A 57,671-nucleotide genomic window follows, 5' to 3' on the forward strand; every position below is an offset into this window, starting at 1 on the left:
CCGGGCTCTGAAGGTTTGTTAAAAGATGCTGCTGATGCCAAAAAAGTTGCCAAGAAGATGGGCTACCCTGTTATGATTAAAGCCACCGCAGGTGGTGGAGGAAAGGGGATGCGCGCCATTTGGGGCGAGGATGAACTGGAAAGCAATTTTGAGAGTGCAGTAAAGGAAGCCACTGCTGCTTTTGGAAATGGCGGGATGTATATGGAGAAATTGATTGAGGAACCCCGACATATCGAGATTCAAGTAGTGGGAGATCAATATGGCAAAGCGTGCCACCTTTCGGAAAGGGACTGCTCTGTTCAACGTCGGCACCAGAAACTTACCGAGGAGACCCCTTCGCCCTTTATGACAGACAAGTTACGGGAAGAAATGGGGGCTGCAGCAGTGAAAGCTGCTGAATACATTAAATATGAAGGTGCTGGTACGGTGGAGTTTTTGGTGGATAAACACAGAAATTTCTACTTCATGGAAATGAACACCAGGATTCAAGTGGAACACCCAATCACCGAACAGGTGGTTGATTATGATTTGATACGAGAGCAAATCTTGGTTGCTGGAGGCGTGCCTATTTCCGGAAAAAACTACTTTCCAAAATTGCATTCCATCGAATGTAGAATCAACGCTGAGGACCCGTACAATGATTTTCGACCATCTCCGGGTGTAATTACCACTTTGCACACGCCAGGCGGACACGGTGTACGACTAGATACCCATGTGTATAGTGGTTACAGAATTCCACCGAATTACGACTCTATGATTGCAAAGTTGATAACCACGGCACAAACCCGTGAGGAAGCCATCAATAAAATGCGAAGGGCATTGGATGAATTCGTGATTGAAGGAATAAAGACAACCATTCCTTTCCATAGGCAATTGATGGACCATCCTGATTATTTGGCTGGCAACTACACCACCAAGTTCATGGAGGATTTCGAAATGGATGAAAAATATCAATATTAAAAATACAACCCCGAGAACATCGGGGTTTTTTAATGCATGAATCTAAGCTATTGGGAATATAACAGTTGGTTGACCGATATTGACTTCACTATTGTTGGCAGTGGTATTGTTGGCCTCTCTTCCGCTCTTTTTTTAAAAGAGAAATACCCCACGGCAAAGGTTTTAGTGTTGGAAAAAGGTATTCTCCCACAGGGGGCCAGTACTAAAAATGCAGGTTTTGCTTGCTTTGGGAGTGTTTCGGAAATCTTGTCGGACCTTAAGAATCATACTGAACAGGAGGTTGTGGATTTGGTAAACCAGCGAAGACAAGGAATTAAGCTTCTGAGGGAAATTTTGGGAGACAAGGAACTAGGCTATCAACAGCTGGGAGGACATGAAGTTTTTCTTGAAAAAGACACGGAACTTTATGATGAATGTCTGGAAAAAGTCCCGTACATCAACTCTTTGTTGGAACCCGTTTTTGGAAGTCATCCTTTTAAGGTGCATGATAACAAATATGGCTTTGACAAAGTAGAGAATTCTTATATCTCACATCAATTTGAAGGGCAGTTGGATACCGGCCAAATGATGTTGGGCCTTTTAAAAAATTGTGTTTCCAAGGGTGTTTTGTTGTTAAATGATGTTGAGGTTCAAAACATTGAAGATACGGGGCCTTATGTTAGCATTATAACCCAACACTTTGATGTACGGAGCAAGAAAGTATTGTTGGCGACCAATGGATTTGCAAGGCAATTTCTAAAGGAAGAAATGATACAACCGGCCAGAGCACAAGTTCTAATAACGGAACCTGTACCCGATTTGGATATTAAAGGCACCTTTCATCTGGATGAAGGCTATTATTATTTCAGAAATGTCGACAACCGTATTCTCTTGGGCGGAGGACGCAACCTCGATTTTAAAGGAGAGCAGACCACGGAATTAAAGGAGACCAAACTAATTCAAGATGCTCTGGAAGGCCTGCTAAAAGAGGTGATTCTTCCAAGGAGAGAAGTTAATATTGCTCACCGGTGGAGTGGAATCATGGGTGTAGGTCCCCAGAAAAAACCAATCATCAAGCCGATATCTGACCATATTTTTTGTGGAGTAAGGCTAGGCGGCATGGGAATTGCCCTAGGAACTTTGGTCGGTAAAAAACTGGCGGAAATCGCCTCTTAGATCATCCGTCCGTCCAGTAGGTTGATAATTCTTGATCCGTAATCCGCATTTTTTTCGGAATGGGTGACCTGGATTATTGTGACTCCCTCTTCGTTCAATTGTTTGAACAGACCCATAATCTCTTCACCCTGCTTTGAGTTTAGATTACCGGTGGGCTCATCGGCCAAAATCAACTTCGGATTGGAAATTAATGCCCTGGCAATACCGACCAACTGCTGTTGCCCACCGCTTAATTGTGCGGGGAACAAGTCTTTTTTTCCAACAATATTGAATCGATCTAGCATATCTGCCACCATTGCCTTTCTTTCAGAACCCTTGAACTTTTTATAGAGTAGAGGCATTTCAAGATTTTCCTTGACTGTTAGTTCATCAAGCAAATGGTAGGATTGAAAAACAAACCCAATATATTCCTTATAAAGATTGGCCCGATGTTTTTCCTTGAGGTTATGGACGGATTCATCCAAAAATTGATATTCTCCCTCATCAAAACCATCCAACATTCCAATAACGTTCAGTAGGGTGGACTTACCCGAACCTGAAGGTCCCATTATGGATATGAATTCACCTTGTTGTACCTGAAGGTTAATATCTTTTAGCAAGAATATACGTTGGCCTCCCGAGTTGACCCATTTAAATACATTATGAAGTTGAAGAAGCATCGTTTTTTGATTTAGTATTATTCATTTTTCAAAGCGTAAACCGGACTCCTTCTTGAAACCCTTAAGCTTTGCCAGCTTATGGTCAAAAAGGCAATACCCAAAGCAAAAAAACCTGCGAGTACAAAGACCCACCATTGAATTTGAATGCGATAGGCAAAATCCTGGAGCCAGAGCCCCATAAAGTAATACCCTAATGGGAAAGCAATCGCAAAGGAAATCACGACAAGCTTAACAAAGTTTTTCGATAGCATGGTCATCATTTGGGCGGCTGTAGCTCCAAGAACTTTGCGAATTCCAATTTCTTTGGTCCTTTGTTCCGCTGAGAATGTCGCCAAGGCAAAAAGTCCCATACAACCAATAAATATGGTTAGTATGGTAAAAAGTTGAAGCACCCAGCCCATTTTTCGCTCACGAACATAAATCTCTGAATATAACTCATCCAATAGACCATAGGTAAATGGCTCCGAGATTTTGAACTTGACCCATAGGGTTTCCGCCGAAGTAATAAGCCCACCAATATCCTTGGCGTCGGCTCTGACCAAAAGTCCTGGATTTGGCTCGTAAACCATAATTAGTGGTTCAACCGGCTGGTATAATGAACTGTAATGAAAGTCTTTCACAACACCCACAATTCGATATTTTCGAGTTGTCCCGTTATTGTCCAAGGACATGGTTACCGTTTTGTCTATTGCATCTGAACCAAACCCAAGAACCTTTGCGGAAGACTCATTGATGATAAGGTTAGTACCTTCGGCATTATAATCTTTCGAAAAATTGCGGCCCAAGACGAGTTCCATGCCCATTGTGGGAATATAGGCCTCATCCACCTGATATACCACCGTTCTTCGAAGCTCATCTGACCTATCCTCGGGATAGATGGAGGTGATATTGTCGCTGGTAGGTCCCGCGGGGACAAAGCCGGAACTGGAAATACTAGCCACTCTGGGGTCTTTTAAAAGCTCCTCTTTGAATGCCTGTTCACTGGCTCCGAGTTTCCAAGTATCCTTCAGCACCAATATGTTGTCTTTTTGATAGCCAACATCTTTATTTAACACAAATGATATCTGCTGTTTAACCACAATGGTTGCAATAATCAAAGAAACGGCCACTGAAAACTGAAAAACAACCAAGGCACTGCGAACGTTTTTGGTCTTGCCCATATTACCTGATCTATTTCTTAATGCCGATATCGGTTTGAATGAGGAAAGAACAAAAGCGGGGTACACTCCTGCTATAAGACTTAAAGCAAAAACAAAAAGGACAAGAAATACTGTATTTTGAATATTGATAAGCTGTGAAACATGCAATTGTTTCCCGGTTAGTTCATTAAAAAGCGGAAGGGCCAAAAGAGAAAGTAAAATAGCAAAGAGCGTTCCCGTTAGAACCATGATAAAGGATTCAACAAGAAACTGTTTAATCAATTGATTCCTTTGCGAACCCAATACTTTTTTTACCCCAATTTCCTTTGATCTTCGAGAGGCAGCAGCAGTAGAAAGCGTCATGAAATTAATACAGGCCACCAAAAGAATGAAAATAGCTATGGCTCCAAGGGAGTATACCGTTTTTATGTTCCCTCCGGGTGCTAGGTTGGTTAGTTCTGCAAAGTCGGAATGAAGATGGATATCGGTTAAAGGCTGCAAGAACATTCCCAACGCGTTGCCTTTCTCCTGAAATTCCTCAAAGGACATACCCATGGCATCTTTCATTTGAGGCCCCATATATTTGTTGAGTAAGGGCTCAAGCTTCTGCTCCAAAGCTGTTCGATTGGCCGCTTGATTCAAAACCAAATAGGAGTGGTAATGTGATTCCAGCCAACTATTCGCAGAGGCGTGTTCCCACCCTAACATGGAAGCGAACATATCAAACCTCAAGTGCGAATTCTGAGGAATGTTTTGAACAACTCCTGTGACGGTAAACGATTTTTCCCATTCCTTTAATTCAAGTTCTTTTCCAATGGGATTGGCATTGCCAAAAAACTTATGAGCTTGTTCTTCGGTAATAACCACGGTATTGGGCCGGGTCAATGCGGTCTTTGGATCACCCTTTATAAAGGGAAAACTAAAGATCTGAAAAAAATTGGGATCAACATATGAAAATCGATTTTCGCGATGGCCGTCGTTGTTGTGGACCACTAAGGGATACCCCATTCTACGGAGTCGAGTGCCTTCTTCCACTTCAGGAAACTCATCCACAAGTACCGGGGCAACAGGAGCCTGTGAAACAGCTTCTTTGATAATTTCCCCTCCCATTTGTCCCTTAATGACAACCCGTACGATTCTATCTGCCTTCTCATTAAACTGATCATAGCCCAATTCATCCGACACAAAAAGCGCTATCAAGAGTGTTGAAGCTATACCAAGGGTAAGACCGAGTGTATTTATTAAAAAGAGGGATTTGCTTTTTAATAGATTTCTCCAAGCGATTTTAAAAAAGTTAATGACCATAACCTAAATGTTTGATTTGACTATTCGGTCCGCAGACTTTTAATGGGATTGGCCCTTGCTGCCTTAATAGCCTGAAAACTTATCGTGATCATGGTAATCAATGTGGCACCAATCATGGCCAAAGCAAACACCCACCACTTCAGGGTGACCCGATACGGATATTCCTGCAACCATCCGTTCATAATATAGAAGGAAATAGGAATGGCGATAAAACAGGAAAGAATCACCAATTTCAAGAAGTCTTTGGAGAGCATATTCCAGACGTTCAATACCGAAGCCCCCAAAACTTTGCGAACCCCGATTTCCTTGGTGCGCTGCTCAGCCACAAAAGAGGTCAGTCCGAAAAGTCCGAGGCAGCTGATTAAAATGGCCAATGCTGTAAAGATGCCAGAAAGACTGCCAATACGCTCTTCAGCAGCGAATTTGGCCCCGTATTGCTCATCTACGAAATCGTATTCAAATGGAATCTTTGGAAAATGTGTTTTGAAAACCCGTTCAATAATGGCCAAATTTTGTTGTGCACTCTGTCTGGGGTTCAATCTAAGATTGTAATAGTTGGGGTCACCATCCTTGATGTATTCGTAAACAGCTTGTTTTACGGGTTCATAAGGTGACTGGGCAATCATGTCCTCCACGACCCCAATGATCTTTAGAGGCTCGTCAGGATCTTCCTCATCATCATCTACCAAGAAGAGACCCACAGGATTTTCAATGCCCATATATTTTACAGCAGTTTGATTAATAAGAACCGCATTGGAATCTGTTGCAAATTCGCGAGAGAAATCGCGCCCGTCCACTATTTTTAAATTGAGGGATTTTGCATATTCAGGAGTGACGTCCGTCCAGGCAAAATCTTCTTGGAAACCTTCTGGTTTGCCGTCCCATCTGAATCCACTTCGATTTGACCAGATTCGGGTAGTGGGACTGCTCGATGCTGACATTTCTACTATGGCGTTGGATTTTAGGAATTCAGTGCGCATCAATTCGTATTTTCCTTCAAAATCTTGACTCATAACAGGAATCTGAACCAACCCCTCCCTGTCGTATCCGATAGGGCGGTTTTTGGCATGGTTGATTTGCTGCATTACGATGACCGTCCCAATAATGAATGCCACCGAAACTGTAAACTGAAGTACTACCAATATTTTTCGTGGGGTACCGGCATGTTTACCTGCCTTGAAAGTGCCCTTAAGAACGTCCACAGGATTAAATGAGGAAAGATATAGAGCGGGATAGCTTCCGGCCAAAAGCGCTGTGAACACAATAAAGGCCAAGCCGCTCAACCAGAACAAGGGGTTGGTCCACGGGAACTCAATTTCCTTTCGCGCAAGTTCATTGAATCCGTTCAAGAATAACAAAATAATGAGCATTGCCAGAACGAAAGAGATAACGGCTACAAGAAAGGACTCTCCCAAAAATTGGTTGATCAGTTGATTTCTCTGAGACCCAATGGATTTTTTAATACCTACCTCCTTGGCTCTTTTTTCGGATCGGGCCGTACTAAGATTCATAAAATTGATACAGGCCAACAACAGCACAAAAGCACCAATTATGGCAAAAAGCCATACATATTTAATGCGCCCACCAACCTGTTTTCCATTTTCAAAATTCGAACGCAGATACCAATCCTTCATTGGGAGAAGAAAAAGCTGTGGATTGAATTCGGCCGTATCCTCATTAAGATCTTTCTTCACATTCTTAATTATCGAGGTAACCCTGTCCATAGAAGTGTTGTCGGCAATTTGCACAAAGAGCTGAAAGGAGTTGTTTCCCCAATTGTCCTCCGAACCAATAAGCCACTCTTGAGTTGTGATATATTTTTCCCAAGGCATTAGGAAGAAGGCATCGTTGAAAGAGTTGTTAAAAGGGATGTCTTCATAAACAGCGGTCACCATCATATCGTATTCCCCATTAACATCAACCACTTTGCCAATGGCATCTTCATTGCCAAAAAGGGCGTGCGCCGTTTTCTCTGAAAGCATTATGGAGTTGATTTCACGAAGGCCATCTTTTTCACCACTTTGAATGTTGAAGTCAAGCATTTCTGTGGCCTCTGGTTGCATGAAATTACCTGTGCTGGAGATACTTATATCGTTGTACTTGAGGTACATGTTGGTCGTCCAAGATGACATTGCCAAATGCTTAAAATTATCCAGATAACCCTCACGTAAGGCAAATTCCAAAGGTCTTGGAATGGCAGGACCTGTTGAAGTACGACTGTTAAAGGTCTGGGATTGAAAAACCTGCGCAATTTTATTCTTGTTGGAGAAATAATCATTGTGCGAGATTTCATCTTCCACCCAAAGAGCGATAATCAGGGTAACCGCCATACCCAACGCCAGCCCTCCAACATTAATGGCCGTATAGGCCTTGTTCTTTGCAAGATTTCTCCAGGCGATTTTTAAAAAGTTGATGATCATGACGTGGTTTTTTGATGTGTTATTCGTTTCTTAAACTCTTCAAGGGCTGTATTAAGGCCGCGCTTACCGATTGATAGCTAATGGTTACCAAGGCCACGGCTAAGGCGATAGCACCAGCAAGTAAAAATATGGTCCAATCCAAGGAAATTCGGTAGGCAAAATCTTCCAACCAGCGTTGCATGGCAAACCATCCTACAGGAATGGCGATAACCACAGCAATGAGAATCAATCTTAGAAAATCGACAGTCAATAGCTTATAGATACTTTTAAAAGGAGCACCCAAGACCAAACGGATGCTGATTTCTTTCTGGCGTTGTTCGACCATAAAAGCTGATAAGGCGAACAAACCTAAGCAAGCCACCAAAATGGCAAATAGTGCAAACCCGTTGAAAATATTTCCCATCCTACGGACATCGTCATGCATTTTAGCAAAATCATCGTCCAAAAAGGTGTAGTTGAAGGCCTGATTTCCCACATTACGGCCCCATATTTCTGAAATGGCCGCAATACTCTCATTGAGGTCAGAGGTGCCTATCCTAACCGATATCATATCGGGACTATTGCTTATGACAAGAGCGAGAGGGGCAATATTATCCCGCAATGATGCGAAATGGAAATCCTTCACCACTCCAACCACGACCCAGTCGTCACCATTGGTAATTCGTTTTCCTATGGGATTTTCCAATTCGAGCTCTAACGCCATTTTTTGGTTGATTAGCACTGCGTCTGTCGCATCGGACGGACGGTCAATGGAAAAATCCCTTCCCAAGGTTATCTCTAAACCCAAAGTTTTTACGTAGTCATGGTCTATTGCCCAAACTTGTCCTGGCACACCCACGGCCTCAGTTGGGTCATCTATTTTCTTAAAGGTGTTTCCGTTTCTTTTTGTGCCTTCCACAGGGAGGTAGTCACTTACGGAAACATTGGATACCATGGGAAGCTCCAAGAGTTGTTTTTTAAAGGAATCCACTTTATCTCCAAGAACGCCTGCACCCTGAACTACAAGAACCTGTTCTTTGTTGTAGCCCAGTTCCTTGTTAAGAATGTAATCCATTTGCTTATAAATGATTAGCGTACCAATAATGAGTATAATGGATATAGCAAATTGAAAAACAACCAGCCCGCCTCTAAGATTCTTGTTTTTGCTCCCCGTGGTCAAACTGCCTTTTAAGACTTTAGCTGGCTTGAAAGACGACAGATAAAATGCAGGATAGAGGCCAGCGACAATTCCAATTAAAAGGGCTGTCACCAGTGCAATTAGATAGAAAAGGGGAGAGGACCAGGGAATGCCTATACTTTTTAAAGCTATGGTATTGAACCAGGGTAAAATTGCCCAGGCCAATAAAATACCTAGGACGAATGAAATAAAGCTAAGTAGGATGGATTCGGTCAAAAATTGAAAAACTAGGTTTTTCCTGAATGCTCCGATGGTCTTACGCAGCCCTACCTCTTTGGCCCGGTTGGCTGATTTTGCTGTGGATAGGTTGATAAAGTTGATTGAGGCGAGAAGCAATACAAAACAGGCGATGGCGGCAAATAACCAAACAAATCGAATGTCACCATGTTTAAGATTGTCAAAGATTTTTGATTCGGTTTTGAGATGTATATCACTTATGGGCTGAAGGTCGAACTTGGCTTGTTTATAGAGATCAACAAACTTTTTGGTCATTTCATTTTGATTCAGCTCCGGGATAATATATTTATCCACAACAGATAGCATTTTGGTTTTTAGGGCATCTATATCCGTATTCTTCTGTACTTTGATATAAGTGATGTAGTTGGTGTTTACCCAATTAAAGTTGGTGTCCCTTAAATGCATAAGGTAATCATAGTCGAAATGTGATTTTATCGAACTACGATCGACCACCCCGGTAATTTTATAGGGGTTTGCTGTATCATAGTCTAGAATGACAGTTTTTCCCAAGGCATCTCCCTTGGGAAAAAGCTTATCAGCTTTCTTTTTGGAAATCACCAAACTCAATGGGTCGGTCAGGGCGTTTTCAGGTTGTCCTTCAACAAAGGGCAACTCAAGAATTTCAAGCATGGGTTGGCTTACAAACACAAAACCATCCTCTATAACACTTTTGGTCTCACCATAGGGTTGAATGGTTTTCTTTCCTGCTCCAAACAATTCGCTGGAGTTGTATTTTCCGGCTTTCTCGACTTCAGGAAAGTCGCTCTCAAGTACATCTGCCAACGGTAATTGGAAATAAACGTTTTTCAAGACCTCACCATTGATGGGAATCTCAGAAATCACGCGATAGGTTCTTTCTGAATCAGCATAGTGCTTGTCATAGCTTAGCTCATCATTGATAAATAAGGTAATCAACAAACAGGCTGCAATTCCGATGGCAAACCCACCTATTTTTATAAAGGCGAACAAGCTGTCTTTTTTAAGACTTCGCCAGGCGATATGTAAATAGTTCCGTATCATGATTGTTCGTTTTTTTGATTATTCGGTCCTAAGGCTTTTTACCGGACTGGTTACGGCCACCTTTAAGGTTTGATAACTAATGGTGATCAGAGTAATTACCATAATGGATACAATGGCCAGGGCAAAAATCCACCAATGAATTTCTGTGCGGTAAGCATAACCTTGGAGCCACTGCTCCATTAAATACCATGCAATGGGGGTAGCTAGTATACCGGCAATTAAGATGAGCTTGAAGAAGTCCATAGTAAACAGGGCCAAAATATTGGCCACATTGCTTCCCAATACTTTTCGAATTCCAATTTCCTTGGTTCGAAGACCTACAAAAAAGAGTATAAGACCATATAGTCCGAGACATCCGATTAAGATGGCCAAGGCAGAGAATACTTTTGAAAGGGATAAGTACCGCTGTTCGGCCTCGTATTCATCGGCGACCCGTTCGTCCAAAAATCGGTAATCGAAGATATAACCCGAAAAAGCCTCTGACCAATGCTGCTCAATTTTTTCAAGGGTTTCCTTGGTATTGACCCTATTGATTTTCAGCCCAATTTCTCCATACCAATTGGGATTGCCGGCGATAAATGCCGGCTGGATTTCTTCGGCAAAGCTTACATCATGAAAATCGCCTACCACACCTACAATGGTCGCCTTAATAGACGCCCCGTTAACTTCAATGGTTTTTCCTAAAAGTTCGTCGGGTGAAGTCACACCAACCTTTTCTCCAAACTTTTCGTTGACCACGACCTCAGTAATGGAGTCGCTCTTAAAAAAGTTTCTGCCTGCTACCAAGGTCAAGTCAAAAGTCTCTATAAAGTGCTCGTCGCCAATTTTGGCTTGAATGCTGAACTCTTCATTTTCAGGTCGATTGTTGTACTTTATGCTCGTGCCCCAGTTGTTTTCTGAGCCTCCGGGACTGCTTAAACAAAAGGTTATGTTTTCGACATTGGGAATCCGCTGTAAACGATCTTTTAGTGCCTCATATTGAATGGGTTCCAAATCGACAGGGACCTCTACCATTACTATGGACTCCTTGTCAAAGCCCAAATCCGAATTTGTGGCGTATTCAATTTGTCGTGAAATAATTAAGGTGGCAGCAATCAATGCTATGGAAATGGCAAACTGAGCGACCACCAAAACCTTTCTTGTTGTGTTTCCCCCAGTATCACTATGACTTAGTTTTCCCTTTAAGGCCAAGACAGGAACGATACGGGACATCAAGATGCCAGGATAACTGCCTGATAGAAATGCGACGGACGCCAAAACCAAAAGTAGAAAGCCGAAAAACTCTATGGTCAAGAGACTTTGTATGGACAATTCCAATTCAAACAAATTATTCAAAGAAGGTAAAAACAGGGCAGCGAACAAGATACCCAGCATTACAGCAAACAAGCTGATTACAAAAGTCTCAGAAAGGAATTGCCAAAATAGATGGGCTTTGAAGCTTCCTAACACTTTTCGAACACCTATTTCCTTGGAACGATAAAATGCCTGTGCTGTGGAGATATTTATAAAGTTGATACAGGCAATCGCCAACAAAAATGCCCCGATAATGCCGAAAACCCATAGAAGGACCGGGTCAATACCTCCGTATAAGGGATTAAAGTGCATATCGGACAGGGGTTGCAACTTATAAACATGTTTGTTTTTGCTATCCGGTCTATGCTCTTTGGGAAGCGCCAAAAGGGCATCTTCAATGCTTTCGACATTTTGGTTGGGTTTTAAAAGGGAGTAGCATTGAAGGTTACTTGTTATTCCGCCCCAGCTCTCTGAAGCTGCAAACTCAAAAAAGTCCTCGAGATTCACAAAAGAAACAAAGATCTGCTCCTTTAAGAAAGTAGTACTGGGGAGATTCTGTAAAACCCCGGTTATTTTGATAGCCTTGTCGTTTTCTAGAACAAATGTTTTTCCGACCACTAGGGTACTTCCAAACATCTTTTCGGCAAATTCTTCGGTGATTACCGCTGTATTAGGTTCAGATAAGGAGATATTGTTGCTTCCATCGAGCAAGGGAAAGTTGAAAATCTTAAAAAAGTCTTCTTCAATAAATGCTACATCCTCTTTAAATTTCCTGATATCACCATTGGTTTCCGTATCTATAATGGACCCATACTGCACAACTACTTTGGCTACTTTTTCTGCGTACTCATAATTTTCCCGAAAGGCTTTTGAAAAGGCAGGAGGCACACTGGCTTCATAATCGATTAAATCCCGGTGCTCCTCTGTGACCATTCGGTAAATTCTGTCAGGATTATTGTGGAACTGATCAAAAGACAAGTGATAACTCAAAAAGAGGTAGATAAGGATACTGCTTCCAAAACCTATGGCAAGGCCTAGAATGTTGATTGCGGTGAAAACCTTCCGCTTTAAGAGGTTTCTCCAAGCTATTCTGATGTAGTTCCTAAACATGATTTCTTACTTTTTTTGATGATGTTGATTGATGAATAAACTCCTAATTAGAATTAAACAATAGCATCCATGGGTTTGTTCTTGCTTTCGGTCACAATTTGCCCATCAAACAAGTTAATGACCCTGTGTGCATAATGGGAATCGCGGTCTGAGTGCGTAACCATGACTATGGTGGTGCCCTCTTGGTTGAGCTCGGTAAGTAATTTCATGACCTCTATCCCGTTTTTGGAATCGAGATTTCCAGTGGGCTCATCCGCAAGTATCAGCTTTGGATTGGTGACTACGGCCCGAGCTATGGCCACCCGCTGTTGCTGCCCCCCCGATAGTTGCTGTGGAAAGTGCCTTTCACGATGGGCAATCTTCATTCGTTCCAATACAAGTTTCACCTTCTCACGGCGCTCACTTTTGCTCATTTTCAAGTAAATCAAAGGCAGTTCGACGTTTTCAAATACAGTCAGCTCGTCGATGAGGTTGAAGCTTTGGAAAACGAATCCGAGATTTCCTTTTCTAAGCTGGGTGCGCTGACTTTCGCGAAGCCCACTTACCTCATGACCGGCAAACTGATAGCTCCCTTCGGTTGGATTGTCCAGCATACCAATGATGTTAAGAAGGGTAGACTTACCACATCCTGATGGCCCCATTACGGCAACGAACTCCCCTTCAGCTACTTTTAAATTCACACCGTTAAGGGCTAGGGTCTCCACCTCTTCGGTTCTAAAGCTCTTTTTAAGATTTTGTATCTGTATCATATTCTGGTTGTTATGGTCTTATTATTTTGATGGTTCGAAATTAAGGTGTACTGTATCCAATTGTTTGAGAAAGGTATCAAGATCAATTTCCTCTTCTTCCTCGATGTATTCAATGGAGCTTAAGTCAAAATAGACTTCATAAGGAGAGAATCCTTCCGGCAAATATGGCGTTGGGTCGAACCCGAGGTTTAGGTCCTCTTCTTCAATGTAATTCAAGGATAACGCAGCTACTTGGGCGCTATATGCATCGAATCCTTCTGGTAAATAAGCTGTGGTATCGAATCCTAGCACCAGCCCTTCCTCCTCCTCGATATACGGTACCGCGTTTAAATCAACATAAACTTCGTAAGGACTAAAGTCTTGGGGCAGATAATCATAAGGATCAAAACCCAAATCGATTTCTATTTCTTCTTCAATGAACTCGATTTCATTTAGGTTTAGGACATAGGTATCGCAATCATTATTTTTTGAAAGCGTTGATGCCATTTCATTGATTTCGGACGGGATTTCAAAAACCGATAGATGGTTTTCAAAAGTTCCGATAGTTTTGGATTGGGATTCCATAATGGCCGAAGGCCTAGTATTTTGTTCTGCTGCTATGGTGGTGCTTCCTATGAGCGTGCATCCATATAGTAATAATAACTTGTTCATTTTTTGATGTATTAATTGATTTTTATTTTAAAACTATTCTTTCAGCGGTTCCAAAGCTGTCATAATTACTAGTGATAACTTTTTCCCCGGGCTGAAGCCCCTCAAGGACTTCGTAGTATCTTGAGTTTTGCTTTCCAATTCTAATGTTTCGTTTTAGGGCTTCATTTTCATTTGTGCCCAAAACAAAGACCCACTGACCTCCCGTGCTTTGGAAGAAACCGCCTTTGGGCAATAGCAGGGCATCATTGGAAGCGCCAAGCTGCAACTTAATATTATAGCTTTGCCCAGCTCGGATTGTTTCTGGCTTGTCTTCGGTGAACACCAAGTCAATTCTAAACCGTCCATTTCGAACCTCTGGATATACCTTTCTGACTCGAAGCGGGTATTCATTTCCGTTTCTTTCCAATGATGCGGAAAGGTCTCTTCGTACTCGGTCAATGTAGTGCTCATCAATTTCCGCTTCAATTTTAAAGTCCGTGAGTACATTGACTTGCCCGATACGTTCACCTTGGGCAATGTTTTGCCCGATTTCGGCATCCAAAAAACCTAGTTGGCCATCTGCAGGGGCTCTTACATTCAAGTGATCTAAGCGTTCATAGACCATGGAAAGGGTTTTGCGCATGCGCTCTAAATCCCCATCCAAACTAGCCAAAGATGTTTTGCTCAGCGCTTCGTCCTGTTTAGTCTGTACTTCCAAAATGTCGTGCTGTTTTTTGGCTAGTTCATAATTTTCCTTGGACAACAAGTATGCTTCTTTGGAAATAAGTTTCTCTTGATACAAATCTTGATTTTGCTCGTAGTTTCTTTTTAGACGTTGCAAGTCGTAGTAAGCTGTAGCCAAAGACCTTCTTCCGTCAACCAAGCGGGAATCAAAGTTCAATTTGGTGGAACGCAGGTCGTTTTGTTTTAGGGCCAAGTTGCTTTCACTGGCCAAAATTTGCTCATATAGGCCCATGTTCTCAAGCTTAAGGATGATGTCTCCTTTTTTCACCATGGTTCCCTCCTCGATAAGCTTTTCGGCCACACGTCCACCCTCATAGGCGTCCATATAAATTGTGGCAATAGGAGCGACATTACCGTTAATGGTGATATAATCATCGAACTTTCCATCAATTACCTGGGCAATGGAAACGCGTTCCTTTTCTGTCCTGAATGTTGAAGTTGCACTTGCGAAAATCAACTTCCATCCTGCAAACAAGACCACTAAACCTAATGCGATGTAACCGTAGTGCTTGGGTCTTAGTCCTTTCTTTTTTTCTAGCTGTATATCCATTTCTCGATTAGTTGATATTAAAAATAGGTAAGCCGTTATAGAAATCTATCGTGCTCTCGTTCACCTTTAACCGCAGACTTACCTGTAAATTTTCGTTTTGAGCGGTTCCAAATAAGTTTTTGGCCTGAAAAAGCTCAAGGGCGTTGATCAATCCTTTTTCGTACCGCTTTTGGGCAATGTGAAAAGCAATTTCCTGGGCCTGTACTCTTTTGTTGCTTTGCTCATATTCTGCTATGAGCGCTTGATTGGTTTGAACCAATTGCTGCAATAATTGAAACAGTTCTTGCTCTTGTATTTTTAAATTGTTCTTGGCCTGTAGGTAGGCTATTTTTTGTTGTTTTACCCTTGATCTATTAGACCAGCCGTTTGTAATTGGAATACGAAGTTCTGCTCCAACAAAACGTGCAAAATTATCACCGATTTGGTCCGAGAATGGGACAATATCGTCATTGTCATCTGTGTTGGTTTCAGAATATCGAGACGACATTCCCGCTACCATCGTAAGGGAAGGGAACAGTCCTCCACGGGTTGATTGTAATTGTTTTTTAGCGGCCATTACGCGAAATTCCTGACCCTTGACCAAGGGAACAAAATTTCTTGCTGAATCATAAAGCGAATCCAAAGAAACCTGGTTGGGTCCAGTCAAATCAGTGGTTGGTTCTGTTTCGAGCTGCAAAGCAATGTCCTCAACACCGGTCAGGTTCATTTCTTGAAGCAGAGTTAATTTTGAAATGGCCAGTAAATTTTGATTCTGTGTCACCAATAACTTATCCGATAGTAGGTTGGATTCGGCTTCGTACAAATCCGCCTCGGCCATAAGGCCCAATTCCACCTGTCTATGCACCAAATCGTAATTGGTCTGTGAAATTTGCTGTTGTTCCAGCGAGTTGGCCACAAGTCCCTCATTAAATTTAATATCATAAAAGGCACTCATTACCCTAAAGGCTAACAAAAACTTTTCTTGTACAATATCTTCTTCGGTAGCCTGATAAATATACTTGGCAGCCTTTATCGCATTCAATTTTTGGAAACCCTGAAAAATATCCAGATTTGCATTTAGACTATAGTTGGCGTTGTTGAATTCGCGATTTACCAAAACACCGGTCTGGGGATCTTCGGTAAGTCCAGTATTGATTCTATAATCCGTAAAGCCGGTTACGTTGGGCAACAAATTTCGAATCGATTGCCGATAACTCTCTTTACTGGAGTCTTTGTTGTAGTTGGTATTTTTTACCTGAAGGTTGTGCTCAATAGCATGGGCAACACACTCGTCCAAGGTCCAAACCTTTTGTGAGACCCCCGTGAAGGAAGAAATCAGAAGAAAAGTAAATATGTAAAATCGTAGACTCATAATTTAGTACTGTGCCAAACTTAATACGATTCATGTGCCAAAAAGTTAAAAATCTGATAATCAATTTATTAGTAATCCGTCCGTATTAAACGAAATGTGACGGTGTAAATTTTTTGTACAATTTGTGTCCAAATATTTTACAATTGCTTTTCGGGCTGAAACTTGATTTGTAGTTTTAGAGACCTGCTAATTAGAATAAGATATGATTGATGCCAATATTTTGGTGATAGATGACAACAAAAGTGTTCTCAGTGCACTCGAGATTTTACTTCAGTTTGAATATAAGAGTGTTCAGACCTTATTCAATCCCAATCAAATTTCTTCCTTTCCCAAAATGAATGAGATTGACATTGTTTTACTTGATATGAATTTCTCCGCTGGGGTAAACACTGGAAACGAGGGATTGTTTTGGTTAAATGAAATCAAAAAGAAATCCCCTAGCACTTCGGTTATCATGATGACTGCTTATGGTGCCGTGGACTTGGCCGTGGATGCGCTCAAGAAGGGAGCTGCGGATTTTATTCTAAAACCTTGGAACAATGAAAGGTTGTTGACCACGGTAAAATCCGCCTATGAGTTGCGGAAATCCAAACAGGAAATCCACAAGCTTAAGAAAAAGGAGAGCAGTTTAAAACAGGTCATCAATGATGACAAGAACTTTATCATTGGTAATTCAAAGGCCTTGACCTCTGTTTTGAATTTGACAAGAAAGGTGGCAAAAACCGACGTCAACGTTTTGATAACTGGTGAGAATGGGACCGGAAAGGAGCTTATAGCACGAGAGCTCCACCGTTTATCAAGCCGAAAGGATGAGGTATTCATTGGTGTGGATATGGGATCCATAGCTGAAAACCTTTTTGAAAGTGAACTTTTTGGTCACCTAAAAGGCTCTTTTACCGATGCCAAGGAGGATAGAACCGGTAAGTTTGAAGCGGCCCATCAAGGCTCACTGTTTTTGGATGAGATGGGAAATCTTTCGCTTCAGATGCAGGCGAAGTTGCTGTCTTCCATTCAAAATAAATCCATTGTCCGAGTAGGCTCAAACAAACCTGTAGCTGTGGATATTCGTCTCATTTGTGCGACCAACTGCAATTTGGAAAAAATGGTGGCCGATGGATTGTTCCGAGAGGATTTGTTGTATCGCATCAACACCATTCACATTGAGGTACCCCCATTGCGTGAGCGCGAAGGGGATATTCTGATTTTGGCTGACTTTTTTCTAAAACGATTTGCCAATAAATATGATAAACCTGGACTCAAAATCAATAGTGCAGCGCAAGAAAAGCTTATGGAATATGCTTGGCCGGGCAATGTGAGGGAGCTGCAGCATACTATGGAGCGTGCCATAATTTTGTCGGAGGGCAATGTGTTGAAGCCTTCCGATTTTCTTTTGCATGTAAAGCCTTCCCAGACATTTGGCAATGGCCCCGTTACTTTGGATGATATGGAACAACAAATGATATCAAGGGCTTTGGACCAAAATGATGGAAACCATAGCGCCGCGGCGGAACAACTCGGAATTTCAAGACAGACCTTATACAACAAACTGAAAAAAAAGTAGGCTGAATGGTAAGCAAGAATTTTTATTACCAGTTAATTTTTAGGGTGGTGCTTATCGGATTGACTGCCTTGGGAACCACTTTTTTTCTCTTGAGGGAAGAGTTTTTATCTGGAGGCATTCTGTTTGTTCTTTTTATAGCGCAACTCATTTATTTGGTCCGTTTTTTCAACAGGACCAACCAAGCGATTGCCTACGTTTTTCAATCGATTAAAAACGAGGATTTCACGCTGCGTTTTCCAAAGGAAACCAAAATAAAATCCCTGAATGAACTCAACAATAGCCTAAACCTTCTTAATGAGATGGTGCAAGAGATGTACCTGAAAAATGAGGCCAAGGAAAAATACTATCAGGAAATTATCAAACAAGCAGACATTGGCATATTGACCGTTAACCCGGCGGGCCACATCTTCTTTGCCAATCCAACTATGGAACGCTTGCTCAACCATAATCCGCTCAACCATATCAAACAACTGAATCAGGTAGACGAGAATTTGTATCTACTATTTGCTGATTTGAAACCCTTTGACAGAAAATTGGTGGAACTGACCACAGAACGTGAACAAAGACAATTGGCATTGAAATGCACAGGCGTTGTGCTTAACGGGGAAGAGTTATTGTTGGTGGTTGCCCAGGATATCGACAAGGAACTTGACGAAAAAGAGACAGAATCTTGGGTTCGTCTCATTCGCGTTCTCACACACGAAATCATGAATACCATCACCCCTATCACATCAATCTCAGAAACCATTGCCAAGTACTTTCAGAAAGATGGAAAGGCGATTTCCTCGGCAGATTTGGAAGAAAGCCATATCAGTAATACGGTAAAAGGACTTGAAGTTATTAAGAAACAAGGAGGAAGTCTTATGGACTTTGTACAATCCTACCGTAGTCTATTGAGTGTGCCAACGCCCGACAGAACCTTGGTAAAAGGGAGTGATCTGATGGGTAAGATAGAAGTACTCATGTCATCCGGCAACAATCAAAAGGCAGTTGGATTTACCACCGAATGCAATCCAATTGACCTTGAATTTTATCTTGATGAGAAACAAATATCCCAGGTGTTGATCAACCTTTGTAAAAATGCCATGCAGTCTGTTGCTGAAATGCAAAATGGAAAAGTGATTCTAAGTGCAGGTGAAGTCAATGGGACAAAGTTTATTGAGGTGGTAGACAACGGTCCGGGGATTCCTCCTGAATTGATGGAAGAGATATTTGTTCCCTTCTTCACCACCAAAAATGATGGCACAGGGATAGGACTTAGCTTGTCCAAAAGAGTTATGCAGTTGCACGGAGGAAGTTTGAAGGTGCATTCCATTCCAAACCAGGAAACTGCCTTTCGATTATTGTTTGCTTAAAACTTGGCGATGTCTTTAAAAGAAAACTTGATGAAGCATTGTTGGGACTTTGTTACCAAAAAAGAACAAGACCTCATTCAAATAAGCCAAGCCTTACAAGAATCTTTAAACGCTGAGACCAAGAGCTCAGCCGGCGACAAACATGAAACAGGCAGGGCAATGGTGCAGTTGGAGCAGGAGAAGCTGGGCAAACAGCTATTCGAACTGAACCAGATGAAGCAAATACTGCAAAAAGTTGGTTTAGCGGAAACAAAGGACAAGATACGTTTGGGGAGCTGGGTCAAAACCAACTACAATCAGTTCTTCATTGCTATTTCTGCAGGCTTTTTAAATTCTTCCGAGGGGAAAGTTTTCTGTATCTCAGCAGCTTCTCCTATAGGCCAACTGCTCTTGGGAAAGCAGAAAGGAGAGACATTCAATCTGAATGGCAAGCAAATCAAAATTTTAGAAGTCAATTAGTTACCGGCCACAAAACATTTTAACCATTCCTTAAAATAATACCGTTTCTTAGTTGGCTATCTTTAAAGGTATTAACCAATAAACAATATCATGACTACACAAGAAGTTGCGGACAAGCTTGTTCAACTATGTCGGGACGAAAAGTACAAGGAAGCGTATGATCTTTATGCCGACGATGCGGTGAGTGTTGAAATGGACGGAATGCCAGGTGAGAAAATCACCAAGGGGAAGGAAAACATTTGGAACGGCTATCTACAATGGGCCGAGGGGATAGAGGAAATTCATGGTGGCTCGGTGGGTGACCCCGTTGTGGCCGCTAATCATTTTGTAGTGCCCATGTCGATGGATGCTACCTTTAAAGGCCAAGGGAGATGGGCATTTGACGAGCTCTGCATGTATCAGGTGGAGGATGGCAAAATCAAGAGGGCACAGTACTTCTATGAAGTACCGGACATGGGTTAGTCTGTATCGAATTTCTTGCGTCCCGCTTTCTTTTCGGATTGCATCTTTTTTGACTTCAATCTTTTTTCCACAGAAGATTTCGAAGGCTTTGTAGGTTTTCTTTTTTTCCGGACCTCCAAAGCCTTTTTTATCATTTCGAAAAAACGTTGCGTTACTAGCTGCTTGTTTTTGTGTTGACTTCGAGATTCCTCACATTGTAATTTCAGGACTCCTTCCAAATTCAACCTTGGTCTTAACTTCAAGTATAACCTTTCTTTTTCGGAATTGGAGAAACCTTGGGATTGGCTCACGTTAAAGGTGAGTTCTACTTTAGAAGCAACCTTGTTCGCATGTTGTCCTCCCGGCCCACTACTTCGAATGGCCTTAAATACGAGTTCCTTGACGATAATTTCCTTGTTCAATCTGAGTCTTTGGGCCTGAGCCTTAAGTTAACTTTTTCCAATGGAATATTTAGAAAAACAATGTTGCCTAAACTCAGCGGGGTTGGCGAGTTAAAGTAGATAGAGAATCCCGTTTCGGTGGTTCCTTCATTTAAAAAATGGGTTCCCTTGTAATAGGAGTTGACCACTTCCACTTTTAATCCGGAAGCATCTGAAAACTTGAATTCATGTGGGTAAATGAGTACCAATTTATCCATGGGGGCATAGGCTTTTAGCAGCTGAATTGGCACTTGGTTCACTTCTCCAAACAACGATGCCACATAATAATCAGGGGGGTTTTCAAAAAGTTCCCTTGTGGTATTATGCGCAATGGCCCTTCCATCCTTGAGAACCAACATTCGGTCGGCATACGGCAAAACGTCATTGGGGTCATGGCTTGCTGTAACCACGGTTATCCCTTTTTCCTTTAAATAAGCAAATAAATTTCTTCGAAGAATATTCCGCTTAAAATTATCGATATGGCCAAAAGGCTCATCTAAAAGAAGAACTTCGGGCTCTTGAGCCAGTACCTTGGCCAAAGCCACACGTTGCTGTTGTCCTCCACTTAAATTTTTGACCTTGGTTTTGGCGTACGCCTCAAGACCAATAAGCTGTAATAGTTCAGCAACCCTTGTATCGTGGGATTCCCTTGTAAAAACAGATAGGTGTTCCGCGATGTTTTCCTCAACGGTCGTGAAGGGCATTAAATCGAAATCTTGCGATAGAAACTTCATGTAAGACTCCCCAGGGACTAGGTTGAAGTTTGGCCCTAAAGCTTGTTTGTCTTGCCAGAAAATGGAGCCCTTCTCCATATGAAGGAGACCGTAAATAATTTTAAGTACCGTGCTCTTTCCTGACCCACTTTCGCCCATCAACGCGATATACTCACCTTTTTCAACCTGGAAAGAAATGTCTTCCAAGATTTTCTGGTTTTCATAACTGAAAGAATCAATACGAACCCTGAGCATATATATAATCAAAAAAGACAAAACCGCTTCTTCGGAAACGGATTTGAAATGACCTATTGGAATTTAATCCTTGAACTCTTTTAGCACAGCCCTATTTGGCAGTTGCTCAAATCCCATATTGAACAAGGTAAAACCAAAAATATCAGCATATTGTTCAATGGTTTTACTAACCGGGGTCCCAGCACCATGTCCTGCATTGGTTTCAATGCGAATAAGCGTAGGATTGTTTCCAGCTTGCTTTTCTTGCAACTCAGCGGCAAACTTAAAACTGTGCGCGGGAACAACACGATCATCGTGATCCCCTGTAGTGACCAAAGTAGCGGGATATTCGGTTCCTGCCCTTACATTGTGTACCGGGGAATACCCTTTAAGGTATTGGAACATTGCTTCATTTTCTTCTGAAGTACCATAGTCGTAGGCCCAACCAGCACCTGCGGTAAACGTATGATACCTAAGCATATCCAGAACACCTACGGCGGGCAATGCTACCTGCATCAGGTCAGGGCGTTGTGTCATAGCGGCGCCGACCAACAACCCACCGTTAGATCCTCCACGAATGGCCAAATACTCTTTTGATGTGTACTTGTTTTGGATGAGGTATTCCGCAGCGGCAATAAAGTCGTCGAACACATTTTGTTTTTGCTGTTTGGTCCCTGCAATATGCCATGCTTTACCATACTCGCCACCACCACGAAGGTTGGGAACGGCATAAATCCCGCCTTGTTCCATCCAAACGGCATTGACAATACTAAAGGAAGGGGTCAAACTAATATTGAATCCTCCATAACCATATAATATGGTTGGGTTTTTACCATCGAGCGCAACACCTTTTTTATGCGTAATGATCATAGGTACCTTGGTTCCATCCTTAGAGGAATAAAACACTTGGGTAGAAACATAATCTTCAGGATCAAAGTCAATTTCAGGTTTCCAATACTGCTCGTAGGCACCGGTCTGTACATTGTATTTGTAAGATGAGCCTGGTGTGTTATAGTTGGTGAATGAAAAATAAAATTCGCTTTCTTCTTTTTTTCCACCAAAACCATTGGCACTGCCCACACCGGGAAGATTTACCTCGCGTACCAGCTTTCCATCATAGTCGTATTGAAGCACTTTTGAAATGGCATCGACCATATACTCCGTAAAGAAATAGCCTCCACCTGTTCCTGCCGTAAGCACGTTTTCGGTTTCTGGAATAAGGTCTGTCCATTGCTCTGGTAGAGGATTTGAGGCATCCACCACCACAATTTTTTTGTTGGGTGCATTTCGATTGGTGACCAAAAATAATTTGGACCCTGTATTGTCTATCACATAAGTATCAGAATCTGTATCGCCTAAAATGGTCACTAACGGACTATCGGATTGGCTCAAATCCTTTAAGAACAATTTATTGCCTGAGGTTGAAGTAGCGGCCGAAATGAATAAATAGCGCTCATCTTCAGAAACGTTGCTCCCCACATAGCGATGTTTTTCCTCTGGAATCCCGCCAAAAATAACTTCGTCTTCCGATTGGGGGGTACCCAACTTGTGATAATATAATTTATGCTGATCTGTTTTTGCGGAGAGCTCACTACCCTTTGGCTTGTCGTAGCTGGAATAGAAGAAACCATCGTTCCCCTTCCATGAAATGCCACTAAACTTAATATCGACCAAAGTGTCTTCAACAACCTCCATGGTATTGGTATCGATTACGATACCCTTTCGCCAATCGCTGCCGCCTTCGGAAATCAGATAAGCGGCTTTTGAGCCGTCTTTGGTAAAGCTCAGACCCATTAAAGAAGTTGTTCCATCTTCGGAGAAGGTGTTGGGGTCCAAAAAAACCTCCGCTTCTTCCCCCTCTTTTTGACGATACACCACGTATTGGTTTTGGAGCCCATTATTTTTATAATAATAGGTGTAATCCCCTTCTTTGAAAGGGGACCCTAATTTTTCGTAGTTCCAGAGTTTTTCGAGTCGATTTCTTAGATCTTCCCTAAAGGGGATTTTATCCAAATAGCCAAAGGTGGTGGCGTTTTGGGTCTTGACCCATGCTTCTGTTTCAGCACTTCGGTCATCCTCCAACCAACGATAGGGATCTTTAACCTCGGTTCCGAAATATGTGTCAATGGTATCTACCTTGTTTGTTACGGGATAGTTCACAACGATAGGGTCTTTCTTTTTTTCCTGGGAGCAGCTGGCAAGAATAAGCACAGCGATTAGGAGGGTTAATTTTTGCATTTTCCACAGATTTAATCTGCTAAAAATAGCATATTTAGCCCTAGTCTTTGGTCAACACGTTAAACCTTTAACGGATTTTAAGAAATAGCGGAAGTCTTTGTCGCCACCAAACCTTTTTCAACCAAATATTCCGCGATTTGCACGGCATTGGTAGCAGCTCCTTTTCGTAGGTTGTCGGATACGATCCACATGTTCAAGGTATTTCGCTGTGTTTCATCCCTTCGGATGCGACCCACAAAAACCTCATCCTTGTCATGGGCATAGATGGGCATGGGATAGGTATTGGTATCTGGATTGTCTTGAACCACAATACCCGGAGTTTCACTGAGCAACTTTCGCACTTCGGAAAGGTCAAAATCGTTATGAAATTCCACGTTTACTGACTCTGAATGTCCCCCTGCAGTAGGAATTCGAACGGCAGTTGCTGACACAGAGAAGGTTCGGTCGTCCAAAATTTTCTGTGGTTCCCGAGCGAGTTTCATTTCCTCTTTGGTATACCCGTTTTCCAAAAACACATCACAATGGGGAAGGGCATTCCTATTGATAGGATAAGGATATGCCATTTCACCTTTTACGCCGGCCATTTCATTTTCGAGCTGTTGAACCGCTTTGACTCCGGTTCCAGAAACGGATTGATAGGTCGATACCACAACGCGTTTCATTTGATACTTCTTGTGCAAAGGGTCAAGCGCCATTACCATTTGAATGGTAGAGCAATTGGGATTAGCAATTATTTTATCTTCCGTAGTAAGCTGATGCGCATTGATTTCAGGGACCACCAATTTTTTGGTAGGGTCCATGCGCCAAGCCGAGGAGTTGTCAATGACCGTTGTTCCTACTTCTGCGAATTTTGGAGCCCATTCCAATGAGGTATTTCCTCCTGCTGAAAAAATGGCAATATCGGGTTGGGTGGCTATAGCATCCGATAGCCCAATAATGGTATATTCCTTTCCTTTGAATTCCAATTTTTTCCCAACGGATCGTTCTGAGGCGACCAACAATAATTCAGAGATGGGAAAATCCCGCTCAGCCAATACTTTCAACATCACTTCACCAACCATTCCGGTGGCGCCAACAACGGCTACTTTCATGTTTCATCAAATTTCTTGGGACAAAGGTACTTCAGCAATTGATTTAGGCAAGCATTTTAGCATTCGATAATCAATAAATAACAAAATGTTACAAATAAAACAACCGTCAGTGGTTTGCGAGACCTACTGACGGCTTTAATTACCAGTTTGTGGTGTAGCGGCAACCTGTAGCAAAAGCCCAGGTCATCGTATTATTATTTCTTAAGCAAATCCCTGATTTCAGCCAATAGCTCTTCTTGGCTTGGTCCTGAAGGTGCGGGAGCGGGCTCCGGTTTCTTCATTTTGTTCACTGCTTTAACAATCATGAACATTACAAATGCTACGATTAAGAAGTCAATGACATTGGTCAGAAACTGACCCCACAATATGGCAATTTCCCCTACGGTCTCTCCGGCATCATTCACTGTTCCATCTTTAATAATATATTTTACATCGTTGAAATCTGCATTGAAAAGCAAACCTATCAAAGGAGAAACTATTCCTCCAGTAAAAGAGGCCACTACTTTGTTGAATGCAGCACCCATTACGAAACCAACGGCGATATCCACCAGGTTTCCTTTCATTGCAAAGTCCTTGAATTCTTTAAGAAATCCCATATTTATAGTTGTTTTAGTGGTTAATGGATGTTAAAATACTGAAAAAAAGGATTATGGCAAGAAGAGAGCAGGAAAATCAAGTGTCCTTATATGTCCTTTTCACGCGTTGTGATATGGCGGTCAGTATCTCGTAGGAGATTGTATTTGCTAATGTTGCAAACTGCTCCGCGGATGCATTTTCACCGAAAACAAGCACTTCATCCCCTTCTTGACAGTCAATATCCGTGACATCTACCATAATCATATCCATACAAACGTTTCCGATTATTGGTGCTTTCTTTCCGTGGATAGTTACATGGGCCTTGCCTTTACCATATTGCCTTCCGATACCATCCGCATGACCAATGGGTAAGGTCGCAGAGATGCGATGATCCTCTGAAGCGAACGCACGGTTATAGCCTACGGTTTCCCCAGGTTCAATTTTATGTATTTGTGATATTATGGTCTTTAGCGTCGCAACGGGCTTTAGGTTTTGGTCTTCTTTAGCATCATTTCCATACCCGTAGAGGCCAATACCGCTTCTGACCATCTCAAACTGTGCCTTAGGATAGTTGATGATCCCGGAGGTATTTAACATATGGCGGAAGGGGCTATAGCCTAGTTTTTGGTTCAGTTCCGCACTAATTTTCTCAAAGGTTTTAATCTGCATTTGACTGAATTCCTTCTCCGTCAAATCTTCAGAGGCAGCTAAATGGGAAAAAATCGATTTGATTTTGATCTCGTTCCTTCCTGCTAGCTGCGCGCTAATATGCTCAGCATCGGTTTCCCAAAAGCCCAAGCGGTTCAGTCCTGTATTAAACTTAAGATGTACAGGATAGTCCTTTTGTTTTTTTTGATGGGCCGTTTTAAGAAACTGTTTTAAAATTTTTTGGGAATACAGGCTGGGCTCAAGACAGCGGTCAATCAGTTCACCAAAATTTACGGGTTGGGGATGCAGCACCAGAATGGGAGACATAATTCCCGCATCACGTAGCAAAACGCCCTCTTTTACATAGGCAACGGCAAAATAATCTACTCCGAGAGTTTCCATTTTTTTGGCAATAGCCACCATATCGCTGCCATAGGCAAAGGCCTTAACTACAGCTAAAAACTTGGTTTCCGGAAGTAATTTTGATTTTAAATACCTGAAATTGTGCTCTAGTGCGGAAAGGTCTATTTCCAGAGTGGTTTCCCCAACTTTATCCATTGGCCGTTTTCTTTTTGGGCTTTACCTCCTCCACATCCACATCCATTTTACTGATTTTTTCTTTGAGCATAGCCTTGTAAAATGCTGCTCGGCTTAGGGGTTCGTATTCTCCCGTTTCGCCCAAAAGCACCAACTTGTCGTCATCGGCCTTTCTAAAACTGTAGTTGGCCAAGTTGCCCGTTCTTGTGCATACGGCATGTACTTTGGTCACGTATTCGGCTGTGGCCATAAGGGCAGGCATGGGTCCGAATGGATTTCCTTTAAAATCCATGTCCAATCCGGCCACGACAACACGAACGCCCCGATTGGCCAAATCGTTGCATACGGTTACGATTTCGTCATCGAAAAACTGTGCCTCATCAATGCCCACCACATCACAATCATCTGCCAGTAAACGGATATTGGCAGCTGCGGGAACAGGGGTGGACCGAATTTCATTTGAATCGTGCGAAACCACCATATCTTCATGATATCGCGTGTCGACAATGGGTTTGAATATCTCCACCTTTTGCCGCGCAAACTGGGCACGTTTCAAACGACGGATCAATTCTTCGGTCTTTCCAGAAAACATAGAGCCGCAGATAACCTCTATCCATCCAAACTGCTCTTCATGGTTTACAGTGTTTTCGAGAAACATATTGTACTTTTAAACGAAAATGGGCGGTTCTTCCGTTTTATTAAGGAAAAACACAAAGCTACTAAAAAATTAAGCCTTGAAATAGAGACAAAATTTAACCTTTTATTCTCAGGAGCGTAGCCAAAATGATTTTATTTTTATAAAAAGATTTAAGTGATGGTAAGGAAGTTAAGGGAGGAGTTGATCAAGCTATCCACAGAAGTTATAACAGCAAGGGACGACCAAGATTTAAGCGCCCTTTATGATAGGGCCAAGGAGATATATGAGAAGTTGGCCGTGCTAAAGTTCATTGATGAGAAATTGAGTGATGTTCAGGTCGATGTATCAAAAAATGTGATTGCATCGCGATTTGAAAAAATGGCCAATGCCGTATTAAGTGGCAATATCGCAGTTCCGGAAAGTAATCCACATGAGGAGGATATAATCACTCCAGGAATGGATACTATCAAGGACATGGTTTCTGAAATGCCCACGGAAAAAGCAGTGGAACATTTTTTTACGGAGTTTGTGGCTAAGCCGGAGACCATGAAAGATGACAAGGGGTATCTTTCTTCCACTGATACTGAGAACAACGTTGAGGAAAAAAAAACTTTGAACGACAGTCTGGTCAAGGACTATAAAATTGGACTCAACGATAAACTGGCTTTTATAAAGCATCTTTTCAATGATAATAAGAACGAATACGAAAAGGTAATTTCCCAATTGAACTCAATTGACACCGAGGAGCGTTCGAAAGCATTTATCATTAACCTTGTGAAACCTGAATACAATAATTGGGAAGGCAAAGAAGGTTATGAAGAGCGTTTGATGGGGCTTATTGAAAGACGATTCGCCTAGGAACCTCTTAAATTCTTTTCTTATTTTTAGGATTGCATCCTAATACCAACGCAATGAAAATCCAAAAAATTCTTTTTTGGGCCGCAACGGTCTTGTTGACGGCCATCATGTGTTTTTCCGTTTACAATTACCTGTTCAACCATGAAATGATTCGTGGGTTTTTTGAAGCCATGGGTTATCCCACCTATCTCATTTATCCTATGGCCACGGCAAAGGTTTTGGGTTTGATCGCCATTTGGGGCAACTTTTCCAAATGGTTGAAAGAATGGGCCTATGCTGGTTTCTTTTTCAATTCGATTTTGGCATTTTTCGCCCATTATATGATCAGTGATGGACAACACATGGGCGCTGTATTGGCCTTTGTTTTTGTTTTGACATCATATTTTACAGGAAAAAAGGTAAGGCCTTAACTCTGGTCCATGGGAAAACTGTATTTGGTTCCGACCCCAATAGGAAATCTTGAAGATATCACCCTAAGGGCGATTACCGTTCTTAAGGAGGTCGATTTGATTTTGGCCGAAGATACCCGCACCAGCGGCAAGTTGCTAAAACATTATGAAATTCCCACCCCACTTCAGAGTCATCATATGCACAATGAGCACAAAACCCTTTCTTCACTAGTGGAAAAATTGAAGGGTGGGACCACTATGGCCTTGATTTCAGATGCAGGTACACCTGCCATTTCTGACCCTGGATTTCTTCTCACAAGGGCTTGTGTTGAAAATGGTATTGAAGTGGAATGCTTGCCTGGGGCAACAGCTTTTGTTCCTGCCCTGGTCAATAGCGGACTGCCCAATGATCGGTTTGTTTTTGAAGGATTTTTGCCTATTAAAAAAGGACGCCAAACCCGACTGGAATTCTTGTCCCAAGAAAGTAGAACCATGGTATTTTATGAGTCACCACATAAACTGATCAAGACCTTGACCCAGTTTGTGGAGTATTTTGGGGCCAATAGAAGGGGCTCCGTCTCTAGGGAACTTACCAAATTATATGAGGAAACGGTTCGAGGAACCTTGGAAGAGATACTGGAGCACTTCAATCAAAACCCACCAAAAGGAGAAATTGTGATAGTGGTGGAGGGGCGGAAATAAAAACTATATTTAGGTCATCTTTTAAAGTCATGGGAAGAAGGCTTTGTCTATTGGTTTTTTTTGTGATGTCTTGGGGTTTAAGCGCCCAAAAAATGGATATCCCGATAATGGATAGTCTGAAACCATCATATTTTGAATCTGGAAATATCCATAAAGTCTGGCTCAAATTGGGAGAGGATGGCTTCTCAAACCCCATAAAAGTACCGGTGTTGATTGCCAAAGGTGTTGAAGAAGGCCAGGTGTTTGGTTTGACGGCAGCCATTCACGGTAATGAACTTAATGGCATTCCCATTATCTACAATTTGATGGATAGCCTGGATGTTTCCAAGCTCAAGGGAACAGTAGTTGCAATTCCAGGGTTGAATCCCCTTGCCATTGCCAATACACAACGCGAATACGTTGACCAACAAGATTTAAATCGATTGTTCCCTGGTAAGGCGGAAGGGAATCGCTCCCAACAAATGGCCCATCAAATTGGAAAGAAAATAATCCCACTTTTTGATTATCATATCGACCTTCATACCGCCAGTTTTGGTCGGGTCAACAGCCTTTATGGACGCGGAGACATGCAAGATGACACCTTAGCGAACATGTTAAGAATCCTTCAACCGGATATCATTGTTTCGAACAAGGGAAAAGCAAGTTTTGGGGAGGCCACGGCACAAACACTCCGAGCTTTTGCCATAAGCAAGGGAGTACATTCCATCACTATGGAGTATGGAAATCCGCAAGTTTTTCAGCAAGAAATGATAAAACGTGGCACAGAAGGCATTTTAAGAGTGTTGACTTGGCTTAAGTTTACAGATGGCGAGGTGGAGGTTCTTGAAGCGAAGAATATTTGTTCTAAATCGTATTGGGTTTTTACCCAAAATGGCGGGTATTTGAAGGTGTTGGTAGACTTGAATCAAATGTTGGCGAAGGGGGATACCATTGCCATTCTTACGGACTCCTTTGGGAAGATTATTGAGGAATACAAGGCGCCAGAGGCTGGAATCGTGGTTGGAAAAAGTACCAATCCAATAAGTGTTTCGGGGAGTCGCATCATTCATTTGGGGATATTAGCAAAGCGTCCATGAGCATTGTTCCTTGGGCCATCACTTGCTTTACGGTAATAGCGATTTACTACCTTGACCGATGGGAGAATCGCTATGTGAAATCTATTTTTGATTGGGTGCCAGCCATCCTTTTGGCATATATTCTTCCAGCTTTGATTTCCTATACTTTTGGATTCGATTTTTCACAAGATAGCCTGCACGATTATAGCAAGGAATTCTTTATTCCCCTGACCATTGTGGCCGTAATGGCCAGTCTTTCTTTGGGTCAGTTAAAAGCCATTGGTTTTAAGCCCATTCTCGTTTTTGTGGCAGGTTCCTTTTTTATCGCCTTGTTTCCGGTAGTTTTTATTCTGGGTTTTCCGGAAACCGAACTGGTACTGAAAACCTTTGCCCAAAACGGTTTTTGGAAAGGTATCCCACCCATCGTCGGGAGCTGGATTGGCGGAAGTACAAGCCAATTGGTGCTTAAGGAGCTAGTGGAATGCCCGGAAGGTATTTTTCTTTCGGTTTTGGTGATGGATAATATTTTGGTCAACCTTTGGACCATTCTAATGTTCCAAACCATAAAAAAGAGCAGGAGACTGAATGTGTTTTTTAGAATTAGGGATAAAATTATCCCAGAGGAAATTCGGGAAAGCTCTGGCAAACCTTTATCATGGTGGATCACCTTAGTCTTGTTATTGTTGACCGTTTTATTATCAAATCTGTTCTTGGAGATGTTCGTGGCCAAGGTAATTGTCCTTTCCGTTGTTGGTTTGATCTTGGGGAATTTTATCGCCAAGTGGAATTTTGGCTTTTCCCTCAAGTTGGGCGGGGTACTGATTTTGATCGTGATGGCCATCTTAGGATTAAAACTTAGGTTTGATGTAATCGGTTTTGATGGAACTTTCTTTTGGTTTTTGGTTATTTGGCTTTTAGGTCACTTTGTTTTTATGATGGTAATCGCCAAACTCCTTAATGTAAACTTGGCTTGGGTGCCCATTGCAAGTATGGCCAATGTAGGAGGAATAGCAACAGCCCCTGCAGTAACTGCTGCCTACCAGAAAAAATGGATGCCCCATGCGATAGTTTTGGCGATTTTAAGCATGGCCACAGGTACATTTTGGGGGATGTTGACCATATATCTGCTGGGTCAACACTTTGCTTAAGACAAGGTAAAGTTTAAAAGAGAGGGTTTTAAGGTGTTAATTCTGACTTGGCTTTCCGACCTATTTAGGTACAACCCAACTGCATGGCCGAGAATTTCCATCCTCAATTCAACAAGGTGTATTTTATCAATAGCCACACCGTATTGCATATCCTTTCGGGAAGTGGAAAAATTCAGGTTGATTTCAAAAACTATGGCGACTGGAAAAGCAAGGCCATTTATTTGGAAAAAGGGCAGTACATCAAATTCCTATCGGACGATTTTCGAGTACTGAAAATGGAGTTTCCCGCCCAAAATGTTTTTAAGAACCATGAGACCAGGGTGTTGTTTAAACATTTAGTTTCCTTGGGCTATATCAATTGTGATGAACGAACGGAAGGCCAGAATCACCTAACAGCTTCACTTCTTGAAGACAATGTGAACGAAGTACTTGATGTCTCCTTAAAACAATGGTACGGACAAAACCCCTTCAATGCAAGCAGGGATGAATATCGGTTGATTTTCGATTTAAAAGAGATCATTGATAAGGAATTCGCAAATCGAATCACCATACAAGACCTTCAAAAAGAAGTAAATTCCGCAGTGGGTCATACAAGAAATCTAGTAAAGGAAAAACTGGGCATCACAATAAAGAATCTTCTGGAAAACAAAAGAATTACCGAAAGCAAAAAGAAGGTCGCATTTACCGATTTAAACATTCAGGAAATAGCATATGAAATGGGCTACAAGGACCCTGCCTATTTCAATAGGATATTTAAAACCAACACAGGTACAAGCCCTATTGCATATCGAAGCAACTTTGACTTCGAAAAAAGGGATTCCTTTGTTGAGGATTTACTCCACCTTCTAAAAAAGCATCATACTTCTGAGCGTTCCTTGGCATTTTATGCCGACAAAATGAATTTATCGCCAAAGACATTTGCCCAAAAAACCTCATCCAAAATGAACGATTCTTTTGGGAGGTTGGTCCGACATGAAATCATCACTACGGCTAAAAAACTTCTCTGGCAAGGCGCTTCCGTTAAAGAGGTTTCCCTTTACCTCAAATTCGAGGAACCCAACCATTTTTCTTCCTTTTTTAAACGCTATGTAGGACTTAGCCCAACAGACTTTCTTCTTCAAAAAGTACAAGAAAAGGCTCCTTTTTTGTAGCAATCCCGCTTCCGATTCCCCTGAAATTTGCAATGTAATTACAAACTAAAATTTGTTTAATCATTAAAAATAATAGGAATGGATATTAAAACATTAGCCACAGAAATGGATGGCATTGTAAGCAAAGGAGCCATTGTAGATGCAGTAAAACAATTTTTTGCAGAAGACGCCACAACGTCCGACTATAATGGACTAGCAACCACGAACAAACAACAAATGGTTGAAAAAATGGAAGGCTTCGCCGGAGCAATCGCTCAAGTGAACGCAATCACGCATCACCACACCATTGTGGATGGAAATGTATCTGCTTCGGAATTCACTTTTGATTTCAATATGAAGGACAACAGTACGGTGTATTGGCATGAGATCATTCGGCGTATCTGGAATGATAAAGGAGAAGTAGTACAGGAAGAATATTTCAACGCTCAGTAAAATGAAGTTCAGATGTATATCTCCAACACTTCACGGCGTAGCCGATTATTCTGCCGGAATCGGTTTGATTTTGGCGCCCTTTTTACTAGGGCTCGGTGGGACCAACAATTTGGCCCTCTGGATATCGGTGATGACAGGAACCGCGGTTTTGGTGGTAAGTGCCTTAACGGATTATAAGCTGGGAGCGCTGCGAACCATTCCTTTTCAAGGACACTTGGCCATAGATCTAATGGTGGCCATAGCTTTTATGGCGGTTCCCTTTGCCCTTGGCTTTCAAGGCTTGGACGCACACTATTATTGGGTAAACGCTGCGGTGGTTTTTACCGTGGTCTCCCTGAGTGCAACAAAAGAAGAATTATAAATCAACATGTAAACACGTATTAAAAACAGAACAATGAAACATTTAATTAAAACAACAGTAATCCTATTTGCTTTGGCGATAAGCGCTACAGGCTTTGCGCAGGACAAAAAAGCAAACAACATTGACAACAGTAACATCGCCCTTCAAGGCTATAGCCCAGTTTCCTATTTGGATTTGGGAATTGCCCAAAAGGGATTGAAAGAGTTCAAATCGGAACACAACAAAGTGGCCTACTACTTTACCACTGCGGAACAGAAAAAGAAGTTTGACAAAAATCCTAACAGATATTTGCCTCAATATGGCGGGTATTGTGCCTTCGGGGTATATGCGGGGGCAAAGTTCAGACCTGACCCCAACAAATTCATCGTGAAGGATGGAAAGTACTTCTTGTTCCTTTACAATTTGGAATTGGATGCCCAACAACTTTGGTTGGCTGAAAACAATCACAACAAGTTGGTGAGCAAGGCCAATGGCAACTGGAGCAAGCTTAAAAATACCTATAACTAGTTTTTTCTTGATTGGTTGTGAAGGGGTGCAGTCACATTTTGGTGATTGCATCCCTTATTTTTGGATAATTGAAAACTGCTAAGGCTTTAAGTGGATGAAACAACTTCTTCAAAATATTAGCGCTTGTGAGGTATGCAAGGCGCATTTGCCTCTGGGTCCAAGGCCCATTGTTGCTGCGCATCCAAAGTCAAGAATCTTGATTATTGGCCATGCACCGGGCACCAAGGTGCACCAAAGTGGAATTCCCTGGGATGATCAGAGTGGCAAACAGCTCAGAAAATGGATGGGGGTTGCCGATGAGGTGTTCTACGACGAAACCAAAATTGCCCAAATGCCCATGGGGTTTTGCTATCCCGGAAAAGGAAAATCTGGGGATTTGCCACCACGCCCTGAATGTGCCCCGCAATGGCACGATTTGCTTTTGAAACAAATGAGCAATATTCAACTTACTATTTTGATAGGACAATATTCCCAAAGGCATTATTTGGAAGATAGACGGGAAAAGAACCTCACAGAAACCGTTCGAAACTATAAAAACTATGCCCCAGACTATTTTGTGTTGCCCCATCCCTCACCTAGAAACCGGTTTTGGTTAGCAAAAAACCCTTGGTTTGAAGAAGAGGTCATACCCCTGTTTAAATCAAGAATCTCAAGTATTCTCAATACATGACCGAAGCACGCAATCTGCTAAAGGTTTCGGGTTTCATGTTAAGGTAGGAAGCGAGATATTTCTGCGGAATAACCTTTAGTTCCTCTGGGCAACGCTGCATGAAGGCAACATACCGCTGTTCGGCCGTTAAGGTCAACAACTCCACTTCGCGGTACAGCCTCCCGAACAAAATGTCTTGAAAGAATTGATGCCCCCATTTATGGAAGTCGGGATAGTTTTCAAACAGACTTTGGTAATTGGAAAGTGTTATGGCCAGCATTTTGGAAGGTTTTAAGGCTTCCAGAAAGGTAAGGGACGGGCTTTGGGCGATAAAAGAATCAAAAACTCCTGAGGGACTTCCGGAATACGAAAAGCCCAGAACTACTTTCTCTCCTTTCTCGTTTAAAATGTAAATGGCCTGCACGCCTTCCAGCACAAAATAAAAATAGCGCTCCACACTCCCGGCTTCCGTGATAAGGTCGTATTGGTTAAACGTCTTTACCGACCAAAGCGATTTAAAATGATGCGCTTCCTGTTCGGTTAAACTAACCTGAGGAAAAAATGCCTTTAGCTGAAGAAAAATCTCATCATCCATATTTGGAAGGGTATTTTCTTCAAAAATAAGACATAAAACTCCTCCTCATATTTAGGTAAAGTGGACGGAGAGGGCCGTCAAACTGAACTCGTTTTAGTTTCCCACACTTTTTGGTTATCCCATTGGTGAGATTCTGAAATGAATTCAGAATGACGTATTTCTGAGCTTTTTAAAAACCTTCCCCCTTCCAAATATTTAGCAGAGGGGGGCGTCAAACTGAACTCGTTTCAGTTTCCCACAAGTTTTGGTTATCCCATTGGTGAGATTCTGAGAATACATTCAGAATGACGCATTTCTTCACTTTTGAAACCTACCCCCTTCCAACCTTTGGTTGAAATCTTTTTTCCATGCCAAGGGAAGGAGCTATTTTAGTTTTACCCTGGCAAAGTATCCTCAATCAGCTGCCACAGCACCTTGACTTGGTAGAGCGCCTCTTTTTCTTTTCTGTACAAGGGTTCGTGGGAGTCGTAAAGGGCCACATCGTGCACCCATTTTAAGGCTTTTACCCGGTCTGGGCCATCGAGGGCATCCAAATATTCCAACAATTTGCGCTGTGCTGGATTCAGCGTTTTGGTCATGTGCGCATTGCATCGCGGGCATGACTGACCATCTTCTACGTTTCGCATAAATAAAAGATTAAATAGATTAATAAATGAGGATAGGTCACCGCGAAACGTATCAAAGCGATGCCTTGAATGGTCTAGGGACTTGCACCCATTTGCCTATCCTTTTAATCTATTTAAGACGCACAGAGGTTGTAGGCATCTAGATAATACGTTTCGCGCTTTAAAGATACAGTTTAAAATAGAATGGTGGGATTTTTAATACAAAACGGGTAACTTCACGTATCGGGCGATATAGCTCATCAAAACAAGCAATATCTTAAAAGTTACTCAACATTTAAATGACAAGCACTACTATAAACACCGTCGGACTTATTTTTGACATAATCGGAGTATTACTTCTTTTCAAATTTGGACTGCCATCAGATGTTAGTAAAGATGGGAGCGTTTTGATGGTCTTCCAAGAAACAAATCATGATGATATAAAGAAGTGGAAAAGATATAATTTCTGGTCAAAGGTTGGACTTACCTCGATATTAATTGGATTTAGTTTACAAATCTTATCAAATTATGTCTGCGCTTGACCAAATAATGGAATTTAAACTTACATAAATCTGTGTAGATGGACTTCACTCAGACTCAACTCTTGCGCTGACGGACTCCTCACTCGGACGGACTAAAAAACATGAAAGAGAGACCCGTTTTAATTTTGGCAATAGTTCTTACCCTAATTGTTGAGGTAATTTTAATGGTCTTGGTTTATAATAAAATTGGGGGAGAAAGACTTCCTTTCCAAATCGGTAGGTTTTTATTCCAACTCATTTGCATTTTTTTGATTTTAACTAGTAAATCAAATATTGCACTTTTCCTATTTGCTGGTTATCATCTAGTTTCGGGACTATTTGGTTTGTATTCCAGTAACTCGACTGAATTTTTGGGACAAATGCTAATTGGTTATCATTTTATAATTGGATTGATTATTTACTTCCACGATTGGATTGAGAGCAAGATGGGAGTAAAAAACGTTGGGTAACAATGGCTATCTCATAGCTTCGCTACGAAATCATGGCCAAGACCGATAAGTGTAACTCAAAAATGGATTAATATTTTTGGAGGATCACTCGAAAATCTCATCAATCTGCACCATATGCCGTTCCATATGGCAGAGCAAAAACTCGAAAGCCTCGGGCAGATAAAATCGGACAATACTACCAACGGCCGATGAAAAAGTGACTTTGGAAACATCTTTGGTCCTGCTGGCCAGAATGGATTGTTTCAAATGATGGTGCAGTTCTAAAAACTGGCCAAATACCGAATCCATTTTTTCTTGGGTCAGGTCCGCCGAATCAAATATCGGGGTGAAACGCTTTAGGGTCTTCATTTTCCATTTGCGCTTGCCATTCTTTGGGCGTTGTCCTTCAATCACAAATTTTTGCCACCCCCGGGCTTTAAACCCTTCAGATTCTTTATTTAGGTCAGGGGATTGGGAAAGGGTGTCATCAATTTTGGGCAAGTAAATGCGATAGGCCATGTTGAGATGTTCCAAAACTTCAACAACCGACCATGATTTTGGCCGAGGTGCAGTGGTGAGATGGGCAATATCCAATTCCCTTAGGGACTGAACCCTGTTCAGAATCCCATTCAACCGCTGAATTTGATTTTCTGGGGTAAGGATCAAGCTTGCCATGACTGCTCGTTTTTTGATTACAACAAAGTTCAGGTAGGAATATGATTTAAAACTTGATGCAGGTCAAGAATTTTTATCTCCAGACACCAGACACCAGACACCAGACACCAGACATCTAATATTTACTCCCATCATGCTTTCCTCTTTCCCAACCGTGTTTTCCTAAGTATTGGTCGGCACTTTCCACAGCCCCTTCTTCAATGGAGGTGCCCATGGAGTCGTTCCAACGGTTGAGATATCCGAACAGAGAGATTACCCCCAACATTTCCACAATTTCGCCTTCGTTCCAGTGTTCGTAGAGTCGCTCTTTTATTTCAGCATTTACGGCGTTGGGCACCTGGGATGCGGCCAAGGAAAAATCCAAAGCAGCCCTTTCCGCTTCTGAGAAAGCAGCATGGGTTCTGTACTCCCAAATATTGTCTAATTGCTCTTGTTCCGCCCCATAACGTTCTGCTGCGCGTATGGCATGAGCTTGGCAGTAGCGGCACCCTGTGGCATTACTACTCACCCAGGCAATCATGCGTTTTAGTGCCGAGGTCACCCTTCCCTCATTGGCCATCACGGCCTTGTTGAGGTTGATAAAAGCTTTGGAAATGGTAGGTCTGTGCTGCATGGTCAAGACCGAATTGGGACAAAATCCCAAGGTCTCATTAAAGAATTCAGCTAACTTTTTGGTGTCGGGATCATGGTTGGGATCCAAAGGATTTACTAGGGCCATAGATGCGTTTTTAAATTGTATTTTTGAGGATTACAAGAAACAAAAATTTGACTGCATGACAAATCATATCTCCACCAAATGGGTGGGCGGAATGGCGTTTGAAAGCAACAACCCCTCTGGCTTAAATCTTAAGATAGACGCGTCTCCCGAAGATGGGGGCGAGGGCTCAGGTTTACGACCAAAGGCACTTATGTTATCAAGTTTAGCCGGTTGTTCAGGGCTAGATGTGGCATCGCTTATCAAAAAGATGAAGTTGGAAGTGGATGATTTTCATATAGAAACCATTGCAAATTTGACGGATGAACATCCAAAATATTATGATGCTGTGAGCATCGAATATCATTTTTATGGTTCCAATCTCAAAGAAGAGAAACTGCAAAAAGCGGTTGACCTTAGCGTCGAAAAATACTGTGGAGTCATGGAAATGTTCCGAAGATTTGCCCAATTAGAAATTAAAACTTTTTTTCACTTAAAATAGATTTTTAGTACCAGCCTCAAGACGATATTGTTTAACATCCAACCAAAAATCCTATCTATGCGCTGGACCCTAAAACCAAACCCCCGACTCGACGACATTCAAAAATTATCCCAGGAACTTCAAGTGGATCCCCTGGTGGCCCAATTGTTATTGCAACGCGGGGTGACCAATTATGAAGAAGCCAAGAAGTTCTTTCGTCCTCAATTAAATGATCTCCACGATCCTTTTTTGATGAAGGATATGGACAAAGCGGTCCATCGCATTGAAAAAGCTCTAGACCAGGGAGAAAATATCTTGATCTATGGGGACTATGATGTGGATGGCACCACTTCTGTGGCACTTTTATCTTCTTTTCTATTAGAAAATCATCCTCAAGTGGCGACCTATATACCGGATAGATATACCGAGGGTTATGGAGTTTCCCTGCAAGGGATTGATTTTGCAGCGGACAATGATTTTTCATTGATTATTGCCCTCGATTGCGGGGTAAAAGCGGTCGAACAAGTGGCCTATGCCAAAGAATTGGGTATTGACTTCATCATTTGCGACCACCACCGACCTGGGCCTAATTTGCCAGAGGCTGTGGCGGTTCTCGACCCGAAACGCGAGGATTGTAAATATCTTTATAAAGAACTTTGCGGATGTGGGGTAGGCTTTAAGCTGATTCAAGCCTTGTCCAAAAACCAAGGCAAAACCATTGAGGATTTAACCCCTTATCTGGATTTGGTAGCCACCGCTATTGGCGCCGATATTGTTCCTATCACTGGCGAAAATCGGGTTTTGGCTTACTTCGGACTGGAGGTCATTAATTCCGACCCAAGAACAGGATTTAAGGCCATAATTGAGCAAATCAAGAAGAGGACCTTGACCATTACCGATGTGGTTTTTATCATTGCGCCACGTATCAATGCGGCAGGACGCATGAAGCATGGGGACCATGCGGTACAACTGCTGGTTGAAAAGGATTTGGCTTCGGCACGGCAATGGGCCCAAGAAATTGAGCAGTTCAATACGGACCGTCGCCAGCTCGATAAAGAGATCACAGAAAAAGCCTTGTTGCAAATCAAGGAGAACGGGGAAGAAGAGCGGTTTACTTCGGTGGTCTATGATAAAAACTGGCATAAAGGTGTTATTGGAATCGTGGCTTCCCGTCTCACGGAAACCTATTATCGCCCTACTTTGGTCTTTACCAAAAGTGGTGATAAACTGGCGGCTTCGGCCCGATCGGTAAAAGGGTTTGATGTGTATCAAGCACTGGAAGGATGTTCGGATTGCTTGGAACAGTTTGGAGGGCATAAATACGCTGCAGGACTTACGCTTCTTGAGGAGCAGTATGAAACCTTTAAATCCCAGTTCGAAAAAGTGGTTTCGGAAACGATTGATCCACGACTTTTGGAACCGGAACAATTGATTGATGCACAAGTCGAACTGAGTCAGATTACGCCAAAACTCTATCGAATCCTGAAGCAGTTTGCACCATTTGGCCCTGGAAACATGACCCCGGTTTTTATGGCCAACGATGTACAAGATACTGGATTTGGGAAAGGAGTTGGAGAGGATGAAAAGCACCTTAAACTCTCAATTTCGCAAAGAAGAAGCTCCCCTAAAATGGCCATCGGCTTTAATTTGGGAGATCAGATTGATAAAATAAAAAATAAAAAACCCTTTGATATAGCCTTTTCAGTAGATGAGAATGAATGGAATGGAAATATCAGCTTGCAACTAAAACTTAGGGATATTCGATAGGATTTATGGATCCATACGCAGCCTTACGCTATAAAGAATTCAACATATTTCTATTGGTCCGTTTTGCCATGGTCTTTGCTTGGTCCATGCAATTTATTGTCATTGAGTGGCAGGTGTATTCTTTGACCAAGGACCCTTTGTCTTTAGGAATCATTGGGCTTATGGAGGTGATTCCTGCGGTTTCGATGGCCTTGTTCGCTGGACATGTGGTGGATCAAAAGGAAAAAAGAAATCTTTTGGTGAAGTGCATTCTGGGCTTTTCATTGGTGAGTTTGGGCCTTTTTCTGATCAGTGGTCCAAGCCTGGAACAGGAGCTTTCGTCAAAGACCATTCTGTATACCATTTATGCTTTGGTGTTTTTGGGAGGATTGGTCAGAGCGTTTATTGGCCCCACCATTTTCTCGTTGATTGCTTTGATTGTCCCGAAGAAAATATATCCCAATGCGGCCACGTGGAGTAGTTCCACATGGCAATTGGCCTCAGTTTTGGGTCCCGCATTGGCTGGTTTTTCCATTAGCTGGATTGGGGTGCATTGGTCGATGTGCGTGATTTTTGGCTTTTCGCTGTTGGCCTTGTTGTTTTTGTTTCGCATTCCACAAAAGCCCATTTTAAATCCAAAAATTGGAGAACCTGTTCTCCAGAGTTTAAAAGATGGTCTCAAATTTGTGTTCAACAGCAAAGCTATTTTCGGCGCCTTGACCTTGGATATGATTGCTGTTTTGTTCGGTGGCGCCGTGGCCCTTTTACCTATTTATGCCCAAGACATTCTTCATGTAGGCTCAGAAGGATTCGGAATTTTGAGGGCCGCCCCTGCGGTTGGAGCTTCCATAACCATGCTGGGATCTACACGTTTCCCCTTGTATAAAAAAGCTGGTAAGAAGTTGTTGCTGGCGGTGTTCGCCTTTGGAATCTGTATTATCGTTTTTGGGGTGTCCAAATTGTTTTGGCTGTCTGTGATAGCCTTGTTTTTGAGTGGAGCGGTCGACGGCGTGTCCATGATCATACGCCAAACCATTCTTCAAATCAAGACGCCAGATCATATGAGAGGTCGAGTGGCTTCGGTGAATTCAATTTTTGTGGGTTCCTCCAATGAGCTTGGTGCGTTTGAAAGTGGCCTTGCCGCCAAAATTTTAGGAACGGTTCCCGCAGTTGTGTTTGGTGGAGTGATGACATTATTGACCGTGGGAGTAACCGGATTGGTTTCCCCAAGCTTTAGGAGGCTCGACCTACGTAAGGATGTGGATGAGCATGAAGACAGTTAATCCTCCCATTTTTTGAGTGCTAGCGTGTTTCCATCAAAAACCGCATAGGTAAAATAGGAAATCCAATCTCCCAGATTGGTGTAGGTGGAAGTTTCGCTAATCTTGATTTCAAGAGGTAGGTGGCGATGCCCAAAAATAAAATGATCATGGTGTTGTTGTTCCAGCTTTCGCTTGGCGTACAGAACCAACCACTCTTTATCCTCACCCAGAAACTTGGCATCGGCTTCTCCGGAAATGATACGATTGTTGACGGAAAGGTGTTGCGCCAAACGCACGCCCAAATCAGGATGCAACCAGCGAAAAAGCCATTGCGCCAACCGATTGGTAAAGACTTTCTTCATGCGTTTGAAACCTTTATCATCAGGCCCCAAGCCATCTCCATGACCTATAAAAAAGGAAGTGTCATTAATAGAAAAATGCTGTGGTCTATGATATACGGGAATGTTAAGCTCTTCTTCAAAATAGCCATTCATCCATAGATCGTGATTGCCTACAAAATAGAAAACGGGGATTCCTGAATCCGTCAATTCTGCCAACTTCCCCAGAGTTCTTGTAAAACCTTTGGGAACAACGGTTTTGTATTCAAACCAAAAATCAAAAAGATCGCCCATCAAGAAAATGGCCCCAGCATCTGCTTTTATGGCATCCAGCCAAGCAACAAACTGCTTTTCACGGGGAAGACTAGCTTTTCGATTGGGCGCCCCCAAGTGGTTGTCACTTGCGAAATAGACCTTTTTGCCTTCTTGAAGAATCAGGTTTTTCATTTGAATCTAAAGATACAAAGTTCGTACTGTAAAGGGTTTGTTGCTTTAGCGTTTGAATTTTCTTCGATTTCGAATGCGCGTGGCAATGTAAACCACTATGACCAAAAAGGCCACTATGGGAAGTACAATATCGCTGTTCAAGAAATTGAGAAGGTCCATGGACTATTTTTTAAATTTTTCGAGAGCTTCTTTTGTGTTGGGGGAAAGAGCCAATTTACCAGATGCTGCCGCTCTTTCCAAAAGTAAAGTGTCCCAGTCATTGGTGCCCTCCCATAAAACTTTTTTCATCTCGGCCAGTGCTTCGGGATTGAAGGATGCCAACTTGAGGGCATGGAATTCCAATTCCTTATCCATTTCTTCGATAGATCCATAAACCTTGGAGAAAAGTCCTTTTTCTTTGGCCCAATACGCGTTTTTCCATTCAGTTGGATGTAGAGCGAGTTCCGCCAGGCCATCCTTTCCTATCTTGCGTTCCACAGCGGGAGCAATGACCAAGGGCGCTATGCCGATGGAAACTTCTGATAGTTTTACCGAGGCGGCCTCTGTGGCATAAACATAATCACAAGCCGCTGCCAAACCTACTCCACCTCCCACGGTTTTACCTTGAACCCTTCCTATTATTATTTTGCCACAACTTCGCATAGCATTGATAACGTTGGCAAAGCCACTAAAAAAAGCTTTTCCCTCATCCAGATTTGAAATTGCCACCAACTCATCAAAAGAGGCCCCAGCGCAAAATGCGCGATTACCTTCAGATTTCAATACAATGAGCGAAACCTCATCATTTTTACCCAAGCTATGAAGTTCAGCGGTTAGGCGTTGCAGCAATTCGGACACAAAAGAATTACTGGCAGGGTGGCCAAACTCAACTGTGGCAATTCGGTCTTGAATTTTGGTATATAGGCTCCCGTTGGGTCTGTCTGTTGGCATTTTGTGTAATTATCAGTTAGCAAAATTAAGTGTTTTGCACCAAGGGCTTGAACTTTCGTCTAAATTTCCAGACTAGGGCCAACCCTCGAATCAGCATCCAAACAATAAAGGCAATCCAGATGGCGTAGAAGCCCCATCCCAAGAACTTTCCTAAATACAAAGCGGGAATAAAACCCAAAAATGTCGCAGTAAGCAACACATTTCTCAGATATTTCATTTCCCCTAAGCCTTTAAAAAGACCATCGAGGACAAAGGCCAGGGTATTCATGGGAAGACCCAAAATCATGACAAAGAATATCCCATAAAAAGTTTCCAACACTTCTATTTCATTTGAAAATATGTTTCCGATAGGCTTATAAAAAATGATGCCTATGATCATAAGTCCGGCACTGACGGTAAGGCCGTATTGAATGGTTTTCTTTGCCAATTTCCATAGTCCTTTGTAGTCTTTGGCACCCAATAACTTGCCGCCCATACTGTTTCCGGCGGCACCATAGCCATCAATAAAAAAAGCGGCAAACAGCCAGAGGTTAATGGCAATGGTATGGGCTCCTATATACTTATCCCCTAAGGCAGTTGCCTCTCTCACTGCTATGATCAAGGCCGCATTTAAAGCCAAGGCCCTAACAAATAAGTTCAGGCTCATGAAGATGAGCCGCTTGAGTTCTTTGTTCAATGGGAAGACCAACCGCATTCGAATATTGGTTTTTTTCAGTAGAAGGATAAACACCAGTAAGGCCATAACAGCCTGGGATATCAAACTTGCCCATGCCGCTCCTTCCAAATAGAGCGCGGGAACGAAACCATCAATACCATAAACCAAAATAAAATCAAGGATGACATTGAGCACTGCTCCAATTATAGCAATAACCATGGGGTAAAACGTATTTTGCAACCCCCTGAATATTCCGAATATGGCAAAAGTGAAAAGTGTAAGGGGAAAGCCCCAAACACGAATTGAATAATAGGATACGCAGAGCTCCAAGATTCGTCCTTTGGCTTCAAGAAGGCTAAAAATTTCCTCTATGATGAAAATGGTTGAAACCAAGATTACCACACTGAGTAAAATGTTGAAGAAAATAGCCTGGGCGGGCAGGTTTTCTACTTCCTTTATTTTCCCAGCACCCAAGTATTGTGAGATAATGGCCGATATGGAACTTCGGGTCTGTCCCAATACCCAAATAAGCATCGAGAGGAAGGAACCAACTATTCCGGCTGCCGCCAAAGATTCCAGACCATCCACTGGGATGTTTCCCACAATGGCGGTATCGGTTATGGAAAGCAAGGGTTCTGCAATACCTGAAATGGTAGCAGGCACAGCTAGCTGATTGATGCTCTTGAAATTTACCGATGTCCTCAAGATAGGCCCAGATTAGAGTACAAGTTCATAACAATGAAAAGGGTGTGTACTTTGTTTTGGAAAGAAGATGTCCCCTAACCTTTCATAGCCTCGCTGTTCGTAAAATTGTTGGTTTCTTTTATTTTGGGAAAAGGTATCCAAGCGAACCGAGGCAAAGCCATTTTTTTTCGAAAGGTCCTCCGCAAAGTCCATCATTTCTTGGGCAAAGCCATTCCCTTGATGGTCAGGATGGATACACACACGGTGAATATAGGTGTTGTTCCCATTGGGAGTCAGCCATTGTATGGGAATATACTCGTCGTCCATATGTGTTGAAATTGTAATGGCGCCGATTACCTTGCCCTCAAAAATCTTAACATAAAGCTCATTTCGTTCCACATCATGAACAAAAGCTCCTTTACTAGGGTAATGTTCATTCCACTGAAAGATGCCGTTCTGTTTCATCTTTTCTGCACAAGCCTTGGTAATGGTAAGAATATCAGCAATTTCAGATATCTTTGCAGGTCTTATCATGGATTGATTTCAATTAAATTGTAAATTTAAACTATAATATCAACCACCATACTATGAATAACATACTTGTACCTATCGGAACCTCTCCCAATGCTGTTGACACGCTTCAGTACGCTATTGATTTTGCTTCAAAATTTGGCTCAAAGGTCTTTGTGATGGATGTAATTTCGGTATCCAGTACAGCGGCAAGTCTCCGAAATGTTGAGGAAAGGGTGGTGCAGAGTAGTTTGGAGCATATCAAGGAAATTATTGAAAAGGTTGAAACCAAAAGTGTCGAAATCAAGATTGCCACCTATAAAGGCGATATCATTGATGGCTTGGAGGATATTAACAAAGAACTTGGTATTGATTTGATCATTATCGCGCCACGAAGTAACGATATCAAGGAAGAGCTTTATTTGGGAAATACGACTGGAAGAATTGTTAAACAGACCGATATTCCAACTTTAATTGTACCCAAAGGAACCGCCTTCAAACCCATCAAGCATATCATGACAGCCTTTGGGTCGGGAATTTTAAAAAGGAACCGGGTTTTGAATCCACTGGCTGCCATAAAAGATAAGTTCCGCGCAGAAATCAATTTGTTATTGGTAAAACGCCCGGGCTATTCAGAAGAAGATCTTCAAGTAAACACGGCTCTTCTAGATTTAAGTAAGAACCTTACCATTACCGAAAATGGAAACACGTATCTGGGTGTGTTGGAACACTTCCAAAACCAACATCCCGATTTGCTTTGTGTATTTCGGAAAAAAAGAGGCTTCTTTAAAAAATTATGGGAGAAAAACACAATTCCTAAGTCAGAGTTTTTTGTCCCCATTCCGGTTTTGATCTTAAGTGTTAAAAAGGATTAACTCGAGAACCATATTTTGAAACTTTGGTAAAATGTGTTTCCTTTGCGCTTACTTTTTGGGGGATTAGCTCAGTTGGCTAGAGCGCTTGCATGGCATGCAAGAGGCCACCGGTTCGAATCCGGTATTCTCCACAAAACCATCCCGAAAAAGGATGGTTTTTGTTTTTAGAACCTTTCTTTTTGCAATTAATCTACTAATAAAAGCAATATGGACTTAAACGGAAAAGTGGTGTACATCACTGGAGGAACCAAGGGAATCGGACTTGGTGTAGCACAAAGTTTGCTTCAGCAGGGTATGAAGGTGGCCATAAGCGGCCGAAGTGATGAAAGTGTTTCCAAAACCCTGGCTTCATTGGGAAATACTGCGAATGTTTTGGGCATTAAAGCGGACGTTACAAGAATCAAGGATGAAGAAGCTGCGGTTGAGGAGATTTTAAAAACTTGGGGCCGGTTGGATGTTGTTCTGGCCAATGCCGGTGTAGGCCATTTTGCTCCAATTGATGAAATGTCCGACGATAAATGGCACCAAATGATTGACATTAATCTTAATGGGGTTTTTCACACGCTCAAAGCATCCGTGGAGGCGTTGAAGAAATCGGAAGGATACTATATGACCTTGGCGAGCTTGGCTGGGACCAACTTTTTTGCCTCCGGTGCAGGATATAATGCCACTAAGTTTGGAGTGGTGGGATTCACACAAGCGGCCATGCTCGATTTGAGAAAATACAATATCAAGGTGACCACGATAATGCCAGGATCCGTTGCGACTCATTTTAATAATAATGAACCCTCGGAGAAGGATGCGTGGAAAATACAACCCGAGGATATTGGGGAACTGGTGATAGACCTTTTAAAGATGCATCCCAGAACTTTGCCTAGCAAAATTGAGGTGAGGCCCACCCGACCTGATTTGAAATAGCGGCTATACTTCTTTTTCGATCAAGGGAATATCCGGATTGAATATTTCGAGTATCAGCTGTTTTAAACGCATTTCAAAGTCAAGTAGAGCTTGTTGATCTATTATGGTTAGCCTGTTTTGTGTTAGGTTTAGGAACCCATTCTTCAAGTTTTTTATGGCGTAGATACCGGCTTTCAAACTTTGTTGGGATTGATTTTTAGAGTAGAGATAGCTATAGCACATCAATTGAAAAGCTTTGTTTTTGTTTGCATTGCTGAAAAGCTCTTCCCCCTCCTTGAATTTGACATCGCTGGCCTGGGTAACCCCAGTTTTGTAATCAACAATACGAACAAGCCCATCATATTCGTCAATTCTATCAATAAAACCTTTGATTTTGATTGGGAATTTCAGTTCGGAAACGTCCAAAATCGTTTCGTAGCGTTCCTCGAGAGCAAGAATCTTAATGGTATGATTTTTTAGTTCCTGAAGTTCTAGGTTTAAAAAAGAACCAATATACTTTTCTACAACACGAAGTACCAAAAGGAATCTGCCCCTAGAGACATCGGCCCCCGGCAGGTGTTTTTGGAAGAAGCTTTGTACCACGCCATTTATTTTTGGTTTGAGTTCCTTTATATCACCTTCAGACAAGGTTTTACCTATGAGAGGTTCGTATAGCGCATGAAGGGTATCGTGTAGAATTGTACCAAACGTATTGGCGGCAATGTTTTCTTCAACCATACTGGCATCATCAAGCCGCAAAACATTTTGTTTATAGAAGTCAAGAGGATTTCTTATATAATTGGTTAGTGATGTAGGGGAAAATCCCTTACGGGCCAGATTTTCCAAATCTGATAATAGTCGAGGTGTTTTCGCAATCTGTTTAGGCTTTTCCGAAACTACAACAAGACGGGGAGAAGCCACGGTATGGGTCACAAAGGGAGCAATGGTTTCGTCGGTCATCAATTGCGAAATCAATCTGCTCTTTTCTCCACCTTCCAGTACATCGGGTTCGGTATTATAGATTAAATGAACTGTTTTGGCCCGTTGAATCAATCGGTAAAAATGGTAGGTGTATATAGCATCTTTTTCTTTAAAAGTAGGTAGGCCATATTCCCGTTTTACATCATACGGGATAAAAGAATTGTTGCTCTTTCCCGTTGGCAAGATTCCTTCATTTACCGAAGTAAGAATTACCGTTTCGAAATCGAGGTTTCTACTCTCCAACATACCCATAATTTGCAAACCCGATAGGGGTTCGCCAATGAAATCGATTTGCTCCGAAGTGGCAAGTGCTTTAAAAAAGCTTTTCAGGGATTTAATGTCGGTGATAAAACTTACGGACTCAAGATGGTTTTTAAGCTGATTAAACACCAAATGAAAGCGATAAAGGTATTCCAGTTCCAATGCGTCCTTTTCTTTCTGAAAGATGCTCTTTAGATGGTCAATCAAAAAATGGAGATGCTGAACGATTAGCGCTGACGCATATTTTTCCGAAGGAAACAAAGCTTGAAAGAGTTCTTCAGAATTAAAATATTGGGATGTTTGTGTTTCAGTAATGTGAATGATATTGTGGGCATGGACCACCGAAGTGATTTCCTGAACGAAATCAATATCTAGAGAGGCGGAAATTTTTTGACAATAGGGATTTGATAAAAACTTCAACACACTTTTATGAAACCAACCTCTATCGCTTTTGGATTCAAGCAATTCAAAATAAGATTGAATGAAGGAATAAAGAAGAGTATTTTGCAGCGCCATGCCCATGGTAATGTTAACTTTTGGGACGGCCTGTGGAAGGGCATGCAAAATAGGTGTCAATAGAGTTTCATCAGCCAGAACCAAGGCTGTTTTATCGATATTTAATGTATTCCCTTTGTTGAGGTCCTCCAAAATGTTTCCCACAAATTTGGCTTGAGCTATACTTTTGGGTACACCGGTGATTTGGATGTCTTTGTTTAGGACAAAACTACTATGTAGCCCTTTGGGTTTATTACTTCTATAATAGGGCCAATCTTTTAGATAATTTCTAATGAAAAGTCCCGCATCGTGTATGGAATCTTCCAGAAAATACGTATCCATATCCCAATAGATTTCGCACGAACAGTTCCCAAGAAGATGTTGAATGATATCGGATTCAGCTGTGTTCAATGCATTGAAACCTACAAATACCAAGGTGGAATTAATGGTGTTTTGGGTATATTTTGTAATGTTTTGAGCTGCTTTCTTGTAGACTAAACCTTGGTATCCAATATTTTGGTCAAGAAGCTGAGAGGTGTATTCTTCATACAAGTTATGGAGTCCTTGCCAAAGGGACAGATAGTTCTTGACCAAATCGGTCTTGTCCTTTTTCAAGGACCAGTGGTCGATTTCCTTAATAGCGGCTAAATAGTTAAGAATGTCCTCTGGAGGAATAAGATATCGATCAATTTCATTGAAGTCTTGTAGTAATGTTTGGCCCCATTTTAAAAAGGAATCGAAATCATCTGGTTCTTTGGGTGTAACAGCTAGGTAGGCTTTGTAGAGCTCAATGATTAATTCTAAGGATGAGGTATTTTTAACGCCAGCGATTTCTTCTACAAATTCCTCAATGGAAAGAATTCGCGGGGCAAAAACGGTTCTATCAAGCCGCTTACTTAGGTGCTGCTTCAAAAAAAATCCTGAACGCTTGCTGGGAAGAATGTAGGTGCAGGATTCAATGGCATATCCGTTTTCCTTTAAATCGTCTAAAACATGTTCAAGAAAACTTTGGTCCATGCCTAAAAATAAAAAAGGCTCTGCATTTGCAGAGCCTTTTTTCAAGGAAAAGTATTTCCTATTATTTGATTAGGTTGATTTCAACCCTTCTGTTTTGTGTTCTACCTGATCTTGTGTTGTTGGTAGCGATTGGCTTGTCTTCACCATAACCAATTGCAGTCAAGCGACCAGCACCAATTCCTTTGTCAATCAAGAAATCTCTAACAGCGTTAGCTCTTGACTCAGAAAGTGTTTGGTTCAATTTAGCACTACCTACGCTATCTGTGTGACCTTCTACTGTAAACTTAGCGGTTGGGTACTCATTCAAGATTTGAATGATATCAACCATTACAGAAGTAGACTCAGCTTTGATGGAAGATTTACCAGTATCGAACAAAATAGTTCTAGCGTAGTCGTTCAATTGCTTTTGAACTTCTTCAGTAACTTCTGGACAACCGTTGTTGGCTACAGTACCAGCAACTTCTGGACATTGATCATCTTTGTCCAATACGCTGTCACCGTCAGTGTCAGGCCATGGGCATCCGTTGTTCTCAGCAGGACCAGCTTCGTTTGGACACTGATCATCTTTATCGGCAACTCCGTCACCGTCAGCATCAGGACATCCGGCTAAAGCAGCAAGACCAGCTTCGTTTGGACAAGCATCATCTTTGTCAGCGATGCCATCACCATCAGCATCAGGACAACCGTTCAATTCTTTTGAACCGGCTTCGTTTGGACAGCTATCTTTACCATCTTCGATACCGTCGCCATCAGAATCAGGACAACCGTTGAAAGCTTCTAGACCAGCTACTTCTGGACAAGCATCATCTCTGTCATAAATACCGTCACCATCAGTATCAGTACCTCCGAAACGGATATTGATACCTGCTAGGTGTTGAAAATGCTTAACCAAGTAATCTTCGAATACGTGCTTGTAAGAAGTTTGAAGAGTAACACCAAGGTTGTCGGTGAACCAGTAGTTAACACCGATACCACCGTTGAATGTTCCTGCTCCGATTTCATCAACCCAGGTATAACCACCACCGATTTCTACGAATGGGTCAATTTTTGTGTTTTGTAGGATGTTGTACTTGATAGTACCATCTATTGCATAGTGAGACAAATCATCTACACTGACGTCACCCAAGTTTTTAATTCTGTTAAGGGAACCTCTAGCTCCAACAGAGAACCCATCCCCTATGTATCGAGAAACAGACACATACGATACAGAAGGTAAGATGTTCCAGTGATCGTTGGCGTTGAAGTATTCGCTAAACAGGCTTCCTGTTGGAAAGCTAGCGTCATCATCACCGGTTGGATATGCATCGATTGCATTGATACCGAAACTGATCTGCCATGGATTATTCTCGTCTTGCGCTTGGATGTTGTTGATACCTATAAACACTAGGGCAACAACCAATAATTTGCTAAGATGTTTCATGCTCAAAATTTTAAGTTTAAGTGTTTATCAGCTGCAAATGTAAGTTGTTAAAAACTATTAACAAAATCAAATTTTCTTTTTTTTTAACGCATTACATAGATAAAAATAAGCAGTTAAACGATTTTTAACTCCTTGCCTACTTTAATGAAAGCTTCGATGGCTTTGTCTAAGTGTTCCTTTTCATGGGCGGCAGACAGCTGCACGCGTATTCTTGCTTTCCCCTTTGGTACTACAGGATAGAAGAAGCCTATAACATAAATGCCCTCATCTAGGAGCATATCGGCCATTTTTTGTGATAGTTTGGCGTCATAGAGCATAACAGGTACAATCGCGGAATCGCCGTCAATGATGTCAAAACCTGCTTCTTTAAGTCCTTTTTTGAAGTATGCGGTGTTTTCTTGTAGTTTATCCCTTAAGGAGGTGTCGTTGCTTAACAACTGGAACACCTTTATCGAGGCACCAACAATATTGGGCGCCAAAGAATTGGAAAATAGGTAAGGACGTGATCGCTGTCGCAATAATTCAATAATTTCTTTCTTACCAGTAGTATAGCCACCCATTGCCCCGCCCAAAGCTTTTCCCAAAGTGCCGGTTATAATATCAATACGGTCCATGACCCCCTTTTCTTCCAGGGTACCTCTGCCTGTTTCGCCAATGAAACCGGTGGCATGGCACTCATCGATCATAACCAAAGCCCCGTATTTATCGGCCAAGTCGCAAATTTTATCCAAAGGGGCCAAAAGGCCGTCCATGGAGAACACACCGTCGGTCACAATGATCTTAAATCGGGCACCATCTTCAATGCTTTGTTTTAACTGTACTTCCAAATCAGCCATATCACTATTGGCATATCGGTATCGTTTGGCTTTGCAGAGCCTTACGCCATCAATAATGGAGGCGTGGTTCAAAGAATCGGAAATGATGGCATCCTCTGCCGTTAAGAGGGGTTCAAAAACACCTCCATTGGCATCAAAGGCGGCGGCGTATAAAATGGTGTCTTCCGTTCCATAAAAATCGGCAATCTGCCGTTCCAACTCCTTATGAATATCTTGGGTGCCACAAATAAACCGGACTGAAGACATGCCAAAACCATGTGAATCCAAGGTATCTTTTGCCGCTTGAATTACCTCGGGATGTGATGATAGCCCTAAATAATTGTTGGCACAAAAATTAATCACTTCTTGTCCTGTTGAAATTTTAATTACAGCCCCTTGGGGAGAAGTAATAATTCGTTCCTTTTTAAATAGCCCCGCTTCCTTGATACTTTCGATTTCTTGGGCAAGATGATTTTTAAATTTTCCGTACATAATAGTTTTAGGTATTGAGAAAAAGAGGATTGACCTCCTTGTCAATGTATACAATAATAGAGTTCTTAATTGAAAATCCCATACTTTTTATTGCGTCGCCATATCTTTCTAGTTGCGCTTTATGTTTGGGGTCGACCTTTCCTGTTTTAAAATCGATTAAGGTCGCCTCATTTTTCTGTATGGCTATCCGGTCCGGGCGCAATGGGCTTCCGCCTTGTGTCAAAATCTCCCGTTCATTATATATGGTATAGGAAGAGGTAAAGTACTCCTTTAATAAAGGATGATGCACCGTATTATGAACCAAGTTACTTATCATTTTTCCCTCTTCACCTTGTATTTGCCCAGTTGATTTGAGCTCGTCCAAAACCGATGGCTCATCCTCTAGGTAAATGATTTTTCCCAGAGCAAAGTGGACCAAATTGCCTATTTCGATTGCCTTCTCCGCATCGGTACCCCATAACTGTCCGGAAGTTGTTGAGATTTTATGTCCAGTTTCACCCATAGAGCGCGTGATATAGGAAATATGGTTGTCTTCCGAAATTTCCTCCTTAGGATTTGCACTGTGCAAAAGTTTACCAAAACTATATTGGCGTTGGGTTTCGGTTAAAACACCTTCGGAATTTAGATGGTATAGAAAAAGATCTGAATAGGTTGTTGCCTTTTGAATATCTGAAATGGGAGGGTTCCATTCCGTAATAACAAAAAGCCCCAGCTCAGCACGGGTAAGAGCAACATAAAGAACATTTAGGGCATCCATTTGGGTCTTGTTTTGCTCTTCCAAATAGGCCAATTCAGAATTTGTATTATACGAAAGCATTTCCTGGGAAGTATTCAATAAAAACTCGCCTTCGCTCCAAGAGCTTATGTGGTCATCCGAAACCACCCAGGACTTTTTCTTTTTTCGTTTATCATCCAGAGCAGCGTTCGCGTATGGAAAAATCACAAAAGGAAACTCCAGCCCCTTTGCCTTGTGAATTGTCATAATTTTGATAGCATTTTCCCCTTCAGGAGCTGCTAATGAGAGACTCCCTTTTTTATCTTCCCAATATTCCAAGAAGGCTAGTATTCCAGGCCCCTCTTTTTTTTCTATCTCCAACACGAAATCCATGAAAAAAGTCAAGTAAGCTTCCGCGCCTTGCGCCAATTGGAAGGTATCAATTGCATTTTCAAGAATTTGATAAACTGAAATTCGTTTGAGGCTTTCCAAATCAAGTTCAAAGCGCTCCAACAAGAAAGCAGGAAGCTTTTCAAGATGAATGGAGACAAAGTCATGCAATTGCGGGTTCTCATCAGCCAAAAAACTTAAAACTTCAAAAGCCGCGGTTTTATCATCTGTATTATTGAGCAAGCGAAGAAGGGCTGCCAAAAAGTGTATGGTCGGATTGTTGGCCAACAACAAGGAATCGGGTGATATCACGGGTATCTTGTTTCGAGAAAGATAATCGGCCAAGATGCCACCTTTTTTATTTTCTCTCACCAATATGCACATATCAGAAAACTGATAGTTTTTGGACAATACTTCCTGAATTGTTCGCAGTACCTCTATGCAAAATTCATCGTCACCTGGGGTCGTCGTTTTTTCAATGAATGAAAGCTGAACATAACCCCCCAAATTTGGATTGAATTTTTGTTGACTGTCCTGCAAAAAGAGATTTCTGTATACTTCGTCACCCAAAACCGGGGCAACGGAAGAAAAAAAGGCGTTGTTAAAAGCAATTATCTCTGATGCGCTTCTCCAATTGGTGTCAAGGGTTTTGATGTTGGGTTGAATGTTAAAAGGATTGGTTTTAAGCCCCAATAGATTCAAAAACTGCTCTGCCCTTCCCCCTCGCCAGCGGTATATGGCCTGTTTTACATCGCCTACTAAAAATAAGGAACCACGGCCGCTTTGTTCGTTTTCACTTTCCAGCGCGTTTGAAATAAGGGGAATAAGATTTTCCCATTGTAGTTGGGAAGTATCTTGAAATTCATCTATGAAATAATGTCTGTATTTCTCCCCCAATCTCTCATAAATAAAAGGCACAGGCTGCCCTTTGATTTCCTTTGAAATGAGTTCGTTAAGTGCCGATATGGGAATAAGGTCCTGCTCGTTTTCAATTTCTTTGAGTTCTTTTGAAATCTCATTGAGTAGGGTCATAGGTACCACGTTGCCATAAATATTTCGAAGGTAAGCCCTTTGATAAAGGGACTTCTTGATGGCCCTGTACTCTTGGAGCAAGTATTCGGAAAGCAAAGCTGTGTCTCGCGTGTCGCTCGCCTTTAGGATGTTTCCGTCTAAAAGATTCTTTTCCAATTGATTGTTGTACAAAGACTTCACAGATTGCTCCCCATCCCTAATTTTCTTAAAATGATTGGGAAGGGTTTGTCTTGGAAATTCTTCAAACTGAAAGCCATCATCTAGGATTTTGGCCAAAACCGATTCGGCTTTTTCTTTCGTCTGTTGCGCCTGTTGTTGTATTTGGTCAAGAAGGGAATTTTTTAGGAGGTCAAAGTCGGCTATGGATTTGTTTTTAAGCTTCTCTAGATGGACAGAATGATTTTCTTGGAAGAGTAGTTTTCCCATTTCGACCAGATCGTAGGCAATGTTCCAACTTTTGTTATCATCCACCTTTTCATACGAGAAGGCAAGTAAGGTTTTGGTCAGGGCCTTATCGCTTCCCGCTCTGTCCAATAAACGGTCCACAGCCTTTTCCAAAAGAGAATCCGTATCCAATTCTACTTCGAAATTTTGGGAGAGCTGAAGGTCGCGAGCGAACGTTTTTAATATTCTATGGTTAAACTTGTCAATAGTGGAAACATCAAAAAAAGAATAGTTATGCAAAAGGTGCTTTAACAAGACTTTGCTCCGGTTATGTAGTTCATTGGGGGATAGCCCAGTTTCTTCGCAGAGTTCCTGAAATAGGCTATTCGAACTATCGAGGATATCTTTTTTTGAAAAATGATGGAGACTGTCCAAAATTCGGGATTTCATCTCTCCCACTGCCTTATTGGTAAAAGTGAGGGCCAATATCTGCCTGAACCTGCCCAGGGCATCCCCTTTGAACAACAACCTGAGGTAGTTTTTGGTCAGGGTATAGGTCTTTCCAGAACCGGCAGAAGCACTATAAATGGTAAAAACGGAATCCACCAAGAATATTTTTTTTGCAAATTACATATTACCGTATTGAACTTAACGTGAAGGTGCCAATAAATACATCCTAAAGCCTTATTTTTACAGAAGCGATTAATAATAACATAAAAACAAAATAATTATGGCTTTTGAATTACCTAAGTTACCGTATGCCTACGATGCCCTGGAGCCACATATTGATGCAAGAACAATGGAAATCCATCATACAAAACATCATAATGGGTATACAACGAAACTCAATGGAGCTATCGCAGGAACCGATTTGGAAGGCAAGGATATAGAGGAAATCCTCACAGGCTTGGACATGACCAATATGGCAGTTCGAAACAATGGTGGAGGTTTTTATAACCATGCTCTTTTTTGGGAGATAATGTCACCAAATGGTGGTGGAGAACCAAGCGGGGATTTGGCCAGTGCCATTAATGATGCCTTTGGCTCTTTTGATGCGTTTAAAGAAAAGTTCAGCGCTGCTGCAGGTACGCGATTTGGATCAGGATGGGCATGGCTTTGCGTCCATAAAGGAGGAAAGTTGGAAATCTGTTCCACCCCAAATCAAGATTGTCCCATTATGCCCGAAGTGGGATGCGGAGGGTACCCAATTATGGGATTGGATGTGTGGGAACACGCATATTACCTAAATTATCAGAATAGAAGACCGGATTATGTTGCGGCCTTTTTTAACGTAATCAATTGGAACAAAGTAGCTGAGAATTACGCAGCTAATAAATAGAATTCTTTTTTAGGATTTATCGGCCCGGGACCTTAAAGTCCCGGGCTTTTTTGTGGTAGAATCTTTACAAATAGAAAAGGGCGGGGAAGCCCCCACCCTTTTCGTCCCAAATCTTACCATAAACTTAACCTACTTATGCTATGGCAAAACTAAATTACTGGTATTGTGAGAAATAACAAAGGTTTTTGAGGAAATTTTTGATTCTTGAATCAAGAAGAGGGAGAAAAAAATGGATAAATACTTGGTGTTCAAACAAAAAGAAGGCGGAGCACGCTCCGCCTTCTACCCCAAATCTTACCATGAACTTAACCTACTTATGCTATGGTTCTCCAAATGTAGTGTAGCGGCCCTCGCATGAAAAAGCTTTTAGACGAAACCCCAGTAATTTGGTTGAATTGCGAACTCTGTTGGTAGTTGGCACTTTGGTTGAAGAAAAAGATTACGGGAAAGGATGAAGGGACTACCTAAAATAAAAAAGGTGGAATAGCTTCCACCTTTTTTGCCCCAAATCTTACCATGAACTTAACCTACTTATGCTATGGCAACACTAAAGTAGGTTTGACATTTACCTATCTGCCATAAACCCGATAAAATACGCGTTTCATCGACGAAATGCACACATTAACTTAATGTTAAATAGGGGATTTTAATAGGCTCTTTGGTTTTTCCCTTCATAAAAGTTGATAAACGCCCGATTTACGACCCGGTTTCCTCCCGGGGTGGGATAATCACCTGTAAAGTACCAGTCCCCCAAGTTTTTGGGACAGGCGTTGTGAAGGTTTTCGATGGTCTGGTATATGATCTGTACCTCGGCCTTAATCCCGTTAGGGCTCAAAATCTCCCCTATTTTATTTGAAATTTCATCCGGTGTAAATGGTGCATAGAATTCCTTTACATGGTTAATGACCTCAGAATCCCTGTCATTTGCTTGATCTAAGCATTTCTGATAGATTTGTTGGATGGTATCTTCGGTTCCTCTTTCTTTATGAAGCTCATATGCCGCCCTAAAAGCCACAAAGTCCTCCAATTTGGCCATGTCAATACCGTAGCAATCAGGATACCGTATCTGGGGTGCCGAAGAAACCACAATGATTTTTTTAGGGGAGAGCCTATCCAGAATTTTGAGAATACTTTTCTTCAGGGTTGTTCCCCTAACAATGCTATCATCAATTATGACCAGATTATCACTCTTTTCTACTGAACCATATGAAATGTCATAGACGTGGGTGACCAAATCATCTCGACTACTGTCCTGGGTAATAAAGGTTCTGAGCTTGGCATCTTT

General features: G+C 41.9%; 52 protein-coding genes and 1 tRNA gene (2 of these 53 cut by a window edge). 24 read left to right on the top strand and 29 right to left on the bottom strand.

Annotated features, from left to right (window positions below):
- Positions 1 to 960: the 3' portion of an acetyl-CoA carboxylase biotin carboxylase subunit gene (gene accC, locus EW142_RS13400; protein WP_130614650.1), read on the top strand. It extends 393 nt beyond the left edge of the window; the window shows 960 of its 1,353 coding nt (coding positions 394–1,353); its start codon lies beyond the left edge, outside the window; its stop codon occupies positions 958 to 960.
- A gap of 36 nt (positions 961 to 996) precedes the next feature.
- Positions 997 to 2,115 (top strand): NAD(P)/FAD-dependent oxidoreductase, encoded by a 1,119-nt coding sequence (locus EW142_RS13405; protein WP_130614652.1) that lies wholly within the window; start codon positions 997 to 999, stop codon positions 2,113 to 2,115.
- Here EW142_RS13405 and EW142_RS13410 read toward each other — a convergent pair.
- From EW142_RS13410 to EW142_RS13450, 9 genes are read right to left on the bottom strand one after another with little or no spacing between them, the layout of a single operon-like run.
- On the bottom strand, positions 2,112 to 2,774 hold the full coding sequence (locus tag EW142_RS13410) for an ABC transporter ATP-binding protein (RefSeq protein ID WP_130614654.1): 663 nt from the start codon (positions 2,772 to 2,774) through the stop codon (positions 2,112 to 2,114). The genes EW142_RS13405 and EW142_RS13410 overlap by 4 nt on opposite strands.
- A 17-nt stretch (positions 2,775 to 2,791) precedes the next feature.
- A complete protein-coding gene (locus tag EW142_RS13415; protein ID WP_130614656.1) occupies positions 2,792 to 5,218 on the bottom strand; it encodes an ABC transporter permease in 2,427 nt (808 codons plus the stop codon).
- Between the two features lie 20 nt (positions 5,219 to 5,238).
- A complete protein-coding gene (locus EW142_RS13420) occupies positions 5,239 to 7,638 on the bottom strand; it encodes an ABC transporter permease (protein WP_130614657.1) in 2,400 nt (799 codons plus the stop codon).
- A gap of 19 nt (positions 7,639 to 7,657) precedes the next feature.
- Positions 7,658 to 10,072, bottom strand: coding sequence for an ABC transporter permease (locus EW142_RS13425; RefSeq protein ID WP_130614659.1), 2,415 nt, complete (start codon positions 10,070 to 10,072; stop codon positions 7,658 to 7,660).
- 18 nt (positions 10,073 to 10,090) lie between these two features.
- Entirely contained in the window at positions 10,091 to 12,475 is a 2,385-nt protein-coding gene (locus tag EW142_RS13430) for an ABC transporter permease (protein ID WP_130614661.1), read from the bottom strand.
- Positions 12,476 to 12,528: 53 nt separating this feature from the next.
- Complete coding sequence (locus tag EW142_RS13435; protein ID WP_130614663.1) at positions 12,529 to 13,224, bottom strand: ABC transporter ATP-binding protein; 696 nt, start codon at positions 13,222 to 13,224, stop codon at positions 12,529 to 12,531.
- Between the two features lie 21 nt (positions 13,225 to 13,245).
- Complete coding sequence (locus tag EW142_RS13440; RefSeq protein ID WP_130614665.1) at positions 13,246 to 13,875, bottom strand: hypothetical protein; 630 nt, start codon at positions 13,873 to 13,875, stop codon at positions 13,246 to 13,248.
- Positions 13,876 to 13,897: 22 nt separating this feature from the next.
- A complete protein-coding gene (locus tag EW142_RS13445) occupies positions 13,898 to 15,148 on the bottom strand; it encodes an efflux RND transporter periplasmic adaptor subunit (RefSeq protein ID WP_130614667.1) in 1,251 nt (416 codons plus the stop codon).
- Positions 15,149 to 15,155: 7 nt separating this feature from the next.
- A complete protein-coding gene (locus EW142_RS13450; RefSeq protein WP_130614668.1) occupies positions 15,156 to 16,499 on the bottom strand; it encodes a TolC family protein in 1,344 nt (447 codons plus the stop codon).
- Positions 16,500 to 16,701: 202 nt separating this feature from the next.
- Here EW142_RS13450 and EW142_RS13455 point away from each other — a divergent pair, with 202 nt between their 5' ends.
- The 4 genes from EW142_RS13455 to EW142_RS13470 all read left to right on the top strand — a co-directional run bounded on the left by EW142_RS13455 (position 16,702) and on the right by EW142_RS13470 (position 20,336).
- Positions 16,702 to 18,060: a sigma-54-dependent transcriptional regulator gene (locus EW142_RS13455; protein WP_130614670.1), complete on the top strand. Its 1,359-nt coding sequence runs from the start codon at positions 16,702 to 16,704 to the stop codon at positions 18,058 to 18,060.
- A gap of 5 nt (positions 18,061 to 18,065) precedes the next feature.
- Positions 18,066 to 19,415, top strand: coding sequence for a sensor histidine kinase (locus EW142_RS13460; RefSeq protein WP_130614672.1), 1,350 nt, complete (start codon positions 18,066 to 18,068; stop codon positions 19,413 to 19,415).
- A 9-nt stretch (positions 19,416 to 19,424) separates the two neighbouring features.
- Positions 19,425 to 19,874, top strand: coding sequence for a GreA/GreB family elongation factor (locus tag EW142_RS13465; protein WP_130614674.1), 450 nt, complete (start codon positions 19,425 to 19,427; stop codon positions 19,872 to 19,874).
- Between the two features lie 90 nt (positions 19,875 to 19,964).
- Positions 19,965 to 20,336, top strand: a complete 372-nt coding sequence (locus tag EW142_RS13470) for a nuclear transport factor 2 family protein (RefSeq protein ID WP_130614676.1) — start codon at positions 19,965 to 19,967, stop codon at positions 20,334 to 20,336.
- On the opposite strand, the gene arfB is transcribed toward EW142_RS13470, so the two are convergent.
- The 7 genes from arfB to EW142_RS13505 form a co-directional block, all read right to left on the bottom strand.
- Entirely contained in the window at positions 20,333 to 20,737 is a 405-nt protein-coding gene (arfB, locus tag EW142_RS13475) for an alternative ribosome rescue aminoacyl-tRNA hydrolase ArfB (protein WP_130614678.1), read from the bottom strand. The two genes, EW142_RS13470 and arfB, sit on opposite strands and share 4 nt — an antisense overlap.
- Positions 20,734 to 21,675 (bottom strand): ABC transporter ATP-binding protein, encoded by a 942-nt coding sequence (locus EW142_RS13480; protein WP_313790916.1) that lies wholly within the window; start codon positions 21,673 to 21,675, stop codon positions 20,734 to 20,736. Before EW142_RS13480 ends, arfB begins: the two co-directional genes overlap by 4 nt.
- 111 nt (positions 21,676 to 21,786) lie before the next feature.
- Positions 21,787 to 23,940: a prolyl oligopeptidase family serine peptidase gene (locus EW142_RS13485; protein WP_130614680.1), complete on the bottom strand. Its 2,154-nt coding sequence runs from the start codon at positions 23,938 to 23,940 to the stop codon at positions 21,787 to 21,789.
- 77 nt (positions 23,941 to 24,017) lie between these two features.
- Positions 24,018 to 25,031 carry an aspartate-semialdehyde dehydrogenase gene (locus EW142_RS13490; protein ID WP_130614682.1) on the bottom strand — a complete coding sequence of 338 codons (1,014 nt, stop codon included), beginning with the start codon at positions 25,029 to 25,031 and terminating at the stop codon, positions 24,018 to 24,020.
- 194 nt (positions 25,032 to 25,225) lie between these two features.
- Entirely contained in the window at positions 25,226 to 25,627 is a 402-nt protein-coding gene (gene mscL, locus EW142_RS13495) for a large-conductance mechanosensitive channel protein MscL (protein WP_130614684.1), read from the bottom strand.
- A 76-nt stretch (positions 25,628 to 25,703) separates the two neighbouring features.
- The gene (alr, locus tag EW142_RS13500) at positions 25,704 to 26,813 is read right to left on the bottom strand and encodes an alanine racemase (protein WP_130614686.1); all 1,110 of its coding nucleotides are present in this window, start codon (positions 26,811 to 26,813) and stop codon (positions 25,704 to 25,706) included.
- Positions 26,806 to 27,450 carry a thymidine kinase gene (locus EW142_RS13505; RefSeq protein WP_130614687.1) on the bottom strand — a complete coding sequence of 215 codons (645 nt, stop codon included), beginning with the start codon at positions 27,448 to 27,450 and terminating at the stop codon, positions 26,806 to 26,808. The genes alr and EW142_RS13505 overlap by 8 nt, the downstream gene beginning before the upstream one ends.
- Before the next feature lie 156 nt (positions 27,451 to 27,606).
- On the opposite strand from EW142_RS13505, the gene EW142_RS13510 reads away from it, so the two are divergent.
- The 10 genes from EW142_RS13510 to EW142_RS13555 all read left to right on the top strand — a co-directional run bounded on the left by EW142_RS13510 (position 27,607) and on the right by EW142_RS13555 (position 34,702).
- Positions 27,607 to 28,287 carry a hypothetical protein gene (locus tag EW142_RS13510; protein ID WP_130614689.1) on the top strand — a complete coding sequence of 227 codons (681 nt, stop codon included), beginning with the start codon at positions 27,607 to 27,609 and terminating at the stop codon, positions 28,285 to 28,287.
- A gap of 53 nt (positions 28,288 to 28,340) precedes the next feature.
- Complete coding sequence (locus EW142_RS13515) at positions 28,341 to 28,697, top strand: DoxX family protein (protein ID WP_130614691.1); 357 nt, start codon at positions 28,341 to 28,343, stop codon at positions 28,695 to 28,697.
- 9 nt (positions 28,698 to 28,706) lie between these two features.
- Positions 28,707 to 29,378, top strand: coding sequence for a 16S rRNA (cytidine(1402)-2'-O)-methyltransferase (gene rsmI / locus EW142_RS13520; RefSeq protein ID WP_130614693.1), 672 nt, complete (start codon positions 28,707 to 28,709; stop codon positions 29,376 to 29,378).
- A 107-nt stretch (positions 29,379 to 29,485) separates the two neighbouring features.
- Positions 29,486 to 30,454, top strand: a complete 969-nt coding sequence (locus tag EW142_RS13525; protein ID WP_240740216.1) for a succinylglutamate desuccinylase/aspartoacylase family protein — start codon at positions 29,486 to 29,488, stop codon at positions 30,452 to 30,454.
- The gene (locus EW142_RS13530) at positions 30,451 to 31,581 is read left to right on the top strand and encodes a DUF819 family protein (RefSeq protein WP_240740217.1); all 1,131 of its coding nucleotides are present in this window, start codon (positions 30,451 to 30,453) and stop codon (positions 31,579 to 31,581) included. Before EW142_RS13525 ends, EW142_RS13530 begins: the two co-directional genes overlap by 4 nt.
- 83 nt (positions 31,582 to 31,664) lie before the next feature.
- A complete protein-coding gene (locus EW142_RS13535; RefSeq protein ID WP_130614697.1) occupies positions 31,665 to 32,732 on the top strand; it encodes a helix-turn-helix domain-containing protein in 1,068 nt (355 codons plus the stop codon).
- Between the two features lie 78 nt (positions 32,733 to 32,810).
- Positions 32,811 to 33,164 carry a hypothetical protein gene (locus tag EW142_RS13540; protein WP_130614699.1) on the top strand — a complete coding sequence of 118 codons (354 nt, stop codon included), beginning with the start codon at positions 32,811 to 32,813 and terminating at the stop codon, positions 33,162 to 33,164.
- 1 nt (position 33,165) lies between these two features.
- Entirely contained in the window at positions 33,166 to 33,525 is a 360-nt protein-coding gene (locus EW142_RS13545) for an SPW repeat domain-containing protein (protein WP_130614701.1), read from the top strand.
- A gap of 33 nt (positions 33,526 to 33,558) precedes the next feature.
- On the top strand, positions 33,559 to 34,032 hold the full coding sequence (locus EW142_RS13550; RefSeq protein WP_130614703.1) for a YHS domain-containing (seleno)protein: 474 nt from the start codon (positions 33,559 to 33,561) through the stop codon (positions 34,030 to 34,032).
- Positions 34,033 to 34,126: 94 nt separating this feature from the next.
- On the top strand, positions 34,127 to 34,702 hold the full coding sequence (locus EW142_RS13555) for a uracil-DNA glycosylase family protein (RefSeq protein WP_130614704.1): 576 nt from the start codon (positions 34,127 to 34,129) through the stop codon (positions 34,700 to 34,702).
- Here the strand turns inward: EW142_RS13555 and EW142_RS13560 are convergent.
- Entirely contained in the window at positions 34,692 to 35,276 is a 585-nt protein-coding gene (locus EW142_RS13560; RefSeq protein ID WP_130614706.1) for a Crp/Fnr family transcriptional regulator, read from the bottom strand. The genes EW142_RS13555 and EW142_RS13560 overlap by 11 nt on opposite strands.
- A 374-nt stretch (positions 35,277 to 35,650) precedes the next feature.
- A complete protein-coding gene (locus tag EW142_RS13565; RefSeq protein ID WP_130614708.1) occupies positions 35,651 to 35,902 on the bottom strand; it encodes a hypothetical protein in 252 nt (83 codons plus the stop codon).
- Between the two features lie 622 nt (positions 35,903 to 36,524).
- On the opposite strand from EW142_RS13565, the gene EW142_RS13570 reads away from it, so the two are divergent.
- On the top strand, positions 36,525 to 36,872 hold the full coding sequence (locus tag EW142_RS13570; protein WP_130614709.1) for a hypothetical protein: 348 nt from the start codon (positions 36,525 to 36,527) through the stop codon (positions 36,870 to 36,872).
- Between the two features lie 84 nt (positions 36,873 to 36,956).
- Here EW142_RS13570 and EW142_RS13575 read toward each other — a convergent pair whose 3' ends face one another.
- Positions 36,957 to 37,526 (bottom strand): DinB family protein, encoded by a 570-nt coding sequence (locus tag EW142_RS13575; RefSeq protein ID WP_130614711.1) that lies wholly within the window; start codon positions 37,524 to 37,526, stop codon positions 36,957 to 36,959.
- A 115-nt stretch (positions 37,527 to 37,641) separates the two neighbouring features.
- A complete protein-coding gene (locus EW142_RS13580; RefSeq protein WP_130614713.1) occupies positions 37,642 to 38,244 on the bottom strand; it encodes a carboxymuconolactone decarboxylase family protein in 603 nt (200 codons plus the stop codon).
- A gap of 55 nt (positions 38,245 to 38,299) precedes the next feature.
- Here EW142_RS13580 and EW142_RS13585 point away from each other — a divergent pair, with 55 nt between their 5' ends.
- From EW142_RS13585 to EW142_RS13595, 3 genes are read left to right on the top strand one after another with little or no spacing between them, the layout of a single operon-like run.
- Entirely contained in the window at positions 38,300 to 38,722 is a 423-nt protein-coding gene (locus tag EW142_RS13585) for an OsmC family protein (RefSeq protein WP_130614715.1), read from the top strand.
- Positions 38,723 to 38,779: 57 nt separating this feature from the next.
- A complete protein-coding gene (gene recJ, locus EW142_RS13590) occupies positions 38,780 to 40,468 on the top strand; it encodes a single-stranded-DNA-specific exonuclease RecJ (RefSeq protein ID WP_130614717.1) in 1,689 nt (562 codons plus the stop codon).
- A 5-nt stretch (positions 40,469 to 40,473) separates the two neighbouring features.
- The gene (locus tag EW142_RS13595; protein WP_130614719.1) at positions 40,474 to 41,730 is read left to right on the top strand and encodes an MFS transporter; all 1,257 of its coding nucleotides are present in this window, start codon (positions 40,474 to 40,476) and stop codon (positions 41,728 to 41,730) included.
- On the opposite strand, the gene EW142_RS13600 is transcribed toward EW142_RS13595, so the two are convergent.
- The 4 genes from EW142_RS13600 to EW142_RS13615 form a co-directional block, all read right to left on the bottom strand.
- Positions 41,727 to 42,494, bottom strand: a complete 768-nt coding sequence (locus tag EW142_RS13600) for a UDP-2,3-diacylglucosamine diphosphatase (RefSeq protein WP_205783279.1) — start codon at positions 42,492 to 42,494, stop codon at positions 41,727 to 41,729. The genes EW142_RS13595 and EW142_RS13600 overlap by 4 nt on opposite strands.
- A 162-nt stretch (positions 42,495 to 42,656) precedes the next feature.
- The gene (locus tag EW142_RS13605; protein WP_130614721.1) at positions 42,657 to 43,424 is read right to left on the bottom strand and encodes an enoyl-CoA hydratase/isomerase family protein; all 768 of its coding nucleotides are present in this window, start codon (positions 43,422 to 43,424) and stop codon (positions 42,657 to 42,659) included.
- A 25-nt stretch (positions 43,425 to 43,449) separates the two neighbouring features.
- On the bottom strand, positions 43,450 to 44,784 hold the full coding sequence (locus EW142_RS13610) for an MATE family efflux transporter (RefSeq protein WP_130614723.1): 1,335 nt from the start codon (positions 44,782 to 44,784) through the stop codon (positions 43,450 to 43,452).
- Between the two features lie 12 nt (positions 44,785 to 44,796).
- On the bottom strand, positions 44,797 to 45,297 hold the full coding sequence (locus EW142_RS13615) for a GNAT family N-acetyltransferase (protein WP_130614725.1): 501 nt from the start codon (positions 45,295 to 45,297) through the stop codon (positions 44,797 to 44,799).
- Between the two features lie 53 nt (positions 45,298 to 45,350).
- On the opposite strand from EW142_RS13615, the gene EW142_RS13620 reads away from it, so the two are divergent.
- From EW142_RS13620 to EW142_RS13630, 3 genes are all read left to right on the top strand, one after another.
- Positions 45,351 to 46,148 (top strand): universal stress protein, encoded by a 798-nt coding sequence (locus EW142_RS13620; RefSeq protein ID WP_130614727.1) that lies wholly within the window; start codon positions 45,351 to 45,353, stop codon positions 46,146 to 46,148.
- 57 nt (positions 46,149 to 46,205) lie between these two features.
- Positions 46,206 to 46,279: transfer RNA gene (locus EW142_RS13625), tRNA-Ala, on the top strand.
- Positions 46,280 to 46,355: 76 nt separating this feature from the next.
- Positions 46,356 to 47,066 (top strand): SDR family oxidoreductase, encoded by a 711-nt coding sequence (locus tag EW142_RS13630; protein WP_130614729.1) that lies wholly within the window; start codon positions 46,356 to 46,358, stop codon positions 47,064 to 47,066.
- Positions 47,067 to 47,069: 3 nt separating this feature from the next.
- Here EW142_RS13630 and EW142_RS13635 read toward each other — a convergent pair whose 3' ends face one another.
- From EW142_RS13635 to EW142_RS13650, 4 genes are all read right to left on the bottom strand, one after another.
- Positions 47,070 to 49,844: a PD-(D/E)XK nuclease family protein gene (locus tag EW142_RS13635; RefSeq protein WP_240740218.1), complete on the bottom strand. Its 2,775-nt coding sequence runs from the start codon at positions 49,842 to 49,844 to the stop codon at positions 47,070 to 47,072.
- 16 nt (positions 49,845 to 49,860) lie between these two features.
- A complete protein-coding gene (locus tag EW142_RS13640) occupies positions 49,861 to 51,219 on the bottom strand; it encodes an OmpA family protein (protein WP_130614731.1) in 1,359 nt (452 codons plus the stop codon).
- A 113-nt stretch (positions 51,220 to 51,332) separates the two neighbouring features.
- On the bottom strand, positions 51,333 to 52,526 hold the full coding sequence (gene kbl, locus EW142_RS13645; protein ID WP_130614733.1) for a glycine C-acetyltransferase: 1,194 nt from the start codon (positions 52,524 to 52,526) through the stop codon (positions 51,333 to 51,335).
- 7 nt (positions 52,527 to 52,533) lie between these two features.
- Positions 52,534 to 55,653: a UvrD-helicase domain-containing protein gene (locus EW142_RS13650; RefSeq protein ID WP_130614735.1), complete on the bottom strand. Its 3,120-nt coding sequence runs from the start codon at positions 55,651 to 55,653 to the stop codon at positions 52,534 to 52,536.
- A 124-nt stretch (positions 55,654 to 55,777) separates the two neighbouring features.
- On the opposite strand from EW142_RS13650, the gene EW142_RS13655 reads away from it, so the two are divergent.
- Positions 55,778 to 56,386, top strand: a complete 609-nt coding sequence (locus EW142_RS13655) for a superoxide dismutase (RefSeq protein ID WP_130614737.1) — start codon at positions 55,778 to 55,780, stop codon at positions 56,384 to 56,386.
- Positions 56,387 to 57,032: 646 nt separating this feature from the next.
- Here EW142_RS13655 and EW142_RS13660 read toward each other — a convergent pair.
- On the bottom strand, positions 57,033 to 57,671 hold the 3' portion of the coding sequence (locus tag EW142_RS13660) for an amidophosphoribosyltransferase (RefSeq protein WP_130614739.1). It continues 1,260 nt past the right edge of the window; 639 of the gene's 1,899 nt are visible here — the last part of the coding sequence; its start codon lies beyond the right edge, outside the window; it ends in the stop codon at positions 57,033 to 57,035.

Source organism: Flagellimonas allohymeniacidonis, assembly GCF_004296335.1.
Taxonomy (GTDB): domain Bacteria; phylum Bacteroidota; class Bacteroidia; order Flavobacteriales; family Flavobacteriaceae; genus Flagellimonas; species Flagellimonas allohymeniacidonis.

Excerpts from the sequence above, each read along its gene's own strand:
- EW142_RS13465 (WP_130614674.1), top strand. The coding sequence starts at position 19,425 with ATGTCTTTAAAAGAAAACTTGATGAAGCATTGTTGGGACTTTGTTACC.
- EW142_RS13595 (WP_130614719.1), top strand. The coding sequence starts at position 40,474 with ATGGATCCATACGCAGCCTTACGCTATAAAGAATTCAACATATTTCTA.
- EW142_RS13540 (WP_130614699.1), top strand. The coding sequence starts at position 32,811 with ATGGATATTAAAACATTAGCCACAGAAATGGATGGCATTGTAAGCAAA.
- EW142_RS13565 (WP_130614708.1), bottom strand. The coding sequence starts at position 35,902 with ATGCGAAACGTAGAAGATGGTCAGTCATGCCCGCGATGCAATGCGCAC.
- EW142_RS13555 (WP_130614704.1), top strand. The coding sequence starts at position 34,127 with ATGAAACAACTTCTTCAAAATATTAGCGCTTGTGAGGTATGCAAGGCG.
- kbl (WP_130614733.1), bottom strand. The coding sequence starts at position 52,526 with ATGTACGGAAAATTTAAAAATCATCTTGCCCAAGAAATCGAAAGTATC.
- EW142_RS13570 (WP_130614709.1), top strand. The coding sequence starts at position 36,525 with ATGAAAGAGAGACCCGTTTTAATTTTGGCAATAGTTCTTACCCTAATT.
- EW142_RS13535 (WP_130614697.1), top strand. The coding sequence starts at position 31,665 with ATGGCCGAGAATTTCCATCCTCAATTCAACAAGGTGTATTTTATCAAT.
- mscL (WP_130614684.1), bottom strand. The coding sequence starts at position 25,627 with ATGGGATTTCTTAAAGAATTCAAGGACTTTGCAATGAAAGGAAACCTG.
- EW142_RS13620 (WP_130614727.1), top strand. The coding sequence starts at position 45,351 with ATGAATAACATACTTGTACCTATCGGAACCTCTCCCAATGCTGTTGAC.
- EW142_RS13450 (WP_130614668.1), bottom strand. The coding sequence starts at position 16,499 with ATGAGTCTACGATTTTACATATTTACTTTTCTTCTGATTTCTTCCTTC.
- rsmI (WP_130614693.1), top strand. The coding sequence starts at position 28,707 with ATGGGAAAACTGTATTTGGTTCCGACCCCAATAGGAAATCTTGAAGAT.
- EW142_RS13415 (WP_130614656.1), bottom strand. The coding sequence starts at position 5,218 with ATGGTCATTAACTTTTTTAAAATCGCTTGGAGAAATCTATTAAAAAGC.
- EW142_RS13580 (WP_130614713.1), bottom strand. The coding sequence starts at position 38,244 with ATGGCCCTAGTAAATCCTTTGGATCCCAACCATGATCCCGACACCAAA.
- EW142_RS13410 (WP_130614654.1), bottom strand. The coding sequence starts at position 2,774 with ATGCTTCTTCAACTTCATAATGTATTTAAATGGGTCAACTCGGGAGGC.
- EW142_RS13420 (WP_130614657.1), bottom strand. The coding sequence starts at position 7,638 with ATGATCATCAACTTTTTAAAAATCGCCTGGAGAAATCTTGCAAAGAAC.
- EW142_RS13460 (WP_130614672.1), top strand. The coding sequence starts at position 18,066 with ATGGTAAGCAAGAATTTTTATTACCAGTTAATTTTTAGGGTGGTGCTT.
- EW142_RS13470 (WP_130614676.1), top strand. The coding sequence starts at position 19,965 with ATGACTACACAAGAAGTTGCGGACAAGCTTGTTCAACTATGTCGGGAC.
- EW142_RS13430 (WP_130614661.1), bottom strand. The coding sequence starts at position 12,475 with ATGTTTAGGAACTACATCAGAATAGCTTGGAGAAACCTCTTAAAGCGG.
- EW142_RS13560 (WP_130614706.1), bottom strand. The coding sequence starts at position 35,276 with ATGGATGATGAGATTTTTCTTCAGCTAAAGGCATTTTTTCCTCAGGTT.
- EW142_RS13525 (WP_240740216.1), top strand. The coding sequence starts at position 29,486 with ATGGATAGTCTGAAACCATCATATTTTGAATCTGGAAATATCCATAAA.
- EW142_RS13575 (WP_130614711.1), bottom strand. The coding sequence starts at position 37,526 with ATGGCAAGCTTGATCCTTACCCCAGAAAATCAAATTCAGCGGTTGAAT.
- EW142_RS13530 (WP_240740217.1), top strand. The coding sequence starts at position 30,451 with ATGAGCATTGTTCCTTGGGCCATCACTTGCTTTACGGTAATAGCGATT.
- EW142_RS13435 (WP_130614663.1), bottom strand. The coding sequence starts at position 13,224 with ATGATACAGATACAAAATCTTAAAAAGAGCTTTAGAACCGAAGAGGTG.
- EW142_RS13485 (WP_130614680.1), bottom strand. The coding sequence starts at position 23,940 with ATGCAAAAATTAACCCTCCTAATCGCTGTGCTTATTCTTGCCAGCTGC.
- EW142_RS13630 (WP_130614729.1), top strand. The coding sequence starts at position 46,356 with ATGGACTTAAACGGAAAAGTGGTGTACATCACTGGAGGAACCAAGGGA.
- EW142_RS13640 (WP_130614731.1), bottom strand. The coding sequence starts at position 51,219 with ATGAAACATCTTAGCAAATTATTGGTTGTTGCCCTAGTGTTTATAGGT.
- EW142_RS13510 (WP_130614689.1), top strand. The coding sequence starts at position 27,607 with ATGGTAAGGAAGTTAAGGGAGGAGTTGATCAAGCTATCCACAGAAGTT.
- EW142_RS13605 (WP_130614721.1), bottom strand. The coding sequence starts at position 43,424 with ATGCCAACAGACAGACCCAACGGGAGCCTATATACCAAAATTCAAGAC.
- EW142_RS13550 (WP_130614703.1), top strand. The coding sequence starts at position 33,559 with ATGAAACATTTAATTAAAACAACAGTAATCCTATTTGCTTTGGCGATA.
- EW142_RS13505 (WP_130614687.1), bottom strand. The coding sequence starts at position 27,450 with ATGTTTCTCGAAAACACTGTAAACCATGAAGAGCAGTTTGGATGGATA.
- EW142_RS13490 (WP_130614682.1), bottom strand. The coding sequence starts at position 25,031 with ATGAAAGTAGCCGTTGTTGGCGCCACCGGAATGGTTGGTGAAGTGATG.
- EW142_RS13445 (WP_130614667.1), bottom strand. The coding sequence starts at position 15,148 with ATGGATATACAGCTAGAAAAAAAGAAAGGACTAAGACCCAAGCACTAC.
- EW142_RS13515 (WP_130614691.1), top strand. The coding sequence starts at position 28,341 with ATGAAAATCCAAAAAATTCTTTTTTGGGCCGCAACGGTCTTGTTGACG.
- EW142_RS13600 (WP_205783279.1), bottom strand. The coding sequence starts at position 42,494 with ATGAAAAACCTGATTCTTCAAGAAGGCAAAAAGGTCTATTTCGCAAGT.
- EW142_RS13425 (WP_130614659.1), bottom strand. The coding sequence starts at position 10,072 with ATGATACGGAACTATTTACATATCGCCTGGCGAAGTCTTAAAAAAGAC.
- EW142_RS13440 (WP_130614665.1), bottom strand. The coding sequence starts at position 13,875 with ATGAACAAGTTATTATTACTATATGGATGCACGCTCATAGGAAGCACC.
- alr (WP_130614686.1), bottom strand. The coding sequence starts at position 26,813 with ATGGATAAAGTTGGGGAAACCACTCTGGAAATAGACCTTTCCGCACTA.
- EW142_RS13615 (WP_130614725.1), bottom strand. The coding sequence starts at position 45,297 with ATGATAAGACCTGCAAAGATATCTGAAATTGCTGATATTCTTACCATT.
- EW142_RS13405 (WP_130614652.1), top strand. The coding sequence starts at position 997 with ATGAATCTAAGCTATTGGGAATATAACAGTTGGTTGACCGATATTGAC.
- EW142_RS13655 (WP_130614737.1), top strand. The coding sequence starts at position 55,778 with ATGGCTTTTGAATTACCTAAGTTACCGTATGCCTACGATGCCCTGGAG.
- EW142_RS13545 (WP_130614701.1), top strand. The coding sequence starts at position 33,166 with ATGAAGTTCAGATGTATATCTCCAACACTTCACGGCGTAGCCGATTAT.
- EW142_RS13455 (WP_130614670.1), top strand. The coding sequence starts at position 16,702 with ATGATTGATGCCAATATTTTGGTGATAGATGACAACAAAAGTGTTCTC.
- EW142_RS13585 (WP_130614715.1), top strand. The coding sequence starts at position 38,300 with ATGACAAATCATATCTCCACCAAATGGGTGGGCGGAATGGCGTTTGAA.
- recJ (WP_130614717.1), top strand. The coding sequence starts at position 38,780 with ATGCGCTGGACCCTAAAACCAAACCCCCGACTCGACGACATTCAAAAA.